Annotated in this window: 46 protein-coding genes, 2 tRNA genes, 1 pseudogene and 1 riboswitch (1 of these 50 running past the window's edge); of the genes and pseudogenes, 30 read left to right on the plus strand and 19 right to left on the minus strand. The window is 62.4% G+C overall.

The window, feature by feature from the left end:
• The 3 genes from tuf to KGJ62_02995 form a co-directional block, all read right to left on the minus strand.
• On the minus strand, positions 1–147 hold a 147-nt coding region (tuf, locus tag KGJ62_02985; protein ID MDE2125532.1), incomplete at its 3' end, for an elongation factor Tu.
• Between the two features lie 95 nt (positions 148–242).
• Positions 243–314: transfer RNA gene (locus tag KGJ62_02990), tRNA-Thr, on the minus strand.
• 65 nt (positions 315–379) lie between these two features.
• Positions 380–461, minus strand: a tRNA-Tyr gene (locus KGJ62_02995).
• A gap of 1,435 nt (positions 462–1,896) precedes the next feature.
• Between KGJ62_02995 and KGJ62_03000 the strand changes: the two genes are divergently transcribed.
• Positions 1,897–2,874, plus strand: a complete 978-nt coding sequence (locus KGJ62_03000) for a hypothetical protein (GenBank protein ID MDE2125533.1) — start codon at positions 1,897–1,899, stop codon at positions 2,872–2,874.
• Between the two features lie 39 nt (positions 2,875–2,913).
• Here the strand turns inward: KGJ62_03000 and KGJ62_03005 are convergent, their stop codons facing one another.
• Positions 2,914–3,249 carry a hypothetical protein gene (locus KGJ62_03005; GenBank protein ID MDE2125534.1) on the minus strand — a complete coding sequence of 112 codons (336 nt, stop codon included), beginning with the start codon at positions 3,247–3,249 and terminating at the stop codon, positions 2,914–2,916.
• 321 nt (positions 3,250–3,570) lie between these two features.
• On the opposite strand from KGJ62_03005, the gene KGJ62_03010 reads away from it, so the two are divergent.
• From KGJ62_03010 to KGJ62_03030, 5 genes are all read left to right on the plus strand, one after another.
• On the plus strand, positions 3,571–4,389 hold the full coding sequence (locus tag KGJ62_03010) for a hypothetical protein (GenBank protein MDE2125535.1): 819 nt from the start codon (positions 3,571–3,573) through the stop codon (positions 4,387–4,389).
• Positions 4,390–4,688: 299 nt separating this feature from the next.
• Positions 4,689–5,879, plus strand: a complete 1,191-nt coding sequence (locus tag KGJ62_03015) for a D-galactonate dehydratase family protein (GenBank protein ID MDE2125536.1) — start codon at positions 4,689–4,691, stop codon at positions 5,877–5,879.
• 15 nt (positions 5,880–5,894) lie between these two features.
• Positions 5,895–6,884, plus strand: coding sequence for a hypothetical protein (locus tag KGJ62_03020; GenBank protein ID MDE2125537.1), 990 nt, complete (start codon positions 5,895–5,897; stop codon positions 6,882–6,884).
• Between the two features lie 11 nt (positions 6,885–6,895).
• The gene (locus tag KGJ62_03025) at positions 6,896–7,645 is read left to right on the plus strand and encodes a 3-oxoacyl-ACP reductase FabG (protein ID MDE2125538.1); all 750 of its coding nucleotides are present in this window, start codon (positions 6,896–6,898) and stop codon (positions 7,643–7,645) included.
• Positions 7,646–7,685: 40 nt separating this feature from the next.
• Positions 7,686–8,651 carry a quinone oxidoreductase gene (locus KGJ62_03030; GenBank protein MDE2125539.1) on the plus strand — a complete coding sequence of 322 codons (966 nt, stop codon included), beginning with the start codon at positions 7,686–7,688 and terminating at the stop codon, positions 8,649–8,651.
• Between the two features lie 4 nt (positions 8,652–8,655).
• On the opposite strand, the gene KGJ62_03035 is transcribed toward KGJ62_03030, so the two are convergent.
• From KGJ62_03035 to KGJ62_03050, 4 genes are all read right to left on the minus strand, one after another.
• Positions 8,656–10,677 (minus strand): glycoside hydrolase family 127 protein, encoded by a 2,022-nt coding sequence (locus tag KGJ62_03035; protein MDE2125540.1) that lies wholly within the window; start codon positions 10,675–10,677, stop codon positions 8,656–8,658.
• A 1,564-nt stretch (positions 10,678–12,241) separates the two neighbouring features.
• On the minus strand, positions 12,242–13,180 hold the full coding sequence (locus KGJ62_03040) for an aldo/keto reductase (protein MDE2125541.1): 939 nt from the start codon (positions 13,178–13,180) through the stop codon (positions 12,242–12,244).
• A complete protein-coding gene (locus KGJ62_03045) occupies positions 13,177–14,361 on the minus strand; it encodes an LL-diaminopimelate aminotransferase (protein MDE2125542.1) in 1,185 nt (394 codons plus the stop codon). The genes KGJ62_03040 and KGJ62_03045 overlap by 4 nt, the downstream gene beginning before the upstream one ends.
• Positions 14,362–14,375: 14 nt before the next feature.
• On the minus strand, positions 14,376–15,098 hold the full coding sequence (locus tag KGJ62_03050; protein ID MDE2125543.1) for a phytanoyl-CoA dioxygenase family protein: 723 nt from the start codon (positions 15,096–15,098) through the stop codon (positions 14,376–14,378).
• 172 nt (positions 15,099–15,270) lie between these two features.
• On the opposite strand from KGJ62_03050, the gene KGJ62_03055 reads away from it, so the two are divergent.
• The 4 genes from KGJ62_03055 (at position 15,271) to KGJ62_03070 (ending at position 17,871) form a co-directional block, all read left to right on the plus strand.
• On the plus strand, positions 15,271–15,966 hold the full coding sequence (locus KGJ62_03055) for a cytochrome b/b6 domain-containing protein (GenBank protein MDE2125544.1): 696 nt from the start codon (positions 15,271–15,273) through the stop codon (positions 15,964–15,966).
• Positions 15,967–15,978: 12 nt separating this feature from the next.
• Entirely contained in the window at positions 15,979–16,449 is a 471-nt protein-coding gene (locus KGJ62_03060) for a hypothetical protein (protein MDE2125545.1), read from the plus strand.
• 283 nt (positions 16,450–16,732) lie between these two features.
• Positions 16,733–17,395, plus strand: coding sequence for a molybdopterin-dependent oxidoreductase (locus KGJ62_03065; GenBank protein MDE2125546.1), 663 nt, complete (start codon positions 16,733–16,735; stop codon positions 17,393–17,395).
• 134 nt (positions 17,396–17,529) lie between these two features.
• Complete coding sequence (locus KGJ62_03070; protein ID MDE2125547.1) at positions 17,530–17,871, plus strand: hypothetical protein; 342 nt, start codon at positions 17,530–17,532, stop codon at positions 17,869–17,871.
• Positions 17,872–19,116: 1,245 nt separating this feature from the next.
• Here the strand turns inward: KGJ62_03070 and KGJ62_03075 are convergent.
• Genes KGJ62_03075 through cysE form a run of 6 tightly spaced genes read right to left on the minus strand, consistent with a single transcriptional unit; the run spans position 19,117 to position 24,409 of the window.
• Positions 19,117–19,914 carry a hypothetical protein gene (locus tag KGJ62_03075; protein ID MDE2125548.1) on the minus strand — a complete coding sequence of 266 codons (798 nt, stop codon included), beginning with the start codon at positions 19,912–19,914 and terminating at the stop codon, positions 19,117–19,119.
• Positions 19,911–20,990 (minus strand): tRNA-guanine transglycosylase, encoded by a 1,080-nt coding sequence (locus KGJ62_03080; GenBank protein MDE2125549.1) that lies wholly within the window; start codon positions 20,988–20,990, stop codon positions 19,911–19,913. The genes KGJ62_03075 and KGJ62_03080 overlap by 4 nt, the downstream gene beginning before the upstream one ends.
• A 20-nt stretch (positions 20,991–21,010) precedes the next feature.
• Positions 21,011–21,697, minus strand: a complete 687-nt coding sequence (gene rsmI, locus KGJ62_03085; GenBank protein MDE2125550.1) for a 16S rRNA (cytidine(1402)-2'-O)-methyltransferase — start codon at positions 21,695–21,697, stop codon at positions 21,011–21,013.
• Complete coding sequence (locus KGJ62_03090) at positions 21,691–22,098, minus strand: GNAT family N-acetyltransferase (protein ID MDE2125551.1); 408 nt, start codon at positions 22,096–22,098, stop codon at positions 21,691–21,693. The genes rsmI and KGJ62_03090 overlap by 7 nt, the downstream gene beginning before the upstream one ends.
• 37 nt (positions 22,099–22,135) lie before the next feature.
• Positions 22,136–23,602: a VanW family protein gene (locus KGJ62_03095; GenBank protein ID MDE2125552.1), complete on the minus strand. Its 1,467-nt coding sequence runs from the start codon at positions 23,600–23,602 to the stop codon at positions 22,136–22,138.
• Between the two features lie 60 nt (positions 23,603–23,662).
• On the minus strand, positions 23,663–24,409 hold the full coding sequence (gene cysE / locus KGJ62_03100; protein ID MDE2125553.1) for a serine O-acetyltransferase: 747 nt from the start codon (positions 24,407–24,409) through the stop codon (positions 23,663–23,665).
• 183 nt (positions 24,410–24,592) lie between these two features.
• On the opposite strand from cysE, the gene KGJ62_03105 reads away from it, so the two are divergent.
• From KGJ62_03105 to KGJ62_03120, 4 genes are all read left to right on the plus strand, one after another.
• Positions 24,593–25,399 carry a phytanoyl-CoA dioxygenase family protein gene (locus tag KGJ62_03105; GenBank protein MDE2125554.1) on the plus strand — a complete coding sequence of 269 codons (807 nt, stop codon included), beginning with the start codon at positions 24,593–24,595 and terminating at the stop codon, positions 25,397–25,399.
• A 188-nt stretch (positions 25,400–25,587) separates the two neighbouring features.
• On the plus strand, positions 25,588–28,833 hold the full coding sequence (locus tag KGJ62_03110; protein ID MDE2125555.1) for a PD40 domain-containing protein: 3,246 nt from the start codon (positions 25,588–25,590) through the stop codon (positions 28,831–28,833).
• Between the two features lie 252 nt (positions 28,834–29,085).
• Complete coding sequence (locus tag KGJ62_03115; protein ID MDE2125556.1) at positions 29,086–29,709, plus strand: hypothetical protein; 624 nt, start codon at positions 29,086–29,088, stop codon at positions 29,707–29,709.
• Between the two features lie 102 nt (positions 29,710–29,811).
• Complete coding sequence (locus KGJ62_03120) at positions 29,812–30,987, plus strand: glycoside hydrolase family 18 protein (GenBank protein ID MDE2125557.1); 1,176 nt, start codon at positions 29,812–29,814, stop codon at positions 30,985–30,987.
• An 8-nt stretch (positions 30,988–30,995) separates the two neighbouring features.
• Here KGJ62_03120 and KGJ62_03125 read toward each other — a convergent pair whose 3' ends face one another.
• From KGJ62_03125 to KGJ62_03140, 4 genes and pseudogenes are all read right to left on the minus strand, one after another.
• Entirely contained in the window at positions 30,996–32,420 is a 1,425-nt protein-coding gene (locus tag KGJ62_03125) for a sodium:solute symporter family protein (protein ID MDE2125558.1), read from the minus strand.
• A gap of 119 nt (positions 32,421–32,539) precedes the next feature.
• On the minus strand, positions 32,540–33,199 hold the full coding sequence (locus KGJ62_03130) for a thiamine diphosphokinase (protein MDE2125559.1): 660 nt from the start codon (positions 33,197–33,199) through the stop codon (positions 32,540–32,542).
• A gap of 574 nt (positions 33,200–33,773) precedes the next feature.
• Positions 33,774–33,989: pseudogene (locus KGJ62_03135) on the minus strand (prepilin-type N-terminal cleavage/methylation domain-containing protein).
• A 72-nt stretch (positions 33,990–34,061) separates the two neighbouring features.
• Positions 34,062–34,163, minus strand: a riboswitch (TPP riboswitch).
• A gap of 55 nt (positions 34,164–34,218) precedes the next feature.
• Positions 34,219–34,902: a hypothetical protein gene (locus KGJ62_03140; GenBank protein ID MDE2125560.1), complete on the minus strand. Its 684-nt coding sequence runs from the start codon at positions 34,900–34,902 to the stop codon at positions 34,219–34,221.
• 200 nt (positions 34,903–35,102) lie between these two features.
• On the opposite strand from KGJ62_03140, the gene KGJ62_03145 reads away from it, so the two are divergent.
• Entirely contained in the window at positions 35,103–36,464 is a 1,362-nt protein-coding gene (locus KGJ62_03145) for a Gfo/Idh/MocA family oxidoreductase (protein MDE2125561.1), read from the plus strand.
• 140 nt (positions 36,465–36,604) lie between these two features.
• On the opposite strand, the gene KGJ62_03150 is transcribed toward KGJ62_03145, so the two are convergent.
• On the minus strand, positions 36,605–37,954 hold the full coding sequence (locus KGJ62_03150; GenBank protein ID MDE2125562.1) for a hypothetical protein: 1,350 nt from the start codon (positions 37,952–37,954) through the stop codon (positions 36,605–36,607).
• A 320-nt stretch (positions 37,955–38,274) separates the two neighbouring features.
• Here KGJ62_03150 and KGJ62_03155 point away from each other — a divergent pair, with 320 nt between their 5' ends.
• The 15 genes from KGJ62_03155 to KGJ62_03225 form a co-directional block, all read left to right on the plus strand.
• Entirely contained in the window at positions 38,275–39,234 is a 960-nt protein-coding gene (locus tag KGJ62_03155; GenBank protein ID MDE2125563.1) for an aldo/keto reductase family protein, read from the plus strand.
• A gap of 9 nt (positions 39,235–39,243) precedes the next feature.
• The gene (locus KGJ62_03160) at positions 39,244–40,350 is read left to right on the plus strand and encodes a hypothetical protein (GenBank protein ID MDE2125564.1); all 1,107 of its coding nucleotides are present in this window, start codon (positions 39,244–39,246) and stop codon (positions 40,348–40,350) included.
• A 101-nt stretch (positions 40,351–40,451) separates the two neighbouring features.
• Entirely contained in the window at positions 40,452–41,729 is a 1,278-nt protein-coding gene (locus KGJ62_03165; GenBank protein MDE2125565.1) for a beta-lactamase family protein, read from the plus strand.
• Positions 41,730–41,938: 209 nt separating this feature from the next.
• Positions 41,939–44,470, plus strand: coding sequence for a DUF1549 domain-containing protein (locus KGJ62_03170; protein ID MDE2125566.1), 2,532 nt, complete (start codon positions 41,939–41,941; stop codon positions 44,468–44,470).
• Between the two features lie 23 nt (positions 44,471–44,493).
• Entirely contained in the window at positions 44,494–45,816 is a 1,323-nt protein-coding gene (locus KGJ62_03175) for a DUF1501 domain-containing protein (protein ID MDE2125567.1), read from the plus strand.
• Between the two features lie 11 nt (positions 45,817–45,827).
• Complete coding sequence (locus tag KGJ62_03180; GenBank protein MDE2125568.1) at positions 45,828–47,465, plus strand: hypothetical protein; 1,638 nt, start codon at positions 45,828–45,830, stop codon at positions 47,463–47,465.
• Complete coding sequence (locus tag KGJ62_03185) at positions 47,462–49,618, plus strand: hypothetical protein (GenBank protein MDE2125569.1); 2,157 nt, start codon at positions 47,462–47,464, stop codon at positions 49,616–49,618. The genes KGJ62_03180 and KGJ62_03185 overlap by 4 nt, the downstream gene beginning before the upstream one ends.
• 34 nt (positions 49,619–49,652) lie before the next feature.
• On the plus strand, positions 49,653–50,660 hold the full coding sequence (locus KGJ62_03190; GenBank protein MDE2125570.1) for an RHS repeat-associated core domain-containing protein: 1,008 nt from the start codon (positions 49,653–49,655) through the stop codon (positions 50,658–50,660).
• 91 nt (positions 50,661–50,751) lie between these two features.
• Positions 50,752–51,492, plus strand: a complete 741-nt coding sequence (locus KGJ62_03195; GenBank protein MDE2125571.1) for a hypothetical protein — start codon at positions 50,752–50,754, stop codon at positions 51,490–51,492.
• A gap of 721 nt (positions 51,493–52,213) precedes the next feature.
• Positions 52,214–53,002, plus strand: a complete 789-nt coding sequence (locus KGJ62_03200) for a hypothetical protein (protein MDE2125572.1) — start codon at positions 52,214–52,216, stop codon at positions 53,000–53,002.
• Between the two features lie 326 nt (positions 53,003–53,328).
• Entirely contained in the window at positions 53,329–53,994 is a 666-nt protein-coding gene (locus tag KGJ62_03205; protein MDE2125573.1) for a hypothetical protein, read from the plus strand.
• Positions 53,961–54,701, plus strand: a complete 741-nt coding sequence (locus KGJ62_03210; GenBank protein MDE2125574.1) for an RHS repeat-associated core domain-containing protein — start codon at positions 53,961–53,963, stop codon at positions 54,699–54,701. The genes KGJ62_03205 and KGJ62_03210 overlap by 34 nt, the downstream gene beginning before the upstream one ends.
• Before the next feature lie 85 nt (positions 54,702–54,786).
• Positions 54,787–55,626 carry an ankyrin repeat domain-containing protein gene (locus KGJ62_03215; protein ID MDE2125575.1) on the plus strand — a complete coding sequence of 280 codons (840 nt, stop codon included), beginning with the start codon at positions 54,787–54,789 and terminating at the stop codon, positions 55,624–55,626.
• Positions 55,623–56,315, plus strand: a complete 693-nt coding sequence (locus tag KGJ62_03220; protein MDE2125576.1) for a hypothetical protein — start codon at positions 55,623–55,625, stop codon at positions 56,313–56,315. Before KGJ62_03215 ends, KGJ62_03220 begins: the two co-directional genes overlap by 4 nt.
• 309 nt (positions 56,316–56,624) lie before the next feature.
• Positions 56,625–57,671 carry the 5' portion of a hypothetical protein gene (locus KGJ62_03225; protein MDE2125577.1) on the plus strand. 60 nt of this gene lie beyond the right edge of the window, so only the first 1,047 of its 1,107 coding nucleotides appear in the window; its start codon is at positions 56,625–56,627; its stop codon lies beyond the right edge, outside the window.

The following is a 57,671-nucleotide window of genomic DNA, read 5'->3' on the forward strand; positions in this document are numbered from 1 at the left end:
CTCATCATACTTCAGCGCCTTGCTGCCGTTATACTCAGCCAGCACACGCGTCATGGCGGCCGTCAGCGTGGTCTTGCCATGATCCACGTGGCCGATCGTGCCGATGTTCACATGCGGCTTGGTTCGCTCAAACTTCTGCTTGCCCATTGATTACACTCTTCCTTGCACGCCGGGAGGCTTCAGCAACTGCGCGCCATTGCCGCCTGCACCGGGTCACTCCGCATAGAATGGTCTTCGAACGGAGCCCACACTGGGAATCGGACCCAGGACCTCTTCTTTACCAAAGAAGTGCTCTGCCACTGAGCTATGTGGGCGCTGCACGCTGCCCACACGCGCGTTGCAGCCCCGTAAAACTCGCCGGCGGCCGTGCCATGCAGAATGGGGAGAAGAGGATTCGAACCTCTGAAGCATTCCGCAACTGATTTACAGTCAGTCCCCTTTGGCCACTCGGGTATCTCCCCAGGGCGCTGCAGCCATCGCGCGGCAACTATTTGTGGTGTACACAAACAGATACTCGGCGGAAATCGCGCTTCCACCGAGTAACGCTGCAGATTATAACACAGCCCGACGCGCCAAGTCAAGGTGCAGCTATAGGTGCAAACCACCCGTACCAGCACGGCCGCGCGAACCAATCCCTTGCAGGAGTTGCAAACCAACAACCCTCGCCGCCGGCGACCCAATCGTATAGCTGGGAACATAGGTAACAAGCTGTCTGTATTGCTTGTGCAACGTGCTTGTGGAAGATGCCTGCCGCGAGCCAGAGTTATCAGGCGACGCAGGTAGGAGGCAGCCCAGCTGCGCCGACACCGTAGGCAGTCGGGCGCGGCGAATGCCCGGCTTCGCAGGGACGCGCCTCCGGCAGGCCGGCGCGACATGTGATAGAACGTATCTAAGCGGCACAAATGGAAATCGGTTTAGAAGGAAGAAGGCGCTGTGACATGATGTCCACCAGCAAGCGAGCAGTCAGTTTGTCTCTCTCTCTCTCTCTGAGCCACGCGGCTCTTCCAGCGGGCGCATTCCGGCATTTTGCCTTGCAATTCTCCTGGTCGGCCTGACGACGGCAGCGCCCATCTCCAGTGCGCAAACGAGCGGCGCTGCTCCAAAGCTCGTCTCTTCCGGCTGGTGCCGCCTCGCGGACCTGCCGCCGGCGTTTCCCGGTAGCGGCGGCACCGGCGCGGCGCCGATAGTCACCGCCCCCTGCTCCGCCGGCACGCCAACCGGACCGGCCGTGCCGCAGGTGTTCAGCCCAGTCACGAACATCCCATCGCCAGAGCCTTCGGAAACCATCAGCATCCTGGGCGACCTGGGCGGGAATGCCGGCTACCCGCCGGACACCGAAGGCGCTGTTGGCAAGAGTTACATCGTTACCGGGCTGAACTATCTCGTCGTCGTAACCGACCGCGCCGGTAAGCTGATCAGTGATCCCGATCTGAATTCGTTCTGGCACGCGGTCACCGGACTGACTTTCAACTTTGTGACGGACCCTCACTTTCTGTACGATCCGTATACGGACCGGTATATCGCCACGGCAATAGCGAACACCGATACCGGTGACCAGGCGAACGCGATGGTACTTATCGCGGTGACGCAGAGTGACGATCCCACGCAGTTCTGGAACGGATGCGCCTACCGTGACGACCTCACCGGAGGCGTCTGGTATGACTGTCCAAGCAGAGGCTTAAGTGCCTCGTGGGTCGGCATTGGGTTAAACGTCGCCCCGGTCGGAGGTGAGAGCTTTAGGAATTCGCCGGCGAATGCTCCGACCCAGGCCGGCGTCCGGAGGTGGCAGCTTTCGACGACTGGCACGGTACAGCAGACCGGCATTCTGCTGGACCCCAACGGCGCCATCTCCTACGCGTATGGCGGTCTTGCGGCAAACGTCAATAATGAAAGGCGGTGCTCTTTCATGTCACCACCGGTGGCGCCTATATGCCGCTCCACATGTTCGCTGGCTGCCTGGGTCCGAACGACCCGCTCAGTGACGGCGGCAAACCGCCAGCCGGCCTGCTGGACGTGAGTGGCACGGTATACGGCGAGACCTACCAGGGCGGAGGTTGTGACCTTGGCATGATCTATTCACTCGACCTCTCGAAGTCCGTCTATAACCCTCCGTTGTATTCGTTCTCCGGGTTCAATGCGAACAACCCGGGTGCCAGCGACGGCTCGTCGCCGTATGCCACGCTTGTAGAGGATTCCAACGGCCTGCTCTTTGGGACGCCGGCGGTCTGGTCTACTCCATCCAGAATACGGGCGCATGGATCAACTATCTTTACTCGTTCTCGTACTGACGGAGCGCCGTCCGCCTGCGCAAAGGGGTCTCTCATGGTTTCACCGCGATCTCGTTTCGGGCTTAGCCGGAGATTCGGCATGCTTGTGGTGGCGTTAGTCGCCGCCGGCGCCGTTTGCGGCTGCGGCGGTAATGGCGTAAACGGCGCGCCGAAGTCCAGCCCAGCGGTAAGCTCGGCGCCACGCTCCGCCGGCGGCCTGGATTTCACGGCTTCGGCGGACCACGGCGTGTACGCCAGAACGGCTCCGATCGTGTTGACGTATTCGATAACCAATCCGACCGGCACCGAGCCCACGGTAACGACTGTATCCGGTGGTTGGTTCCTTGCCGACGCGTCCAATGCGTCGCAAACCGTGCACCTCTTCGTTCAAGTTGGGCCCGGAGGAGTCGGAAGCGGCGCCAAGGGAAACATCTTCCGGATTTATAATAACGAAACCGTCTCCTACCCGGAACCGACTTCCGCCCTCCCTCCGGGCCGGTGGCAGATCACCTGCTGGCTGAATGGCTCGATCGGAGGCGTTTTCGATGGCCAGCAGCCGCCTTACGCGTACGCAACCAACCCCGTCACGGTAACCGTGCTGCGGTAAGCGGCCCGGCATGGGCGGGGCCCGGCTCGCTCCGCCTTATCACAAGTTTTGCGCGGCTGGCGGTGCTGCCTTCCGGCTGCAGGCGCGACAGTGCCGCAAGCAGCTTCTTGAGAGCCCGGCTGTGGCGCCACGGCGCTGAGCACACAACAGTGCGCAGATGGCCTCACGCGTGCGATGTGGACCCGACCCGGGAACGTCGGAACGCTGAGCCAGGCATGCGAAGCCATCCGCAGCAAAGCGTGAAGCCCATTTGTAGCCCGCGGACCGGCGTGTACCGAACGGTTCGCACAACTCCGCGAACCCATGCAGGCCGCAATGTGCTTTCACAACGAATGGGCGCCCCTCATCCATTGAACCAATCTCTTTCATAGTCATGGCGAAGGCTTCTCATCACGCCTGCCCAGGCGCCGGAAACTGGTACCGGTTCGTCGCAGCCGGTTAGGCATACAAGGCTTCCGGTATGTACCGCTCACCAAACATCAACTCACCGGACGCGCCGTGAACTCCACCAGCGCCGACGCCGAACCGGGGCAAATTGCCCGGCGCCGGCCCGATCGCACCGGGCACACTATTGGCAGCAAGCCGACGGCGTTTGCGAGCCTTGATGCCGGCGACGCCTTCAGGCTTGCCATCGCGCTACAGCCGCTCTAACCCGCGGGCGGTTCCTTTGCCGAAGTGCGCCACAGCAGGAGATGGATGATGGTACGGAAATCCTGGGTATCCAGCGCGGTAGCGGCCGTGGTATTGCTGCTGTCTTCAATTGCCGCACAGAGTCAGGCGCCTGTGTCCGCACCAGGCACGCTGATCAACACACAACTGCTCCAGCTTACCAACCAGATCCGACGCCAGCACGACCTGGCGCCATTTACCGAAAACGCCCAGCTGGATGAAGCTGCGGCCCAACAGGCCGCGGACATGGCCCGCCGCGACACCTGCAGCCATCTCAATGCGCAGGGGCAATACCTGGCGGCCCGGCTTTCGCTGGCCGGTTACACCAATTTCACCACGGCCGCAGAGGATGTTGCTGCCGGACAGCCATCACCGTCCTCCGTTCTGGATGCATGGCTTGCCAGTCCGCCGCACCGAATGGCGCTTTTGAACCCGGCCTATACCGAAATCGGACTTGGCTTCGCGTTGAACCACTCCGGGGTTTATCAGTACTACTGGGTTGAGGAGTTCGGTCACCGCCCTCACTCCGCGATCGCCTCCGCGATTCCATTTTCATCGCCGCCATCCGGAGCGCATTTCCAACTGGTCTCCACCGAACAGCAGCAGGCGCCGGCCCCACCGCCGACCAACGCCGTGAACATCAGCCTGGCTCCCGGCGCGTCCTCTGTTGGGGTTGAGTTGCGGATGAGCGATGACGGGCAGCACTGGTCAGAGTGGAAACCCGCGGACGCCAGCCTGCTCTGGAAGCCAACAGCCGCGTCCAGAACGCACACCATCTTTCTCCAGGTGAGGGCTGCCGGCGCTGTCCAGTCCGCCTCGGTGACCATTCGTCAGCCTGTGCCGTAATTGCCACGGCGATGAGCCGCAGGTCGTCATCGGTTGTTCGGCCGTTCCTGGCGCCGGCAGTCTGCGACAAGCCGCGCAGCCTGGGCTGCAGTCCAGGCTGCGTTTAGCACCCGTATCGTTCCGCAAATCGCCGTACTGCGCGCACGCGGCGTTCTCATCTTCCCTTCGAGTTGGATGTTTCTGCTTTGCCACTCCACGGAAACGGGCATCGGTTGCGGTGTGCTCGGCCATAATACGGTGTACGTTTTCCGAAGTCGCGACCCGACCGGCACGTGGCTCCGCAAAGGCGAATGGCCAACATGAAGATCACCGATGTCCGGGTAATCCTGACGGCTCCCGGACGGAACTACCTCTTTGTAAAGATCGTCACCGATTCCCCGGGGTTGTGGGGCATCGGTGAAGCTACCATCAACGGCAGCGAAACGATCGTCGCCGAAGCTCTCACCCACATCGCGCAACTCCTGATTGGGCGTGATCCCCAGCAGATCGAGGACCTGTGGCAACTGATCTACCGCCAGGGTTACTGGCGCGGCGGTCCCATATTCATAACGGCGCTGGCCGGCCTTGATATGGCGCTTTGGGATATCAAAGGCAAGCAGGCAGGGCTGCCGGTATACCAATTGCTTGGAGGCAGGTGCCGCGATGCCGTTACCTGTTACAGCCATGCCTTCGGGCGGGATGCGCACGAGACGGAACAGAGTGTACGCGCCCTTATGGAGCAGGGCTTCCGTGTGATTCGGGCACAGGTTGGCCCGTACGGCGGCGATGGCTGCATCCGTCAGGATCCACCCATTACCCCCGGCACCCCGGCAACCACCATCTACGATTCGACCCGCTATCTCCTCTCTGTTCCGAGGCTGTTCGAGCATCTTCGCAGCACGCTCGGTATGGAAGTGGAGCTGTTTCACGATGTGCACGAGCAGCTGCACCCGATCGAGGCCGTACGGCTGGTCAAGGAGCTTGAGCCGTACCGGCTGTTCTTCCTCGAGGACCCCCTGATGCCCGAGCATCGCGAGAGCTGGCCGATGCTGCGCGCGGCGTCCGCCACGCCGCTGGCGATTGGTGAGATCTTCAGCTCGAGATGGGACTGTATACCCCTGTTCACGAACGGCTGGATCGACTTTCTGCGTACGCCGCCGCTCCACATCGGTGGCATCACGGAAGCGCGCAAGGTGATGGCGATCGGCGAGCCGTTCAATGTGCGGAGCGCCTTCCATGGCGCGGCGGACATCGGGCCGGTGGCACAGGCTGCGTCCGTGGCCGTCGGTATCTCCATCTCCAACTTCGGCGTGCAGGAGTGGACACGCTATCCGGATGCGCTCCACGAGGTAGTCTCCGGCGTGTGCCAAATGGAGCGTGGGAACCTGCATCCCAACGAGGCGCCGGGATTCGGCATCGAGATCGACGAGGAGAAGGCTGGGCAGCATCCGTATCAGCGGTCGTTTATGCCTATCGTGCGTCGTGCAGACGGTTCGATGCATGTCTACTGACGGAGTGGCCAGGCAATGATACGCACGGCTGCGTTCGTCTGGATGATTCTTCTTGCCGCAGCCGGCTCCGTGTTGGCTGTGGCAGCGCCATTTGCCACCATGACCCAGCTGGTGGCCGCAGCGGCCGTGTGGGTCGCATTCGTGGGCATGTGGGCGCTGAGCCGCAGCCGGCCCCGACCGACCGTCACCGCGGCCACCGAAACGGAAGTGCCGCCTGTCGATGCTGAGGTGCGCGAGCCGGAGCTCGCCGGCGGACCGCCACGGCCCGTTTCATCGCGCTTCTGGCCGGCTGTGGTTACGCTGAAGCTCCGCGCGCTCCTCTATCTGGGCACGATCCTCTGGATCTGGCTTGCTGTGCAGGATGTTACCGCCCTGGACGCATTGAGGCGGACGGGGCAGGGCGCCACGGCAACGATCATCGGCCGCGCCGTTCGCGCGTCACAGGCATTCCAGGCGAAGTACTACTTCGCGTACGCCGTTGGCAGCCACATCTACCGCGACTCTCGACGTACCACATGGCGCCTCTACCCACGGTATCCCACCGGGCGTCTGATTCGAATTACCTACCTTCCGTCCCACCCGGTTGTATTTCGCATCGGTACGGTCGGCGTCTCGCGAGAACTGCGCGAGCTTTGCGCATGGCTGATCACAGGTTTGGCGCCGCTGGCGCTGCTGTGGGCAGCATCCGCATCACGCTCTGCCCGCGCGGCATTCGAGCGCAAGCTGGTCGGCAAGGGTCGCGCGGTGCCGGCCGAGGTTCGTTTCGATCGCGGCGTGCTTACAGCCGCCTTTCGCGACCAGGGGGCCCTCTGGCGCCTGACGTATCCGGGCGCCGGCACTCGCCGCTCCAGAAATCGACATAACCAGGAGACGGTTCTCGTGCTGGATGCAGCTCTCGGCGAATGTCTGCCGGCCCCATCACTGCGCTACGTGCGCGCGCAGTATTTACCGGCTCGCCTCAGCATGGTGGAGTCGCCACCGAAGTCGCGACTCCGTTCCCACTGATAGCAACACGAATGTCAACAATGCCACTGGTTGGAAAGGTCGCTCTGGTTACAGGCGCTTCGCGCGGGATCGGCGCGGCAATAGCCCGGCGCCTTGCTCACGATGGCGCTGCCGTGGCCGTCCATTGCCGCGAACGCCGCTCCGCCGCCGACGCCGTTGCAGCGGAAATCGTTTCGGCGGGCGGCATTGCTGCTGTGTTCATGGCCGACCTATCCGATGTGCGCACCATCCCGGTTCTCGTGGATTCCGTGCTTCAGAAGTTCGGTCACATCGACGTTCTGGTGAATAACGCAGGCGTGGCGTTTACAACCGACCTGAACTCTGACCAGGGCGCGCAGTTTGAAACCCTGTTCGGTTTGAACGTGCGCGCCGTCGCTCTCGTCACGCAAGCCGTGCTCCGGCAGATGGGCGAGAGCGGTGGCTGTATCATCAACCTTTCGTCCGGAGCTGCGACGGCGTGCCCGGCCGGATTGTCGCTCTACAGCGCTACAAAAGCCGCCGTCGAAGTCCTGACTCGCACCTGGGCCCAAGAGTTGGGTCGCCGTGGTATTCGCGTTAACGCCGTTGCGCCCGGCCTCACCGAGTCGGAGATGCTGCAAGGTCTGGCGCCGCCGGATGTCATCCAGAAGTTGGCGTCGCACACGCCACTCGGGCGGCTCGGCCAGCCGGAGGATATCGCCCGGGTCGTGGCGTTTCTTGCATCACCGGACGCCGCATGGATCACGGGCCAGGTTGTGGGCGCAAACGGCGGATTCCGCTGAGAGTCGCGATGCTTGCGCCCGGGTAAGGAGGTCGGTCGCTATGCAGCGAGTTATCGCTCGAGAGTATGGTGGTCCGGAGGTGCTGCGGCTAGAGGCATCGCCGGATACGGCGCCCGCAGCCGGTGAGGCAGCCGTCGAGATGCACTTCGCCGGCATTAACTTCATCGATATCTACCGCCGTCGTGGCGGCGTCGAATTGCCGCTCGTACCGGGCTTCGAAGGCAGCGGCGTCGTCGCACAGCTGGGCGAGGGGGTCGCGGGACTAGCCGTTGGCGATCGTGTTTGCTTTACCGGCGTTCCCGGAGCATACAGTACACGGGTTATCGCGCCTGCCAGCAGGCTCATGCAGATACCGTCCGAGATGGGGTTCGATGTGGCAGCCGCGTGGCCACTTCAGGGGATGACCGCTCATTACCTGCTCCACGAATACCGGCTGGTTGGCCCCGGTGTTACCGTCCTGATCCACGCAGCGGCCGGAGGCATGGGCCTGTTGCTGTGCGCGTGGGCGGCGCATCTTGGCGCCACCGTCATTGGTACGGTGTCAACCAGCGAGAAAGCGCATGCTGCTGCCGCGGCCGGCGCCCATCACACGATCCTTTACACAACCAGCGACTTTGTTGAGGAAGTGCACAGGCTCACAAACGGACGGGGCGCGGACCTCATCATCGACGGTGTTGGGAATCCCACTGGAGCAAAGGACCTCGCAGCGCTGGCGGATCGTGGCACGGTCGTGTTCTACGGGTCAGCCGGCGGAGCAATGGATCCTATAGTCCCGACAGAGCTTCTCCCGCGGTGTCTGCGGATCGCCGGAGGCAACCTCGCTCAGTACACAGCAGACCGCAATGAAGCCCACCGTCGCGCAAGCGCAGTGCTCGCCGGCATAGCAGAAGGTTGGCTGCAGCCGAGGATCGGCCGCATCTACGCACTGGCAGACGCGGCGACGGCGCATGCCGACCTGGAGTCGCGCCGTTCCATCGGCAAGCTTCTGCTCCAGATGCCGGCGTAGTCGCTCACTCTTTGCGCGTCGTGGGAAACACCGATACGCGCAGTCGCGCACATCCCATCGGCACCAGCGTCAGCCGCTGCACGGCTGTGTCGGTGGTGACCGGGCTCGCCGGAAGTCGACCTATGAGGCCGTTCGATTCCAGTCGCCAATCCGATATCTGCTGACCGGAAGCGCGGATCATGACCGGAGCGTCGGCACGTGCAAAGGGCTGCGAACCGGCCGGAATGGTCCGCCGGATCACCTGGAACTGCTGTCGATTTGGCGGCAGCAGCCCATAGTTCCAGGCGGTCTCCGGCAGCACGTTGTAAGCCGTCCACGGCGCACTGCCGTATGGCTGCCACTTCTCGCCGACCTCGAGCGAGAACGCGAGCGGACCGCGGTAGACCGATACGGCGTTGTGCTGCGTCGGCCATGACTTGACGCGGACCGGCATCGGCATACGTACGCCGACGCGATCGCCGTTTCGCCACGTCCTGTCAACACGCACCCACCCGTGCGATCCGGCCGGCAGTGGCCGGCGTCTGCCGTTGATTGAAATCGACATCCCGTGCGCCCAGCCGGGAATCCGCAACACCAGGTCGAAGCGCACCGCACGCGTTGTACCGATCTTGAGCGCCACCGAACTTCGGAACGGATAGTCGGTGGTTTCGTCGATCGTCACCGCGTCGCCATTGCCAACGCGCGCCGTCACCGAACTGGGGGCGTACAGCACAGCCGCCAGGCCGTTATCGCCCGTGGCTGCCCAGAGCGAATCGGCGAAATAGGGCCACCCAAACGAGACGTTGTGCTGGCAGCATCGGTACTCGTACGGATTGTACGACAGCATGTCGCCGCCGTTTTGCAGCATCGGCGACTTGCTGCGCTCGTCCAGCAGCACCATGTTGGGCGCCGTCAGGTAGTGCAGGCCCTTCAAGTCGGCCGTCATGGAGGCCGGCAGCGAGTTGAATGCCACGGTTTCGCAGCGGTCGGCCCACGTTGCGTCACCGGTAATGCGGGTCAGCAGCTCATCACTGTGCATATACTCCACCATGGCGCAGGTCTCGGATGCCTGTCGTGCGCCGGTGTAGCCGGGACGGCAGTTCTCGTCGGCTGCAAACATCCCGCCGGGAACTTCGCCGTACGTATCCATCACCTTCCGGTAGTCTGCCTCGGTGGCGTGCAGAAACCGGTTGTCGCCGGCCTGCTGCCAGTATTCGGCCGGCTCTCTAAACCCCTCGGTAATATTCACTCCATGCCAGGTCGGTATCCCGTCGGTCCAGTCATCCGTACAGGCATGGCAGCGTGCCGCCAGCTTCAGCAAAAAAGGATCACCGGTATGGTTGTAGAGCCAATAGATCGAGTCCAGGTTGTCGCCGCCGCGCTGCTTCTGCCAGCTTTCCGGCAAATACCGGCCGTGCGGCAGGTTCATCTGCCAGTGGAAATAGGCGGTCATCAGACGGAGCACGCGCGCATCGTGCGAGCCGTCGTAGTAGCTGCGCAGCGCATACATGGCCAGCATGTTCGGCCAGCAGTCGTCAGCCGCTCGATTTGCCACCGGTCCAAACCAACCATCGGGCTGCGCGCTGGCGATAATGCGGTGAATCCATCGATTGGTCTCGGCAATCAGGCGCGGGTCGTGCAGGGTCCATGCCAGGTCGGTAGCGCCACGCAGCCAGTAAGGCAGCTCCTCCCAGCCGTTGTCGCCCGTACCATTTGCACTGGCCCATGCGCTGGTCTTGAAGTTCAGCCATGGGCTGATCTGGTCAAGGTGACCGATGAAGCCGTTCGCCTCCATCTCGAGCTGCGTATGAAGCCATCCCTCGGCCCGCACGCTGCCCGTTGGCAATGCAACCAGGGGCGAACTGCGCAGAGGCGCACGGTTTCCGGCGTAGTACCGGTTGTGGCCGCCCGGCAGCACCGTCGCCACATGCACATCCGTGTTTTGAGCCCTCCCGGCCGCAAGGCAGGCCGCCACAGAAAGCGAGAGCACGAGCGTCGGCAGCACCAGCCGACGTGTCCGCATCATGGGCCGTAAGATCTGTTTCATCGTAAATGTCCCATCGAACGGGCGCGCGCCCGCCGCACAATGGCAGTCTGCACCACGCTGTTCCGCATGCCGGCGGCCGATTCCTTATCCGTGCGGATGCGCTGACAAGCCGCCGCAGGCCGGATCGGCTATTCCGGCAGTCGGAAACACTTTATCACACCTGGGAGTAACCACAGTAACCCCAGCTCCGGGCATCTGGCCTACAGATCTCAACGGATCCATCTGTAAGACCGCAGTGTGCGACAGCGGGCTTCGCGGGCCGGATGCTAAGCAGTAAGTCCCATCGCCCGTCGCACGACGAAGCCTCCGCTCGGATCACGTACCCAGCGCTGGTGACCTCGAATGAGACTTATGCCGTAGCCGGCTCCTGCGCCTGGCGCACAGCCGGACAACGCTGCTCCGCTTGCCGGCCACGCGTGCGCGAACCTATACGTCCTATATGTCGCATTGGTCCCATGTGGTGGGCGCGTACCCCAGCGCCAAACGCTTGCTGAAATGCGGCCAATGAGACTTATGCCGTAGCCGGCTCCTGCGCCTGGCGCACAGCCGAGTGCCGCCGCTCCGCTTGCCGGCCACGCCTGCGCGAACCTATATGTCCTAATATGTCGCATTGGTCCCATGTGGTGCGCGCCTACCCCAGCGCCAAACGCGATGGCAGCGCGGAACGCTTGCTGAAATGCAACCAATGAGACTTATGCCGTAGCCGGCTCCTAGGCCCGGCGCACAGCCGAGTGCCGCTGCTCCGCTTGCCGGCCACGCCTGCGCGAACCTATATGTCCTATATGTCGCATTGGTCCCATGTGGTGCGCGCGTACCCCAGCGCCAAACGCGATGGCAGCGCCAGACGCTTGTTGAAATGCGACCCATGAGACTTATGCCGTAGCCGGAACCTAGGCCTGGCGCACAGCCGAGCGCCGCTGCTCCGCTTGCCGGCCACGTGTGCGCGAACCTATATGTCCTATATGTCGCATTGGTCCCATGTGGTGCGCACGTACCCCAGCGCCAAACGCGATGGCAGCGCGGGACGCTTACTTAAATGCGACCAATAGGACAGATGAGACATATGCGGTAGCCGGAATCTGCGCCTGGCGCACAGCCGAGTGCCGCTGCTCCGCTTGCCGGCCACGCGTGCGCGAACCTATATGTCCTATATGTCGCATTGGTCCCATGTGGTGCGCGCCTACCCCAGTCGAACGCGATGGCAGCGTCAAACGCTTGCTGAAAAGCGACCAATGAGACTTATGCCGTAGCCCACTCCTCGGCCCGGCGCACAGCCGAGCGCCGCTGCTCCGCTTGCTAGCCACTTGTGCGCGAACCTATATGTCCTATATGTCGCATTGGTCCCATGTGGTGCGCGCCTACCCCAGCGCCAAACGCGATGCCAGCGCGGAACGCCTGCTGAAATGCGACCAATGCGGCCAATGAGACTTATGCCGTAGCCGGAACCTGGGCCCGGCGCACAGCCGGACAACGCTACTCCGCTTGCCGGTCACGGGTGCCTGAGGCTATATGTCCCAGATACCGCATAGCTGCCATCTGGCTGGTGCATGCCGTATCGCCGCGCTCACCCCACTACCGGCCCAAAATACGTTGCTCTTGCCGTAGCCAGCTGCCGGCCGGTTGCCAACAGCGCGGCGCGTTCCACTCGGCTCAGTGGCCGGTAACTCCTGGCAACGGCGCATGCCGCCTGCACCTCTGCCACGCTGCTGAAACCCACAACGGCGCATGCCACACCGGTCAAGCCAAGGCTGTAGCGGATTGCCCTGGAGTGGTAGGCCGCGAGGCAGCCGGGGTGTTTGCCATCGTACTGCCAGCCAACCGCACCGCCCAGCACCTTCATCGCTACCACGCCGACTCCCGCCATGGTCGCTGCAGGCAGGGTCTCAACCTCAAACGGGTAGTTGGCGCAGTCAACGAAGTTCAGAGCGTTCATCACCACGTCGATTTCGCCCGTTTTGATCGCCTCTGGAAACCGCCATGGACGTGAATGGCCGCTGGCGCCGATGAAGCGAATCAAGCCGCGGCGCTTTGCTTCTCGCAAGCCGCCGAGTGCGCCGCCATCCGTGAACACATCCGCCATATTCCAATCGCCCAGGTTATGGATGTGAACCAGGTCCATGTGGTCGGCGCCCATCCGCTTGATGCTCTCCTCGATCTGAGCGACCACTCCGTCGCGGTCCGGCCGGTTCGGATTGACCTTCGTGACCAAAAAGACCTCATGCCGGCGTGTGGCAAGCACCGGCAGCAGTTTTGCTTCGGCATTGCCGTAATCCGGTGAGACGTCTACGTACGTGATACCAGCGTCCAGAGCGGCATGCACTACCGCTGCGGCATCCGCAAAGCTTGTGGGTCCGCCAAGCGGCGCACAGCCGATACCAAGCAGACTCACGCGCTCGCCGGTACGTCCCAAACGCCGCTGCGGCAGCGCCGGCCGCGCAGCCGATGCCGGGACTGCTGCGGCCGCGATGCTGCCCGCCAACACCTCGCGCCGGGTCAGCCTCATGCCGCTAGCCTCCGCAAAACCAGGTCGATTCGACGCACAGCCTCCGCCAGCCGCTCGCCGTCGCAGTCACCCATCACCGTCAACGAGATGCGAACATAGCCTTCGCCGGCAGTCCCATAACCGCTTCCGGGAATCACGTTGACAGCAGCCTCTTCCAGAAGCAGCCGGGCAAACTCGCGGCTGCTGTGGCGCGTGGGTATTCGCGCCCATACGTAGAAGGTGGCCTGCGGCGGCCGAACCGGCCATCCGATGGCGTTGAGGCCGTCGCACAAAACGTTGCGGCGGCGGCGGTAGAGTTCCAGCGTCGCGTCGTTCTCCACGTTCAGCAGGCCGTGTGCAGCTGCCTGGGAGATTGCGCCGAACTGGCGGCTGTCGATGTTACTCTTGAGCTTGTTCAGCGCTCCGATGGCATCGCGATTGCCGACTGCGAAGCCGATCCGCCAGCCGGTCATATTCAGCGTTTTGGAGAGCGAATGGAGCTCAATGGCGCAATCTCGGGCGCCTGGGCTTTGAAGAATCGAGGGCGGGCGGTAGCCGTCAAACGCTACGGCCGCGTACGCAGCGTCGTTCACTGCCAGTAGGTCGTACTCGCGCGCAAACGCCACAGCCTCGGCAAAAAACTCCGGCGTGGCCACTGCGCCCGTGGGGTTGTTCGGATAGTTGAGCCACAGTACGCGCGCTCGCTTTGCCACATCCGACGGAATGGCAGAAAGATCCGGCAGAAACCCGTTGGCCTCTGTCAGCGGCATGGAGAAACACTCGCCGCCGGCCAGAGCCGAATTGATGCCGTATACCGGATAGGCAGGGTCCGGTATCAGCGAAAGGTCGCCCGGGTCGATATACGCCCACGCGAGGTGCGCCAACCCCTCTTTGCTGCCGATCAGCAGCATCGCCTCGTCGACCGGGTCCAGCGTCACTCCGAACCTGCGCCTCATCCATTCCGTAGCTGCGTTGAGGAATGTGGCGCTTCCTGCGGGCGACTCATCGTACCGGTGCGTCTCGGGATTCTGGATCGCCTCGGACATAGCCGCAACCACGCCTTCCGGCGTGGGCTGGTCCGGATCGCCGATGCCAAGATCGATCACGTCTTTGCCATCGGCAAGCGCCTGCCGCTTCAGTGCGGATATCTCGGTGAACAGGTAGGGTGGGATTTGTGAGAGCCGTTTGGAGAGTGTCGGCACGTGTTGCTCCGGGTTCAGGCGATGCCTTTGAAGCGCGAGTCAGCCCATCGCGCAGCGTACTGCAGCTGCATCACGTAGCGTGTGCGATCCGAAAGGTTCGGCGCGCCGCGATGCCAGGCTTGATGGTTCGTAAAGTAGATATCACCGGCATCGCAGTACATAGCCTGAGCGCTCCGGCCGTCAAACTGCGGGTCTTCTTGCGTCACCGGATAGCGCCCGGAATAGTGGCTGCCGGGTACCCACTGCGTGGGCCCATGCTCCAATTCGTGGATGTCGCTAAGGGCCACCTGAACCGTAAACCAGAAAACGGGCATCCGGATGCGTGCGTCAAACCTCTCGATATCGTCGGGCAGCGGAAACTCCAGCGTGTCGTCCACATGCCAGACGCTGATCGCCTGGCCCGGTTCGTTCCGGATAACATTCAGGGCGTTGAAGCGCGGTTCGCTCCGTAAGACCGCCTTAGCCAGGCTATGGATCGGCTCACGCGTCACAGTCGCGGCGAATACAGGATCGGCTTCAGCGCCACGGCGCAGCACAAACGCGCCGTGTACGTATGAGACATGCTGCTGGGGAATCGACTCCCGGTGCTCAAACAGCCAATCCGTCTTGTCTCGCAGCTCTTGCACTTCGTCGGAGCTAAAAACCCCGGGTACCCGCACACTCCCCTCGCGGAAGAACTCATCCGCAATCTCCTGCACGCGTTCCTCGGTCATAGCCCGCTCTGCCGCGATGGTCATGCGATCATCCTCCTGCCTCTTGTTCGTCCACAGGTTTCATTCCACGCGCATGGTTTCCTTCCCCGATTGGAAACCGGATGACAGAGGCGATTAGCGACCGTCCGGGGAGTATAATGGTCGGTGGTGGTTTTGTGAGGCCGCGTCGCTCGCTCCATGTGTGCGCGATCTGCCTATGAAGCGTATCGAAAAGAAACATCCGCTTGCCATCCGCTGGTTTCACTGGATAAACTTTCCGGTGTTGATGGTGATGATCTGGAGCGGCCTGCTCATCTATTGGGCGAACGATGTGATGCACATCCGCGTCGCCGGCAAAACGCTCTTCCATTTCTTTCCAAACTGGTTCTATTCGCGGTTTAATCTCGATCAACGCCTGGCGGAAGGCATGGCATGGCACTTTACGTTCATGTGGCTCTTTGTCATCAATGGGCTGCTCTACGTGCTCACCACCGCGTTCCTGGGTGAGTGGCGCTTCATTCTGCCGAACCGGCACTCGTTTCGAGAGGCCATCCAGGTGACGCTTCACGATCTGCATCTCAGCCGGAAACAACCACCGCGGCGCAAATTCAACGGCGCGCAGCAGATCGCCTACACCAGCATCATCATTATGGGAGCCGGTTCCACTCTCACCGGGCTCGCCATCTACAAACCCATCCAGTTGGCGTGGCTGACTGCGCTTTTTGGAGGATACACCGTGGCGCGGTTCTTCCACTTTTGGCTGACCATAGGTTTCTGCCTCTTCTTCGTCGTGCACATTGGACAGGTGGTTAAAACGGGGTGGGGCAACTTTCGTGCCATGGTCACCGGCTTCGAGCTGGTGGAGGCGCCGGAGCCGGAAGGCGACGCGGCTGTCACGCCGGCTTCCGGTTAGTCGAGGAGGCGTATGGTTATTGGGCTGACCGGCATGTACGACCTCATCTCAGGCTCCGGCCGGCCCAACGGCAGGCCGCCCAGCAACCTGCACGGCGATGCGGAACAGCCGTCAGTCCGTACGCGCCGGCATGCCGCGTTGGCAGGAGGCCTCGTCTGCCGCACGGGCGAACCGAGCTTCAGGGTGAGTTACCGACGATTGCTCGTGCCTATGGCAGGCCTGATTACGGGTATCCTTGCATGGGTGCAAGTGCTCTATCCGATGCCACTTTATGTGGTTGGCATCGGGTTGGCGGCGGGCGCACTTCTCATCCCGGGCTTTGCCCTGATAACGCAGAAGCAACAAAACACGTATCCGCATAAGCGGGCTTGGTTGGATTATGAAGTTAGCGTGATAACGTATCGCGCGCTTGTTGCGATAGGTAAGGTGCTGGTCATGGCGGACGCTGCCGCTGGCCAGCATGGAGGTGGCGATGCCGGGTGACGAGGCGCCGACGAAGGCGCCCTCGGGTGATGAAGCCGTCCGCGCGATGCGGAGGCTATCTCGCCGGAGCTTTGCCTGGGCTGCTCTTGTCGGGGCAACCGCCTACGGCGGGTGGCGATGGCTCGACAGCCAGTATCAGGAAGATGGAATCATCTGGCCGCTCCGCCGCGTACTCGAAGTTAACGAGGGCTTCGCGCGCGATTATTACAGCCCGAAGCGGCTTGCACCTCAGTTCCCCGCAGCCGCGGCGCGTGAGCCATTGGCGAATGGCGACATCGGCATCATGGATGACCTGGACCCCGCAACCTGGAGGTTGCGCGTGATGGGCCTCGCCGATATGTCGGGCGCCGATACCGCCCCCGCGAGTGCGGCGCCCGTAGCCGACAAAAAATCCTCAGGATCCCGCAAGAAACCGCCGCCTACGGGAGAATCCACCTCCGGCGCGGGCGGTGGCGCCGTGCAGACCGATATGGCGATGACGGGGTCGCCGGCTCTGACCCTGGGGCTGCACGCCATCAAGCAACTGCCGAGAATTGAGATCGTTACGCAGCTCAAGTGCATCGAGGGATGGGCAACTGTAGTTCGGTGGGCAGGCGCGCGGTTTGCCGACTTTGTCGCGCAGTACCCACCCGAAACGCAGTCCGGCAACGATCCCGATGTGCGCCACCACCCCGAAGATTTGGCCCAGTACGTCAGCCTGGTAACGCCCGACGGCGCCTACTATGTAGGTTTGGATATGGCCAGTGCGCTGCACCCGCAAACGCTGCTGTGTTACGAAATGAACGGCGCGCCGTTATCTCAGGATCATGGTGCGCCGCTACGACTGGTCATTCCGGTGAAGTACGGCATCAAGCATCTGAAGCGCATCGGCCTGATACGTTATACAAACAAGCGCCCGGCGGACTACTGGGCGGAGCAGGGATATGATTGGTATGCCGGGCACTGACCGGATCAACAAGCTTTATCGAATCTGCCGGGCGATACGCGGCCTCGGGCCCGGCCGATGCGCAGCGCGCCGCTTCCGCGGCGTGGCGCCAGCTGGCCGCACATCCAGAAACGGTCACAAGGAGACCTGAATCAATGGGACGACGACTGCTTGCTGCCCTCGGGGCAACCGCCATGCTGGTGTCACTTACCGCTATGCCGCTGCTGGCACAGCACAAGATGACCAAGCACGGCAAGATGGCTATGCACGGCAAAATGATGCATGGCAAGAAAGCCATGCACGGCAAGAAAGCTATGCACGGCAAGAAAGCCATGCACGGCAAGAAAGCCATGCACGGTATGAAGATGCACAGCAAAACGATGCACGGCAAGATGATGCACGGCAAGATGATGCATGGCAAGACGATGCATGGCAAGATGATGCATGGCAAGATGATGCACATGAAGATGGGCGCACACAAAAAGCCCACCAAGTAGCGCTCCAGCGTCCGGCGGCGAAAGCCAGCCGGCGCTGGTGCTCCTGTACAAAGCTCCCGTGCCGTTGCTGCGGAAACCAATTGGCTCTTAGAGTTTTCCGGTTCTGTGGCGCGGCGCGGTGAGCTTTGGAAGTTGGAACGAACGGTCGATTGGTTTGAAGCGAGAGGAGACGGATTAATGGGAAGACGATTGCTGGCAGTCATCGGGGCCGCTGCTTTGCTCATGGGCCTCACCGCCATGCCGCTTCTGGCACAGGACAACTTGGCGCACCGCACGAAGACGGTGAGCCACCGTACCGTGGTGGCGCATCGCACGGTTACGCACGGAACCCGAGCCACACGCCGCGCGAAGAGGCACGTCGCCCGGGTGGCCCGCCGCACGAGGCGGCACGTCCGGCGAGTGGCTCGGCGTACCAGAAGGCATATACGCCGGGTTGCGCGCCGCACGAGACGGCATGTAAGGCGAGTGGCTCGGCGGATGAGGCGGCATGCCAGACGCGCCGAGCGCCACACCGCGAGGCACAACGCACGAGTCGCGAAACACGAGCCCGCCAAATAGTCGACCGGCGTTCGCCACAGCCATCGGGCCGGGCGCCGGTGTTGCGTGTCGCCCGGCCCGTCGGCGCATTGTGGCGGCGCGGGCCGGTATCAGGGCGCGCTGACCGCGCTCTTCGAACCGTCGGGAGATGAAGTTTTGAGAAACAGGCTGCTCGTCGCCATTGGGGCTATCACCGTGTTGATGAGCATAATGGCAATACCGGTGTCGGCGCAAACCGCAACCTCGGCGCATCACAAGACGTTGGCGCAACGCACGGCAAGCAATCTCGAGCGCGGAATACGCAGCGCAAAGCGCCACATAAAGCGTGGTGCGGCCAGCGCGAAGAGGAACGTGAACAAGGGCGCCCGCAGCGCCAGGCGACATACGGGGCGCGGCATACGCAGCGCAAAGCGCCATATAAAGCGCGGTGCGGCCAGCGCGAAGAGGAACGTAAACAAGGGCGGCCGCAGCGCTAAGCGACATACGAGGCGCGGAATACGCAGCGCAAAGCGCCATATAAAGCGAGGTATTGCCAGCGCCGGGAGGCATATTGCGCCTGCCCACACCACTTCCGACAAGTAGTCGGCGCCAAGAGGGCGATGTGAACTCCGTGGTAAAGCATCTCAAGCAGAAGTAACATGTGCCCACGTGCTCCACGCACAGCCGCACTAGCGCGCCAACGGCGGCGCCGGCGGAATCAGCTCGCTTTCATCGCTGTTTCCACACGATAAACGCCGTCTCGGTACGGAAGCCCAAGCGCTCAGTTCTCCATGGCTCATCCGCGAGCCAAACACGCATCAGCTGGCTGTAGTTCTGGTCCATGCCACGCTGAGCCCCTCCAAGACTTGTCGTTGGAAACGAGACGACGAGGGCCGGCGCCGGCACGTTCCGCATCAGCCGAATCGCTGATCCGGGCTCCAGGCGCTCCAGCGCGGGAAGCAGCTTAAGCATCAGCGCCACATCGGCCGGTTCACAGCGCAATGCGCCAAGCAGATCGGCGGGTTCGGCCAGGCCATGGACGCCGGCGGCGTCGAACCCGGCCTGAATCACGGACGTTATGTCGCTGCGTGCGTCCAGCGCGTGGTACCGAACATCGGATGGCAGCCCCATCCATGGCAGGGCGGCTGGATTCACGCCGCAGCCCAGGTCCAGAACGCTGTGCACCGGGCCGACTGCACTGAAGATCGAGGCGTAGAACTGCGCCATCTCCGGCAGCCGCTCGCGCGTAGAGGCATGGCGCTGCAGCAGATCGCGGCAGACCGTGCTGCGCTCGCCGGCGTCCTTGCAAGCCGCGTAGCGCTTCCGCCACGCGGTAACATTCAACGGCGCGGGGCATGGCGCCGAAACCGCGAGGTGAAGCGCGCGGCGAACCTCGGCTTCGGCCCGGTCCGAATCTGGATATCGCGCCACGGCGGCGTCGGCAAGATGCTGAACAACGTGCGCAGCTGTGGTGCGATACTTCCGCGATGCAAGCACAGCCTGCACGATCGGCTCAGCCTGGGTCACCGCGCACGCTCCCGAGCAAGCAGCCCCATCAAGCGCTGCATGAAGCTCAGGTTGTGCAGTGTGGCCAGCCGTGCGTAAAGCCCGTCACCCTGTCTCCGCAGATGACGCAAGTACCCGACGCTGTACCTGCTGCAAGTCGTGCAATCGCACCAGGGCGACGCCGGCCGGCGGTCCCTTACGTGACGGTCGTCGTCGATATACAGATATCGCCACCAGCAGCCATCGGTGGCGAGAGCGGAACTGTTCGGATCCTCACGCCAGGTAAACAGTCGCCCATCGCGGGCGTCACGCGTGGGCAGGGCGCTGTCGAACAGGTCATAGCCCAGCCTGGCGCACAGTACAACGTGGTTTGGGTTGCCGATGCCAAGAGCATGTAGTGGCCAGCATGCTGGAACGGCTTCACGCACAAAAGCCAGCGTCTCCTCCAGAATGCTCCCCGTTGCCGAGAGCGGCCAGCCGCCATAACCGTAGCCGTCGAAGCCGATCTCAAGCAGTCGATCGGCGCACTCTCGCCGCAAAGTGAGGTGGGCGCCGCCTTGAACTACCGCAAACAGCATTCGACCCGTGTCGGGTGGTCGAGAGTTTGCTTCGTCAAATGTGGCCCGGCACTTGCGCGCCCAGGCAACCGTGCGCGCCACCGAGCTGCGCTGCTCATCGTACCGATCGTCGCTGTGCGTGCAGTCATCCAGGCAGATGGCGACATCAGCACCCATCGCAATCTGGGTTCGGATGCTCTTCTCCGCGCTCCACACATGGCTGCCAACGTCACCCTCCGAACGGTAGCGAAAGCCTGACGGCGTTATCACGCCCGCGCCATTGCCGGCCCGGATGAGTGAATAGATCTGAAACCCGCCGGAGTCCATAACAATGGGCCGGTTCCATCCCGCCATGGCGTGCGCGCCACCGAGCGCCGAAACCACGCCGGCGCCCGGCTTTCGCGCCAAATGGAACGCATTCATAACAACAGCTTGTACGCCGGCCGTTTCCAGGTCAGCGGCATCGGCGGAACGGACGTAGCCATGCGTGGCGTCGGGCAGAAACGCCGGCAGCGGCACGGCGCCATGGGGCAAATGCAGAGCGGTTTGGCGTGCGGGCCTCACTCCGGCGGCCGGCTGGCACGCGGAGATCCGCCAATCACGACCACGTACTCGCCAAGTCGCTTCGCTGCCTCGGCGATCTGCTGCAGTTCCGAAAGTGAGCCGCGTTGAACACTCTCAAACTTTTTGGTCAGGTCGTTCAATATCGCCGCCGGTCGATCACCGTAAACAGCCAGCGCGTCATGGAGCGACGCAGCAAGTCGGTGTGGGCTTTCGAAGAAGACCAGCGTGTGAGGCGATTCGGCATCGACGGCGAAGAACCGCCGCCTGGGACCGGACTTGCGCGGCGGGAATCCGCGAAAGGTAAAGCTGTGAACCGGAAGTCCGCTCAGGGCCACCGCCATGATGACCGCGGATGGACCCGGAACCATCGTCACCTCAACGCCCAACTCAGCCGCGCCGCGAACTAGCGTAAAGCCCGGATCCGAGACACATGGCGTGCCGGCGTCGCTCACAACGGCTATGCACTTGCCGGAGGCTGCCAGACGCAAGAGCTCGGGAGCCGAGGAACTCTCGTTGTGCTCATGGAATGCAAGCTGCCGGGCTTCGATTCCCAGCCGTTTCAGCAGCATCCCCGTTTTACGCGTATCTTCGCTGGCAACGAAATCCGCCTGCTTCAGCGCTTCGATAGCGCGAAGTGTGATGTCATCCATGTTGCCGATAGGCGTTGCAACCAGGATCAGCACGACGTCTGCGCCGGCTGGCGCACCATCCATCGCTCCGGCGAGGGCAGCGGCTCAAACCCGCAAGCGGCGTACACACGATGCGCGTCGCGCGTTGCCAGCACCCAGCGGCGCAGTCCCTTATGCTCCGGATGATCCAGCGCAAAACGGACCATGGCGCGGGCGAGGCCCTGCTGGCGGTGCGGCTTGTCGACCCAAACGTCACAAATCCACGCGAACGTCGCCCGGTCGGACACCACGCGCAGGTAGCCGGCCTGTACCCCGCCGAAATAGGCGCCGACCAGCAGCGAACTGCCCGCGGCCGCGCGCTCCACGCGTTCCCGGCTTACACCCGGCGACCAGTACGCCGCAGTGAGCCACGCATGAACGCGATCGAAGTCGATCCGCGACGCATCACAATCCAGCTGGTAACCGCGATATGCCTGCTGCAATGGGACCAGCCTACTGGCCCGGCCGAACCGGCGGCACGAGGGGCTGTTGGGGAGGAGTTTGGGGCAACGCGGGATGTGGCTGTGGGGCCGGTGCCGAACCGACCAGCAGGATACGTGGAAACATTCGGTAGTGATCGCGGGAAATCAGCTGGCGGCTCACTACCTCGCCATTCTCACGTGTTACCCGGTAGACCGTTACATGGATGGAGGGGTGACCCTTGTCTTTTACCACGACGCGCCCCGGCGGAAGCGCCGGGTCTTTCACCCGCTCTACGGCGACCGGCTGCACCGACCTATCTGCCAACTCGATGTCCACGTCGCGCCCAGCCTGCTTCTTGCCATAGATGCTGAACGTCAGCCGGTTGTGCCACGCCGAAGCGAAAATACAGATCGGCGTCGCCATACTGTTCGCAAAGCGGAAATCGATCGAACCCCACGCAACGGTTGCATCACGGCCCGGTGGCAAGTAATGGACCGGAAAGGCGTGATGAGCGCGCCGCACCACCTTCAAGTCGGCCAACAGCACCGCGTTGTAAAGCGTACTCGAGACCTGGCAAACACCGCCGCCCATGCCCGGAACCAGCTCGCCTTTAATGATCACCGGCGCAGTCTTGAAGCCATCCTGCTCGATACGTGGCCCCACCACGTTGTTATACGAGAATATCTGACCGGGAGCCAATGTCGTGCCGTTGATGTGCCGCGCGGCAAGAGCGATGTTGCTCTTGCGGTTTGGCGAGCTGCCACCATAGCGCGTGGTATACCGCCCCAGGAGGCCGTCGATCAGTTTCAGGTCGGAGGTCTGCAGCGTGGGACGCGTTTTTACCATTGCCATTACAACACCAATGTGTGGCGCCGCTTGCTGAGCGGTGATCGGCGCCGGTGGCGAAGTCTGGGATGGAACTGCGCCGATAGAATTGGCGCCGAGCGTTGTGGATGCCTGGTTAACGTACACCTGCCATGCCGCAGCAACGCGCTGACTGGTGTCGCGCACGTCCAGCGCGACGCCGTCAGCGCCGGGCGCCGTGTGCATCTCGCCATCGGCGGCGAGGGCTAGTCTCGGGTTGCGAAATGGCCGGTCCGTAATTAGCGAGAGCTTATGGAGCGCGGCGTCCAGGCGCGCGTTGTCAACCGCGCCGGAGATGCTCCATGCTGCCTGGGCGGGCGCCCCGGCCGACCGCGTGTCCTCGGATGGCTGGGCTCGTACGGTAAGACCCATGGCGGCGCAGGTCCGAGTGATCCAGGCGCCCGTCACCGGGTTATTCAGCAGCACTTTAGCGCCGTTCATCCGTTTGGTGAAGGCATCCATGTCCACTTGCGAGGCCTGCACATGCGCCGGCAGCCGGTGCATGGCACCGCGCCCGCGGAACGCCAACGCAACAAGTGCGCCGCCCACCGCAAAGGCGGTCAACAGCGCGCCGCCCCCTAAGCGCGTTATGGATGCCGGCATCCGCCGGCCGGTTCTGGTTTCAGCTGCCAATTGGGTTTATCCGTGGGCTTTGATGTGGCCTCCGCCACTTCAGTTCCGCCGATCTCTGCGTCATAACCGTGTGGCCTGCGAGTTAAACACGCCGGTGCCGCGTGTGGTTTCGCCGGTTTCACGACCAGGATCTCGCTCCATCTGCGCGATAAGCTCCTCCAGTTTTTCGCTGTGCTGCTCCAACAACTCCAGCCGCGCGCGTAGTTCACGGATGGTTTCGTCCTGCGGATCCACCCGGTTTATAACGTTGTCCATTACCTGAGGCAGCTCGGTTCCGCCGTCGCCAAGTCGCAGGCCGTTCTGCACTACAATTCGGCCCGGTATACCCACCACGGTGGAGTTTGCCGGAACATCTTTGTTAACAACCGCGTTGGCGCCGATTCGGCTGTGATCGCCAATCGTCACCGGTCCAAGTATCTTGGCCCCCATGCCTACAAGTACGCCATTGCCAAGTGTCGGATGCCGTTTCGTACGCTCCATGCTGGTGCCGCCCAGCGTCACCTGATGGTACAGCAGCACGTCATCGCCGATTTCGGTGGTCTCGCCGATGACCACGCCACTGCCATGGTCCAAAAAGAAACGACGCCCGATCACGGCGCCGGGATGTATCTCAACACCTGTGACCGCCCGGTTGATCTGGGAGATGACGCGGGCGATAAAGCGTAGGCGCCAAGCCCAAAGCCGATGGGCAAATCGGTGCGCCCACAGCGCGTGCAGGCCCGGATAGGTAAGAACCTCCGGCACAGTGCGCGCAGCCGGGTCCTTGGCAATTACGGTCTTTATGTCCTCGCGGAGGAGGGCGATCAGGTTCAAGGTGCTGGCAGTGGTGATGTGCCGGCCACGGTCCGGTTTGGCAACGACTGAGAGTTCGTTAAGTATAGCACACCCATCCACTCAACCATCCGCGTTACGACCTCGGCAGGAACCGGCTCATTTATGCGCGAACCAAACCCTGGAAATCCAAAGGATTGCACCACGAGGACACGCATTATGACAGCAGCCCTGGGGGCCGCGTGGGCGGATACTCAAACCGTTTCGTCGGCCTCAGCCGACGAAGTTTCGTTCTACCGTACTGAGGGATACGTACAGCTTGGGCGGATATTCACCACAGCAGAGATGGCCGATCTGCGTCTGCATGTGGATGAAATGATTGCAGCGCTGCCGGAGGGAAAGCGCCCCGAGACCCTGGACGTGCCCCACTTTGAGGATCCATGGCTCTTTCGGTACCTGGCGCACCCACGCGTTCTTGACGTGATTGAGTCCTTCATCGGTCCCGACATTGTGCTCTGGTCCAGTCACTTCATCGCCAAACCTATGGGAGACGGCAAGTCCGTGCCCTGGCACACGGATGGCGCCTACTGGAATGGCCGGCTGGAACCCATGGAGGTGATCACGCTGTGGCTGGCCGTTGACCCCTCAACACGGGAGAACGGCTGCATGCGCGTCATTCCGAGGTCGCACACCGCTCTTCAGGCCCACATCGATAGCTATGTGCCGGTGGATGGCAGCACCAACGTTTTTTCGTCCCGTATTCCACCGGAACTGATCGATGAGTCGGCGGCGGTCGACCTGCAGCTGCAGGTCGGCGAGAGTCATTTTCACGGCGCCTGGACCATTCACGGGTCAAATGCCAATCACTCCAATATGCGCCGATGCGGGTACACCATGCGATATATGCCGGCAAATGTCGTGCACCAGCGCAAGGGCTGGAACAATTCGCATCGAATCTATCTGCTTCGCGGCAGCGACCGAACCGGCGGCCGGAATGACTTCGCGCCGGTCCCGCAGATCGACTGAACCGGGGATCGCCACTCGCGCGGTACACTGAGTATGCGGGCAGCCGGCTCTTGCGCCGGGCAAGGCCGAAGCCACTTGGATGGTCGGCTTCCGTTGACACCCGTTTGAAACATCGTGTCCGCAACGTGCCAATGCTTGTTCGTTTGCGCTTGAACCAGTCGGACGCATTCCTTATCTGGAGGTACCGTTTGAAACGTCAAATTGCTGCTCTGCTGGGACTTGCTGCCGCCCTTGCGGCTGTGGCGGCGCATGCACAGAATGCCGACCCGGGCCGGCAGCGCCTTGCCCGAATGCCGGATATCAGCAAAACCAGTATTGTGTTCGTCTATGGTGGTGACCTGTGGCTGGTATCGCGCAACGGTGGCACCGCACGGCGACTTACGGCGAGCCCGGGACCAAAGGCCTTTCCAAAGTTTTCGCCAGACGGCAAATGGATTGCATTCTCCGCCCAGTACGACGGCATCGCTGCAGTATATATCATCCCGTCGACCGGTGGCGACCCGATTCAGTTGACGTATCACCCGACGCCATCCATCGTGGACGGCTGGACACCGGATAGTAAGGCCGTGCTGTTCCGATCGGGACGCGAGGCGCACTCCTACCGCTACCAGCAACTGTTTACCGTGCCCGTTACCGGTGGCCTCGCTACGCGACTGCCGATTCCCACCGGAGGGCTGGCGTCGTATTCTCCCCACGGCAACCAGATTGCCTACAACGCCATCTCCAGTGAGTTCGCAACCTGGAAGCGCTACCGCGGTGGCGAGCAGTCGTACGTCTCGGTCTTCAATCTGGTGACCCACCAGTACTACGAGGTTCCTCATGGCGCCGAAGAAGCGGCCTTCCCCATGTGGAGCGGCGGCCATATCTATTTCCTGTCCGACAAGACGGAGACAAAGAACCTTTACGATTTCAACGTGCAAACGCGCCAAACCCGGCCGCTTACGCACTATCAGGGCTACGATGTGGACTTTCCAAGCTGTGGCGCCGGCGCCATCGTGTTTCAGCATGGCGGACACCTGAATGTGCTGAACACGGCCACGGGCCATGTCAGGACTGTTGATATCAAGATTTACAGTGACAATGTGTCTGCGCGGCCGGAGTGGATCAATGTGTCCGGGCAGATCAGCGCGGCGTCACTCTCACCATCAGCGAAGCGCGTCGCCTTTGTGGCTCATGGAGAGATATTCACGGTGCCGGCAAAGCACGGCGCCACGCGAGACATCTCCAACACTCCTGGAGCGCGTGAGGTGGAGGCCGCGTGGTCGCCCGACGGCAAGCGGATCGCCTACTTCTCGGATGCTACCGGCGAATACGAACTCTATACGCGCCCGGCCGATGGAACCGGAGGGCCAACCCGCCTCACGTTCGACGGACACAACTGGCGCAGCAACATCGTCTGGTCGCCAGATTCGCAGTCGCTGCTCTATCGTGGAGCATCTGGCGCGCTCTACCTTGTCGGCGCGGATGGTAAGAAAGCCATCCTTGTCGACCACCTCGTGAGCCACGTTTCCACGGATAGCTGGTCGGCGGACAGTAAATGGATTGCATACTGCAAAAGCGGCAGCAACCTCTACAGCAACATCTGGCTCTACTCCGTGGAGCAGCAGAAGAGTTTCCGCGTGAGCGACGGCACATACGACGACAGTGACCCCGTGTTCGACCGGTCCGGTAAGTACCTCTTCTTTACGTCAGATCGGCACTTCTCGCCATCGAACAACGGTCTGGAGACCGCGATATCGGTGCCGCACCCCGGAGGCCTCTATCTGCTCACGCTGGCAGCGGCAACGCCCTCGCCATTCGCCCCGCGTGACGACGAAGAAGGCGCAACGCCCGCCAAACCTGCGCCGGTCACGCCGCCCAAACCCGCCACACCCGCCAATGACAAGAAGGTGGCGCCCAAGCCGGTGAACATCGACCTCCAGGGACTCTATCAGAGAATCGTGGCGTTGCCGGTGGCCAAGGGTGATTTCGGCAATCTGCAGACGGGCAGCGGCAAGCTGTTCTACGTGGAAGGCGCCGCCATTCACCTTTACGACCTGAGTGACCGCACCGACAAGGTCGTGATGCCGGGCGCCCAGAGCTACGTCCTGAATGCCGACGCCTCCAAGCTCCTGTACCAGGCCGGCGGAGGATGGGGCATCGTTCCCGCCACTGCGGGTCATACCGCGGCCGAAGGAAAGGTTGCCGTCGATCTGCAGATGCGCACCGTACCGCGGGAGGAGTGGCCCGAGATACTCCGCGATGCGTGGCGGTTCGAGCGCGATTTCTACTATAACCCCGCGATGCATGGCCTGAACTGGCAGGGGATGTACAAGAAGTACGCGGCGCTGGTACCGGAGATCGCAGACCGCAGCGATCTAACCTATCTGATCGGGCAGCTCATTGGTGAGCTCGACACCTCCCACTCCTACGTGTTCGGCACAGCCGGGCCGCCGGTACCTCATGTGAGCGTGGGGCTGCTCGGCGTCGACTTTGAGGCTGCAGGCAAGTACTATCGCATTGCCCGGATACTGCCCGGCCACAACTGGAATCCGGCGCTGGTTTCACCACTCACGGAGCCTGGTATCAAGGTGGCGGCCGGCGACTACCTGCTGGCAGTTAATGGATCTCCGCTTACAACAACCGAAAGTCCATACGAGCCATTCCAGAATACCGTTGGGGTGGTTACCGACCTTCGCGTGAACTCGGCGCCTACAGATGCCGGCGCCTGGGATATCAAAGTCAAGCCCATTGCCAGCGAGGGTGCGCTGCGCAACCTCGTGTGGGTTGAACATAATCGCGAATTGGTAAGCAAGGCGACCGGCGGGCGAATCGGTTATATCTACGTACCCGACACGGCCGGACCCGGAATGACCGCCTTCGCCGAGGGTTTCTATGCCCAGACCAACAAGCAGGGCCTGATCGTTGATGAGCGGTTCAACAGCGGCGGCGACATTCCGGATTTCTACATCCAGAAGCTCGACCGCAAACGCCTCAGCATCTTCACCGAGCGTTACGGGCCCGATATCGGCACGCCAACCGCCGCCATCTATGGGCCCAAGTGCATCATGACCAACGAGTGGTCCGGCTCGGGTGGTGACGCGTTCCCTTACTTCTTCCGCGAGGCCGGCATTGGGCCTGTCATCGGACGGAGGACCTGGGGCGGCCTCGTGGGGTACATGGGACCGCGCACGTTGATGGATGGGGGTGGCGTAACCGTTCCTCAGTTCGGATTGTGGGACCCGCATACCGGCAAATGGATAGCCGAGAACCACGGAATCGATCCTGATATCGACGTTCAGAATACGCCGGACAAGACGATCAACGGCGGTGACCCACAGCTTCAGGCGGCAATCAAATACGAACTGCAACAGCTTAAGCTGCATCCCACACCGAAATACGTGCATCCGCCGTTTTCCGTGGACAATCTGCCGGCGCAGGACGCGGTACCGTGAGGCGCTGCGTGGCCCACGCGATTGCGCCACGGCACAGCAGCCTGGCGGACCTCTGCGCGGCCGGGTTCCAGCGGAATGCGCGATCAATCAAGTTGGCCCCGCCAACGGCGGACTGATGGATAGATAATACGTGGATACTACGCAACTTCCTGGTGAGGCGAATTTGAAGTTGCCTGCTGCGACCGACGCTATAAATCCATACCACCTTCGCGCATCAGCGGCGCCGACCCGCACGCCGCGGCAGACCTACTCATGACAGAAACGGCTGAAGCACCGATCACCAGCTTCGTTGTGGATCGCCTCGGAATCGAGCAGCACGTGGGCGTCTCCGGCTTACCCCTTGGCGAGGAAGAGCGCACGCAGTGGATCACAGCGCTCGGCGCAGCCGTACAGCAGAAAGCGCGCCTCTTTACCGAGCGAAGGGTGACCGCGCGCTCGAACCGCGGCGTGCCGGTACCGGGTCGTACTCCCTATCGCATCGCGGCCGGCTTCCATCTCACTGAGGTCACCCGCATGGAGTATGTGCTGAGCACCATGGCTTTCACACTCCTGTCGGATCGCGTGCCGGTGCTCTCATTCGTGCCGATGCCGGCCGCCGCCAGCGCGGAGACTTTGAATCCAGGTGGGGCGCTCGCGATGCTAATTGCGTGGAGGATGGTCGCCAGCGGCAGCGATACCGATGCCCAGTACGTCAGCGCCATCAGCCCGGTGATGGAAGGTCAGGTCGCGGAGATGCTGGAGGCGCGGCCCGCCGTGGCAATCCTGCATCGCGCCTACCCGCAGGATGGCGTGATGGATGTTGCAGTGCCGATTGCCATTCGATTCGCTCAGATTGTAATCGGTCAGTTTGAGGATCTATCGGCCTCTGTTGAGTAGATCGCGGTAATTAGGGGCGACCGTGCAGACGGACCGACGGCAGCCAAAACGAATTGGCACAGCCGCGGCGAATGGAACAATACTGAACGGAGCGAATCACCCATGTCTCCAAACGCTTGCGGTTGGGCAGTCGCTTGCGCCGGTGCGTTGAGTCTTTGCGCGGTCACGCGGTCAACCGCAGCTGTGGCCGCCCACCGTCCGCCAAAATCATGGGTAGCTGGTTACTACGTGTCGTGGAATCAGGCCAACGGGCTGTTTCCGCCCTCGGAGATCGACTTCTCTGCGATATCGCAGGTGGTTCACTTCAGCATTCTGCCCAATGCGGATGGCTCGATAGATCCTGTCACTTGTGGCATCACCGCCGCTCAGTCGGCTGCCCTGGTGACGCTTGCCCATGCGGCGCATCGTAAAGCGCTCGTCTGCCTCGGCGGAGCCGGTAGCGCCGCGCGAATCCGGCCGGCCATCTCCGACGCGTCGAGGCAGGTATTCGTACAGAACCTGGCGCAGTTCGTCGTCTCGCGTGGCTATGACGGACTCGATCTGGATATGGAGCCAATCCGGGCGAGCGATACGGCAGATTACACGCAGTTTGTCATCGCGATGCGCAAGGCGCTCAATGTTGCGAAGCACGGCCTGCTGCTTACTGCTGCTGTCGGCGACCAGCCCGCCATGTTTGCGCAGCTCCAGCGCGATTTCGATGAAATCAATGTCATGACGTACGACATCGCCGGGCCGTGGCACGGCTGGGAGACCTGGTTCAACTCACCGATGACCAATGGCGGTCGCACGTTTCAAAGTAACGGCCGGCCACTCCCCTCCGTCGATAGCGAGGTGCAAACGTACCTCGGGGCCGGCGTGGCGCCAAAGAAGCTTGGGATTGGAATAGCATTTTATGGCGCCGTCTGGAGCGGCGCCAACGGGCCCAACCAGCCGCTGACCGGCGTGACCGTGGATAACACTGTGGATTACCACGACATCATGCGCCTCTACTATCGGCCACAAGCCTACCATTGGGATGCGCAAGCGGAAGCGCCATGGTTGGAAGTCGACGCGCCACAGCAGGCAGACCGCAAGTTCATCTCGTTCGATGACGAGCGGCTCATCGGTCTCAAGTTTGACTATATTCGCCGCTACCGCCTTGGAGGCGCGATCATCTGGGAGCTGAGTGGCGGCTACCGCGCCAGCCAGCCGGCCGGCATGAGGAATCCGCTGCTGCACGCGGTGCGGCGGGACTGGTTGAATCCCGAAGCCCTCAAGAAGCGACCATCGGGACCATGAGCCGTGGCTCAAGGCGTCGCGGTGCGAACTGACCGCTTCACCGCGAGGCCGAAACCGTAGATTGCGCTGCTAAAAGCAAGGCCAAGGTACATCGGCTGCCAGCCCAGCAGGAATTCCGGCGCGTCAAATCCGCCGTGGCGCCAACCCCATAGCAGGCTGACAAGCGCCGATCCGCCGCCGGTTGCGATACCCCACAGCGCAAAACGCCCATCCGGGCGCCAGCCCGAAGGAGCGTAGGCGCCGAGCAGCGGCAGCAGCAGCGCCGGTACATACACGTTGCCGAATGCGTACCACTGCTGCACCACCGAGGGCACCTCAATTGCAATGCCGATAGCCAGGGCGGATGTGGCAAACAGGCCCCAGCGAGTGAGCGACGGGATGCGATGCTCCGGCAATTCCGGCTTGATGCGCCACAGTAGATCCCGGCCTACGGTTACTCCGGCGATAAACGTGTAAGAGACCAGGCTCGCCATAATCGGCGCCAGCATCCCAACCACGAAAAAGCCCTTCAATCCGTGTGGAAGCGCTCGCTGCGCCAGTGCTGGAAACGCGTAGAGCGCATCGGGGAGGCCCGGCGCAAGTTTGCGGCTGAAGAGGCCCGTGAACGTGGTAAGCGCATCGAACACCATCCAGCAGCATACGGCGCCAACAATGCCCCAGACAGCGATCCGGCCCGATCGGGCCGCGTAGCATCGCTGATGAAACCCGGGGTCGACCAACGTGGTCAGGGCGATAAAGAACCAGACGAGTGCCCAGCCGATCGAATGTACGCCCAGGGGGGCCAGGTGCGTTTTGGGCAAAGCGCCCGGTCTCAGCAGCGCGTGCACGCCGCCGAAGCGCTGGATGCAAACCCACGCCAGCAGCGTGAAGCCGGCAAACATCATCGTGAACTGCACGGTGTTTACCCGCACGTCGGCCAGAAAGCCACCACGGAATACATACACGACAGAAAAAAGCACCGCCAGCAGCATTGCCGGCAGAACCGGCAGGCCGGTGATCGCCGAAAACAGCAGCGCGGCCATCAACGCATATTGGCTGGGGCTTGCATAGATAAAAGTGAGCGCGGCTCCGAGCAGCGCTGCGGGTTTGCCGTATGCCTCGGCAAGCTTGTCGGGAATGGTAAAGTTGGTGGCGCCTGCCGCGCGAACTCGGCGTGCCAGCCCGAAAGCGAACAGCAGTCCAAACAGGTAGTAGGGCAGTCCGTTTACCACCCAGGCGCTCAGACCGTCGGTATATACAAACTCACCGGCGCCGAGTACCGCGCCATACCAGGTGGCCACCAATGTGGCTACAAACACTAAGGGCCCAAGGTTGTTTTCGGCGATCAGCCAGCCTCGCACGGTTTCACGCCGGATGCCAAATCCTGCGACCAGCAGGAAGGCAACGTACAGCGCTACCCAAAACCAGTCGGTTCCGTTAAAGGTAAGGTGCAAACAGAGCCCCCATCAAGTGCGTCACGAGCCTCGCAATACAGCAGCGCCGGTGTCCTGTGGTTCTGTCCAATGCGCGGCCTTGACGCCTGCAGGTCGCATCGCGCGTTGCCAGCGGATGGTCAGGCCGGCGCTGCCACGCGCGGCCGGTGAAACACCAGCACGGCGCCATCCGTCGATGCCAGGCGCACAATCCCGCCGACCGCCTCATTGCTAACTCCGCGTGTGCCGGGTGGAAGGTAGGTGCGAGTAAGCGGCCATCGCACACCCGAGATGCTCACGGTTGCGCCTCCTGCGGCAAACACGGAGACGGTATCGCCGGCGCCGCACTCGATCAGCAGCTCACCGCCATCTAAGCCGGCCGGAATGCCGTAGACAGTTTCGCCGTCGGTCAGCAGTCGAATCGATCCGGGCTGCCCGCAGCGCGTCAGTATCAGCAGCGCGCCGAGCGAGTGATCCGCGCGGCCACCAAGCGCACCGAGAATAGTGATTTCCTGCGCACCGCGTTCCAGAGCCAATATCACACTCTTCTCAAGGTCCGCAACCTCCTGATCCGGAAGCGCCACGATCTCAGCGCGTGGAAACAGCGCTCCCGCCTGAGCACGCGAGATCGAGTCAAAGTCGCCGCACACAATATCCGCCTCGATCCCGAGACAGTGCGCCGTCATTGCGCCGCCATCCACGGCCAGCACCAGGTGGGCGATGTCTCGTTCCCGCTGAGCGAGCGTGGCTTCCGGCGGCTCACCGTTAGCGATAAGCAACGCACGAAGCAGATCAGTCACAGAGCCAGTACCAGGTGGAACCCGGGTTGCCGTCGCCCGGGGCACCGGGGTCATTGTCGTTGCTGCGCTGGCCGGCAGGGCAGACCACCTGATCATCGAACTGCCCACTCGTCACGGTGAACTTGCTGTGGCCATCTGCGAACACCGTGCCACCGCCGCGAGGATGCCACTGGGCAAAATATGTGGGGTAGTAGCCGTACTTGGCGCCATTCAGATCGGAGGGCCCAAACCACGGCATCATCTCGTCGCGCATAATGCGCGTCTCCGAGGGTGCGGCAAACTGCGCCAGCGTGGTGATCTGGGTGCTGGTGTAGAGCGTGTTGTTTTGACTCGACTCGCCGGCGATGGTGGTGTAGCTACCCCGGTCAAACCGGTAACTTGAGCCGTAGCACGCCCAATAACTGTTTCGGCCCGGACAGCCGTAAACAGGGTCTGCCAACGTTGGGCCGCCGTTATCGTCCGGGCAGCGGAAAATCTGCGGCTCTTTGGTATACGGCGCCAGTTCCAGTTCCACGCCCTTGTGCAAAGGGTCGCCCGACCACGCTCGAGTCCCACCCGGTGTTTGTGTGTTGTATGCGTAGAAAATCGGAAACGTCTCGTCGTAATCCTGCACATACATCTGCACGGCCATGCCGATTTCACGAACGTTGGAGGTGCATACAATCTGGCGAGCAGCCTCGCGCGCCTGTGAGAAGACCGGAAAGAGGATTGCCGCTAATACAGCTATAATAGCTATAACAACTAGCAGTTCGATCAACGTGAATCCGGCGCGAACCCTTTGCTGGCTCATCGGCGTTCTCCCTCAGATGCATCAACGCCGCCATTCATCGCTGAGAGGAGATGGCGGCGCATCACAACCTGTGGGGCGCGGCCGTCGCCTCCCTCCGCCGGTATTATCCGGATTCAGGTAGTTCAGGGTTGGGCTTTCACCCTCTCAGCCTCGGAAGCACCCCTGGCGCGGCACTATGCAGTTTTCATTCAATCGTATGATAGCGCATTTGCGCGCCCCGGCGACAGCGTTACCGTTTCTTTCCGGCTGTACCTCCGTTTGTCCTGACTCCTGCCTTTGAACCAACAGCCAGCCCATACACCTGCGCCATCTGTTTCAGATACTGGGCCTCCGTGCCCATACCCAACCTGGCGCGACGCTTGTCCAGATTTGCCGGGTCCTCAACCGGGTCCAGCACGATCGTTCCGCCGTGAAAGGTTGCCTGCGTCCCGTATAACTGCCGCTCATGCTGTGCTTTGCGTACGCGGTCCGTAAGATAGGCCACGTCGATTCCATCTACGCCGCGATGCGTGAACGCGCGCTGCATAAGACCAAGGCACTGCATCTGAAACCTGGGATCCTTATCGGCGTGCTGCACCAGCAGCCAGGCATCATGGGCGCCGTCGCGTCCCACCATCGGGATGGTCGGCCAACCATACCGCCTTACAATACGTTTCATCGCTTTCAGGTCGCTGGTATCCACCTTCGCCATCGCAGTCGCGGCCGTCTTGCTGATTCCGGCGATGCTGCCATGAGCCTTCATCTGCTTCACCATCTCCATACGCGCGGCCTGATCCGCCTGGACCATTGTTATCAGATGGAGCCGGAGCCGGGCATTCGCAACGGGACCGGAAGGTGCCTGTGCGGCCAACGGGGCGCCACAGGCAAGGATCATAGCTGCCAGTGCCGGCATCACCGCTCGCGGTTGGTTCATTTCGCCTCCTTTGGCGTCGCCGATGTCCAAAGCCTGTCGCCACGTGAAAACAAGGTCTCAACTTCTCTGAGACGTCGAGGCTTGAGCCGAGTTTCGACGCCGCCCCAAACGCGCCTCGGAGGAGCCGGGAGCCTTAGCGTCTAAATCAGAGACGGTCAGGCAGAACGCACGCCGTATTGTGTGGCAGGTTCTACAGAATTATGAAAAAGCTTGGCGCCATAAACCGGCGCGATCTGCTAGTTGGCGCTACGGCCGCTTTGGCCGGCGCCGGGGCTTCAACGGCCGCCGGAGCCACCGAGACCCATATCCATCCCTCAGCGAGGAGCTCTAAAGTGTCTGTTGCACCCGGTGATATTATCAATCTGGGAATTGTCGGCGTGGCTGGACGCGGTACGAGCCACCTGCACTGGTTCGGACAGCACCCGGACGTCCGGTTTGTTGCTGTGTGCGACGTCTACGAAGAGCACCGGAACGCCGCCGCCGCGTACATCACCTCCAAAACCGGCGCTCCAAAGCTCTATAGCGACTTCCGCAGGATGATGGAGGACAAGGACGTGGACGCCGTCATCGTATCCACGCCACCGCACTGGCATCCGCTGGTGACGCTTGCCGCATTGGAAGCCGGCAAGGATGTCTATTGCGAAAAGCCGATGTGCCGCTACCCGAATGAAGGGCGCGCCATGCTGGAGCTTGCGCTGCGCCACAGGCGGGTAACCCAGGTCGGAACGCAGATTCACGCGACCGCCAACTACCACAAATGTGTGGATGTCGTCCGTTCGGGCAAGCTCGGCGCCATCACCGCTGTGCGAAACTTCTGCACGATGGATGACAATTCGGAAGGTCTGGATCACCCGCCGAATGCAACGCCGCTCGAGGGTCTGGATTGGAACTTCTGGCTTGGGCCGGCGCCCGAGGTACCGTTCAACATGGGCCGCTTCCGCGACGGAATGCATCGGTACTTCAAGGACTATGTCGACAGCTGGCTGCACGAACTGGGGCCACACATTGTGGACCTTCCGTTCTGGGCGTTGAAGTTGGGGCACCCTCTGGCGGTCTCGGCCTCCGGCGGACGATTTGCCACCGACAGTATCGCCGACGTGCCCGACACACTCGACGTGCTGTGGGAGTATCCCGAGTTTAACGTTACGTGGACGTTGATGCAACAGAATGCCTACTACTTTGGCGTTGGTGGCGCCGGCGGCGGGCGGCGTCTGGGCATTACATTCCACGGCAAGGAGCGCACGCTGGTAGCCAACTACGACCTGTGCGATGTATTTGACAAGAACGGCGCTCCCGTCACCGATACCTATGCAAAGTCGGTGCCAGACTCCCCCGGGCACGAGCGTGAGTTTCTCAACGCGATCAAGTCACGCGAGGAGTGCTCCTGCAGTTTTCGGCGGCACCTCCCGATGCACGTGGCGATGAACCTGGCGCACAGCTCCTACCGGCTTGGCCGCAAGCTTCACTGGGATGCCGAAAAGTGGGAAGTTACCGGCGACCGGGAGGCCACGCAGCTGTTGACGCCGCCCTATCGCCCGCCCTGGAAGCTGCCGGCCGCGTAGCCGCGGAACCGGCGCCTCAGTTGCCGGCGCAGCGGTCCGTCTGCCGGGCGCGAAGCATCGCGAACCCCGGTTACGGCTCTGCAGCGCGGCGGCGGGTGCTGCGATCTACCGTCACATCCGCCGTCGCGCGTGCCCTGCGGCTACGGCTCAACCACTACGTGTGCATACCGTCGCCAGCCACCAAAGGTCGCCTTAAGCGTTACGTTCGTTGCCGTGGTAACGCTCGAGGTGCTCGCCGTGAATGAGGCGCTCGTGTCACCGGAGTATACGATGACGCTGGTGGAGTATACGCCCGCGCCAAAGTTCAACTTGGAGTTGTAGGTGCTCACCGTGACGCTCATGTCAAATGGCGCCGGAGCGTCCAGCGTTATCGTTCCGCCAATCGTCGATCCGCCAACCACCGTGGACGAATCCATGGTGAGCGAACTGACGATTACCGGGATGGCGAGAAATGCCGCCTCCTTTTGCTGGTAGTAACCGTAACCCACAATGGCGCCGTAATCGTTTAGCCCGCTCGCCGACACCAGTCGCCACCCGCTGTTGTTTTCCACCAGTGAGTTCAGGTCGGTCATCGTCCCTGCCGTTGGGTTGGTGATGTCGCCCGACCAGAGAAACGCCCGCGCACCCGACCGGCCAACTACAAGTCCGCTTGCAGAGTTGATTGCAAAGGCCTGGCCGGTTGTTGTATGCGGGAGATGGCCGAGCGGGCCGTATGGCGTTCCGGTGATGCCATTCCATGCAAACGCCTCATAGGCGTCCGCAGCCGTCTCGTAAGCGAAGCCGATGACATCGTTGGCGTCGTCCAGTCCTGTCCCGTCGTAAGAGGCATACGTATTCCCTCCAAACGTTCCACCAGCAAGAGGAACAGGGGGCTGGGCGTCAAAAATGGGAAGGCACCAGGCCGCCGGGAAACCGCACGAAGCCCCATATGCGGAATTGACGGCATTGGGGCTGTAAGCTGAAGAGCCGGTAAATTGACCGCCGCTGGCGAACTCAAGAGCTGCGTAGCTCGTGTTACTGGTTGAAAGAGTCCCAACGGCGTCACCGAAGTAATCAATAGCGCTGAACCCCGAGCCGTAGGTGCCGGTGCCGGCCAGGTCGGTTGTTTTCGTATAGGTGGTGCCCAGGTAGGTATTGGGGCTCCATATCGTAGCGTTACCGGCAAAGCCGTCCGTTGCGTTCCAGCCGGCCCCCGCGATTTGCCCCAGGCCGTTGATGCCGTACGCGAACGTGGATGTGCTTGAGTCGAACGGAAACGACGGAACCCCGGGCATCCAGAGGAACCCTCGATCGTTACCACCGCCGATATAGATACCGACCACCTGGTAATCGTCGTTCACTGAATAGGCTTGGGCCTCAGCTGTGCCAACCGGGTTTACGTTGATAACCGAGTAGAGCGGCGGTGGCGATGTTTGCGCAAGCGCAGGCGGCCTCGGCGCGGCAACGGCAAAAGCAATCGCCGCAAGGGCGATCGGAAGCTGCAATCTCATGATCAGTCAGGTCCTTTCACCGGCACGCGCGCGCCGGGCGTTCCAGTGTAGTAATTCCGCACCGAATGCAGAGGGAGCACAGCACTGAGATCGGATGCTCAGGACGCTGCTGCCGAACAAAGATGCTCAAGCTGGCCGCCGCCACCAGTTCACCATGCAAGCCATACAATCCTGCCTCTCGTCGGATAATTGCCTTCGCACACCGGTACGGGCTGTCGCTCCGACATCGGCTGCCAAACAGTTGCTGCCGGCGCGGGTACCATAGTCCCAGCTCCGCGCAGGCGACGGGCTAGAGAGAGCGGATCACGAGGAGTTGTTGAATGGAGTACAGGCGACTGGGCAGTTCCGGGCTTGAAGTCTCCGAGGTATGCCTGGGCAGTTGGCTCACCTATGGCGCGGCGGTGGAGACCGGCACGGCGCATGCCTGCATGACCCGCGCCTGGGAGCTCGGCATCAATTTTTTTGATACGGCAAACGTCTACGCCCGGGGCGAGGCGGAGAAATCGGTCGGCGCCGCGATACGGAACTGGCCCCGCGATCAGATTGTTGTCGCCACCAAGGTCTTCTTTCCGATGAGTGATGGGCCTCTGCCAAACAACCGTGGCCTTTCACGGAAGCACATCTTCGAACAGTGCGAGCGCAGCCTCAAACGGCTGGGCCTCGATTACATCGACCTCTATCAGTGTCACCGGTACGATACCGGGACGCCGCTGGAGGAGACCCTTCGAGCGCTGGACGACCTGGTGCGCCAGGGAAAGGTTCTCTACACCGGATTCAGTATGTGGTCGCCCGCCCAAATTGCGCGCGCTGTGGAGATGCAGCGCAGCGCCGGGCTGCATCCCTTTATATCCAGCCAGCCTTACTACAACATGCTGGGGCGTGAGATCGAGCGCGAGGTCGTTCCCGTCTGTGATGCCGCGGGCATCGGCCAGATCGTCTTCTCGCCGCTGGCGCAGGGAGTGCTTACCGGCAAGTACCGCAAAGGTCAACCGCCGCCCGCCGGCAGCCGTGCGACGGACGAGCGGCAGAATATGTTCTTCAACCCCGGCATGCTCTCGGACGAAACGCTTGGCAAGGTGGAAGAGCTTGGGAAGATCGCAAAGAGCCTGGACCTTTCGATGGCTCAGCTGGCGTTGGCGTGGTGTCTGCGCCTCAGCAGCGTCAGCAGCGTCATCATCGGCGCCAGTCGCCCAGAGCAGGTGGAAGACAACGCCGGAGCCGCCGGCAGGAAGCTCTCCGCCGACGCTCAGGAAGCCATCGAGAACGTGCTCACCGGCTAGATTGCTCAGTTGTCGATCGTAACGTTATCCCAGCTGTGCGGCCAGCAGACGGCCATCGCGTCGCTGCGGAGCGCACTGGTGCACCAGGGTGCCGCCGGTTCGTGGCTTCTCACCGGCGAAAGCGGGAGTGGCAAGCGGGCGTTGGCGCTTGCATTTGCCATGGCGTGCTGTTGCACCAACCCGGTCGCCGCGCCGCCCGATGCCTGTGGCGAATGCGCTGCCTGCCTCAAAACTGCCGCCGGTGAAAACCCCGAGGTTTCAGTGCTCACGCCTGCCGGCGAAACGTTTCTGATCGGCCAGTTCTGGGACCGTGATTCGCGCGGAGATCCCGGCGCGATAGCGCGCAACATCCACTTCGCGCCCAACCTGGGCAGAATGCGCGTCTACATCCTGGATGGTGCGGAACGGATGTCGCCGGCCGCGGCGAACTCGCTGCTCAAAGTCTTGGAAGAGCCGCCGGACTATGCAATCTTCATGCTGCTGGCAACGCACGCCTCACGGGTTCTTCCTACCATCGTCTCACGATGCCGATCCATCCGTCTGCATCCGGCGCCGATAGACGAATTGGCGGAGTACATCGTACAACGACACCAGATACCGCCGGCCGAGGCGCGGCGATGCGCACGCGTCTCGCACGGACTGGTCGGCGCCGCTATCAGCCTTGCCGTCAACCCGGGCGTTCGCGAAGAGATCGATCGGGTGATGGCCTTTGCGGTCACGCTCCCCTCGGCGCCACCAGTGCGCGCGCTCCGAGTTGGCGAACAGATACGCAAGCTGGCGCAGCAGATGAAGCTGGCGGGCGCAGCAGAACCGGCGGAGGTGGAGGAGCCGTCAAAAGAACGCGCGTCGCGGCGTCAGTGTGGGGCAGTTATCGATCTGCTGGCGGCAACTTATTCCGACTTGCTGCACCTCTCTGTTCGCGGCGATGCCGATCTTGATGCAGTCGGAGGCTCAGATGAACTGCGCGCGGCCGCTCGCGGCAGCAATCCGCGGCGCTGGATGCGCTGCATGGATTCGCTTGTGACGGCCAAATGCAGGATCGAGGCGGGCGCAAATATCGCCCTGGTTACGGACGTGCTGGCGATGGAGCTGCTCACGGTGGAAGCGCGCGCGTGACCGGCTATGGCGCCGGTATTTCACCGGTCCAGCGGCGCGGTCCTTTGCAGCGAAAGTGTCAAGTCGATACCGTTTGTCGGTGAGTTGAGGAGTACCGTTTTATGAAGCCAATCAGCAGCTTACCAATCTCCCGCCGGTCGCTGCTCACTGGGACTGCCGCACTCGCAGCTTTGCCGTCCGCCGCACAGAGCACGTCCATGGTAACCACCGGCGCTCATAACCCCGCTCTCGATAGCTTCGACCGCACGATGATCAGCTTCATGCGCAAGCGCTCGATTCCCGGCGGACAGCTGGCTGTGACGCGGTACGGCCGGCTCGTCTATGCCCGCGGATACGGCTTTGCCGATTTGGAGCGTCGTACACCGGTTCAGCCGCAGTCGCTGTTTCGGATCGCCAGCATTACCAAACCCTTTACAGCCGTGGCCATCATGACGCTGGTTCAGGATCCACGATTTCGCCTCCGCCTGGATGATCCCGCATTCCCAATGATCCCGCTGAACCGCAAGGTCGCGGATCCGCGCCTCAACACGATCACCATCCGTCAGCTTCTCCACCACACAGGGGGTTTCGACCGGGATAAATCGGGCGACCCCATGTTCCGCCCGTTGGAGATCGCTGCGGCGGAGGGAACGCCCGCGCCGGCGGACCAGTGGGCGATCATCCGCTGGATGGCGGGCCGCCCGCTCGATTTTGATCCTGGAACGCGCTTCGCGTACTCCAACTTCGGCTACTGCGTACTGGGCCGCGTCATCGAAGCCGTGACCGCGATGCGCTATGTGGACTACGTCAGCAAGTTTGTGCTGCAACCTATGGCCGTCCGGGGCATGCGGATGGGCCGGACGCGTTTGCCGGATCGTGCCCGTGGTGAAGTCCGTTACTACCAGCCCAACGCCCGTCCGGTCCCATCGATATTCCCACAAGACCATGGAGAGCTGGTCAGCGTATGCTATGGCGCCTGGAACCTCGAGGCGATGGATTCGCACGGCGCTTGGCTCGCATCGGCTCCCGCTCTAGTGCGGTTCGCCGCCCAGCTCGACTTTCCTTCGCAGCCGCCGTTGCTCGCCCCGCACACTGCCGCCACGCTTTACGAGCCGCCGGCCGCGCCGATAAAACCGGAGGGCGGCGCCTGGTATGGCTGTGGCTGGGAAGTCCGGCCTGTGGGCGATCGCGGTAAGGCCAACACCTGGCACAACGGCTCGCTGGATGGAACCAACACGTGGCTGGTGCGACGCTGGGATGGGCTGGCATGGGCCGCGCTGTTCAATCAGCGTGATACTGGCAACGGCCTCTCAGATGGCGAAATCGACGCCAATCTTCACCCAGCGGCTGACGCCGTTACGCACTGGCCCGACTACGATCTGTTTCAGACAGGCCGGTGAAGGACGGCATTGCGGCTGCCATCCCGGTGTCTGGCGGCGCGCGCCAAGTGCCATTGTGCATCGTGCGGCTGCGTTGTTGCCCATCTGGATGTTACCGGCGGGCAGCGCAACAAAACTCTTGCACTTTCCGTCTAACCGGCTTATAATACGCTGGTTGATCGTTCTTCCGCGCGCGCTGCGGGCGCCACCGCCCGGGTTCGGGGTTCGGCATGAACCTTTCGGCAAGATCGCAAATTGGGCCACTGGCGCTTGCAGCTCTGCTGGCCGTTCCCGCTGGGGCGTTGGCCGGGCCGGCCCGGCCTGCCAAAGTGCGCCGGGCCGCTCATCCGCGGTCGGCAATCCTTTCCATCACCGCTGTACCGGCCACAATCGCGCTAACCGGGCCGCGGGCCGATGCGCACTATATCGTCATGGCGCGGCTGGGTACCGGCGCACTTTTGGACGTCACCTCCCGGGCCAGGCCGTTGTTCCAGGGCAAGGCTGTTGCCGGCATCAGCTCAACGACGGCGGGCTTGCTGACGCCGATCCGCGATGGCGTCTCCACGCTTGTGCTAAAACTTGGCGCGCACACGGCCCATGTGCGCGTCACTGTTACCGGCGCCACCGCCAACACACCCGTGAGCTTTAGTAACGAGGTTGAGCCCGTACTCACACGCATCGGCTGCAACCAGGGCGCCTGTCATGGCGCGCAATTCGGACAGTCGGGCTTCAAACTATCGCTCTTCGGTACCGACCACTATCTGGATTACGACTCGATCACCCGCCAGGCGCGCGGGCGGCGAGTGAGCCTTACGCAGCCGGACCAGAGTCTCATTCTTCTCAAGCCGACGATGACCGTTCCGCACGGAGGCGGGCGGAGGCTTATCCCCGGATCGTCCGACTACAAGCTGGTGGCGCAGTGGATCCGTGAGGGAGCGCCGCCGCCGCTGCCGACGGATCCGGACGTCGAATCGCTGACCGTGCTGCCGGCGCAGCGACTCTTCACCCTACCCATGCAGCAGCAGCATCTGGTGGTGCTAGCCCGCTACACGGATGGTACGGTGCGCGATGTTACAGATCAGGCGGTTTTTACGTCGCTCAACGACGCCATTGCATCGTGCTCGCCATCGGCCGTGGTTACCGCTGCAGGACGTGGCCAAACCGCCGTGATGGTGCGCTATGGAGGCCAGGCCGCTGTAACAACCTGCATGCTTCCATACAGTTCCTCCCGCATTGCAGCGCGCCAGACCTTTCCTCCGGACGATTTCATCGACCGCCTCGCAGCGCAGAAGCAGGCGGAACTCGGCCTTGTGCCGTCACCGCTATGCAGCGACCGTACGTTTATCCGGCGCGTTTCGTTCGATCTCATCGGCACTGCGCCCCGCCAAAGCGAAGTTGCGGCGTTCGTTGCCGATCCGCGTCCCGATAAGAGGTCGCGCCTGATCGACTCCCTTTTGAGGCGACCGGAATACGCGGACTACTGGGTGGTGAAGTGGGGCGACCTCCTGCGGTGCAATCGCACCACACTGGGCGTGAAGGGCATGTGGAGTTTCCACAACTGGATCCATCGCCAGCTTGCCAAAAACGTGCCGATGGATCAGTTTGTCCGATCGATGCTCCTCGCGCAGGGCAGCACATATACCGATGGTCCCGCCAACTTCTACCGCGTCTCCACCGATCCCGAGTCGTGCGCCGAAACCACCTCTCAGGTCTTTCTTGGCGTTCGTCTGCAGTGCGCACGCTGTCACCACCACCCGTTTGAGAAGTGGAGTCAGGACGATTACTATCAGTTCTCGGCCTTCTTTGCCCGTGTTGGGCGCAAAGGCAGCGCAGACTTTGGCATTTTCGGAAACGACCAGGTGATCAAGGTCGATGACCACGGGCAGGTGCGCAATCCTGCCGATGGCAAAGTGATGGAGCCCGAGGCGCTTGGCGTGGTCACCGCCGCGCTGCCGGATGGCAAAATGCCCGATCCGGATTCCGGTGGCGACCGAAGAGTAGCGTTGGCCAACTGGGTTACCAGCCCCACAAATCCACTGCTGGCGCGAAACCTGGCGAACCGATATTGGGCATACATGATGGGCCAGGGACTGGTAAATCCAATCGATGACCAGCGCACCACCAACCCTCCCAGCAATCCGGCGCTCCTGAATGCCCTGGCCGGCTACCTCGTCAGCCACAACTTCAACATCAAGGCGCTTCTGCGCGTCATCTGCAACTCGGAAGCATACCAGCGCAGTTCTCAGGCTACTGTCGCAAACAGTGGAGATAGTACTTTCTACACCCACTACGTACCAAAGCGCCTGCCTGCAGAGCCGCTTCTGGACGCCGTCGATTACGCGTGCGGATCCACCGAACACTTTCCGACGCTGCCATCGGGTATGCGCGCCATCGATCTTCCCGACCCCAATATCAGTAGCGACTTTCTGGATGTGTTTGGTCGCCCGCAACGCGTCATCGCCTGCGAATGCGAGCGGAACGTGGATCCCAACCTCTCGCAGGCTCTTACCCTGATGAACGGCGACGTAGTGAACCGTAAGGTGGAGGCCAGAAATGGTCGCATCCCGGGGCTGATCCGCGAAGGCGCTTCCGACAACGACATACTTAACCAGCTGTATCAGGCTGCGCTCGCCCGTCCGCCGACTGCGCGCGAACGTGATATCGCGCTCGGCTTCGTGGCATTTTCACCCGACCGCCAGGGAGTGTTTCAGGATATCCTGCTCTCCCTGCTCAACAGCAAGGAGTTCCTGTTCAATCACTGAACCGGGAAACGGAGGTTGCCGTCATGTTTGATATAGAGCTGGGCCGACACATCGACTGCGACGGTGTTTCACGCCGCGACTTTCTGAGGGTAGGCGCCATTTCGGCGTTTGGACTTACATTGCCGGCTGTTTTGCAAGCCGGTGCTTCCGCAGCGCCCGGTCCAGGCAAATCGGCGCGCGATACCGCCTGCATTCTGCTATGGATGGGCGGCGGTCCCAGCCATATGGATACATTCGATCCAAAGCCGGACGCGCCGGTTCAATACCGCGGAGCGTTCGGTGCGATCAATACGAATGTCAAAGGCATTCAGATCACAGAACACCTGCCGAAGCTGGCGCAGCAAGCTGACAAATTCTCGATCCTTCGGTCGGTTACCTCAAACGACGGCAACCACGAGACGGCAACGGAGTATCTGCTGAGCGGTTACCCCTTCAGCCCGGCCATCGATTATCCGGCATACGGATCGGTGATCGCGCGCGAAAAGGGGTCGCAGCAGGACCTGCCGCCTTACGTGCTCTTCGGCGGTCTGCCGTTCAATCACGGTGGCGCCGGATATATTGGCGGACAGTACAACCCGTTTATGATCAACGGCGACCCGGCCAATAAGTACTTCAAGGTTGAAAACATCACGCCGCCCAGCGGAGTGGATCAGGCTCGTATGGATCGCCGCCACAGCCTGGCCATGGCGCTGGACGACTGGCAGCGGAACAAGGAGACCGCGGCGCCCGCTGTTCGCACCATGGATGTGTTTGACGAGAAGGCCTACGCACTCATCACGTCGCCAGCAGCGAAAAAGGCCTTCAACCTGCAGGCAGAATCGCCGGATCTCCGCGCGAAATACGGCCATACGCAGTTCGGGCAGTCGTGCCTGCTCGCGCGGCGGCTGGTGGAATCGGGCGTACGGTGCGTCACGGTGAACTACGGCGGTTGGGACACGCACCAGAACAACTTCGAGTCGCTTAAGAATGGTCTGCTTCCAACGCTGGATATGGGCTATTCGGCGCTGCTTCAGGATCTCCACGATCGCGGCATGCTCGACTCCACGGTGGTGCTGTGGATGGGCGAGTTTGGAAGGACGCCGCAGGTGAATGGCGCGGCCGGCCGCGATCACTGGCCTGGCGTCCTCAGCGTCTGTCTGGGCGGAGGTGGCGCGCGCACGGGGCAGGTGGTCGGCGCCTCCAGCAAACTGGGCGAAACTCCCGATGTCCGCCCGATTCGCGTGGAAGATGTCGCTGCTACCATCTACAAGCTGATGGGCGTCGATTTCCAGAAACAGTACATGTCGCCGCAGCAGAGGCCCATCGCCATCAACTACGGTGGCACGCCGATTTCCGAACTCTGCTGACGTCGCCGCGTATGAAAGCTGGGGCCCTTCGCGGTGCGGCTGTGGCGGCGCTGTTCGCCGCAGCCGCGCCGGCCCGCGCAGTGGCGCCGCCGACGTACGCACACGACATCCTTCCGATCCTGCGCTCGCGGTGCATCGTATGCCATAGCGCGACCAACGTCGGCAGCGCCGCTATCTCCGGTGGACTGGCGCTCGATTCGTACGCCGCGGTGCGCAACGGCGTACATGGCGAACCGATTCTCAAGCCCGGCGCAAGTGGCGCCAGCGTGATCATCAAACGCCTCACGGCCATCTCTCCGTCGCTGCTTATGCCCCGCGGCGGACCCCCGCTGAGCAAGGCGCGAATTGCGCTGTTTCGCCGCTGGATTGATGCAGGAGCGCCGGAGGGATCGGTCACCGCCAGCGGAACCGTGCCGGCGACCGTGCCTGCCGCCATGCCGTCGCCGGCTGACGTTGCGATTGTCTCGGTGCCGACACAACTTGCAGGCCCTGTGCAGCCTGGGACACCACCTCGTCGCGCAGCGGTTTCGCTGAGCCTCAAAGTCGGACCGCTTTCGCCGGTAACCGCGCTGGCAATCAACCCTTCCGGTAAGCTGCTGGCAGTCGGGGTCTGGCGGGCCGTGGAAGTATGGAATCTGGATACCGGAAGCGTCGCAACGCCAATCACCATGATGCCCGGCCAGGTGGAGTCCTTGGCCTGGAACAGCGCCGGCACGGCTCTGGCCGTTGCCGGCGGCACAACCGCGAGGTCGGGGCAGGTAACCGTGTTCGACACCACCTCATGGCGTCAGCTCGGTCCAACGCTGGCTGGTGACACCGATATCTGCACCAGCGTTGCATTCAGCCCCGATGGCGCGACGATTGGCGCCGGAAGTCACGACAAGACAGCACGATTATGGGCCTGGCCATCCGGCCGGCTGATCAAGGTGTTGAACGACGCATCGGATGCCGTTACACGGGTTGCATTCTCACCGCACGGCAAGTGGTTCTACACCGCCGGCTGGGATCGCACCGTCCGCCGGTACCGGATGCCGGCAGGAACGCTGGCAATGAGCTATGCCGGATCGCAGGATGCGATCCACGCTCTGGCCATCGACCCAAACGGAACCAGCCTGGTCAGCGGCAGTCGCGCCGACCTGCACTGGTGGCAGGTGACCAGCCCAGCCTCGAATGATCGCCGCTATGGCATGTCGGCTTCCGTTACCGACCTCAGCTTCAGCAGCAAAGGCGATCTGCTCGTCAGTTGTTCGCAGGATGGCGCAGTGCGCTTGTGGAACGGAAACTCGCGCAACGGACTGGCGAACCTCGCCTCCGGTTTGAACTGGCTCTATGCAGCAGCGGTAAGTCCAAACGGCGCCTGGGCAGCCGCCGGCGGGGAGGATGGTGTGGTAACGCTCATTAATCTTAAGCGGCGCGCAGTGGCGCTCTCACTGGCCTGTTGGCCGGCGCCGGCCACGGGTGTGGCGCAGTGGCTCGCCGCGACACCGCAGGGATGGTACGACGCTTCAGCCGGCTGGCGCCGGGATGTGCATCTCACCGTTGGCGCCACAACTGTAATACCGGAGGCATCGCTCTGCAGCCCGTCCGCGATCCACACCGCGTTTTCCGGTGCGCCGGTTCCCACCGCGCCACCGCTTCCACAACCATGAACCTGAGTCGATACTGCGTGCTTGCATTCAGCGCTGTCCTTGCCACGGCTTGGGCCGCCACCCCTCCCGCGGCCGCTCAAACGGCATTCCCGATGATATGGAGCGCCAATCCGGTTGGAGTCGCCCGCGGCGCCACACAGCTCGTAACCGTGGATGCCGGCGGTTCTGAGGGCGGAGGTGGTGTGAACCTGTGGGGAGCATACACCGTTTTGTTCAACGACCCAGGCGTTACGGCCACGATTGTGCCGCCGGCCGGGGGATGGCCGAAGCCGCCTGCGGCGCATCCCGATCAACTCCCGGTTGTCAGTTCCATCCAGATGCGCGTGACGGCTGCGAAGTCGGCATGGCCGGGTATGCACGAGTTTCGGATCGGCACGCCGCACAACGGCATCTCAACCGTAGGCGTTCTCATTATCGGCGATCTTCCGGATGTCCTGAGCCTTCCCACAAACCAGGATGCGGCGCATCCGCAGCGTATTCCCGTTCCCTGCGCTGTAGACGGCGTGCTGTCGCCTGCCGAAAGCACACATCACTTTGTTTTTCATGCGGAAGCCGGGCAGGAGCTGGTGTTCCATGTTGAGTGCGCCGAACTGGAAGACAAGATTCACGACCTGAACGTGCACGCCGATCCGCTGCTGCAGCTGCATAACGCTGCCGGCGATGAGATCGCCGAAAACGACGACTACTATGGCGCCGACTCGCTGCTGGCGTGGCACTGCGCGGCGGCAGGCGACTATACGTTGTGGCTGCGCGATGTAAGTTTCGGCGGCAACCCACACTGGCCGTACCGGCTCACTGTCTCGGATGGGCCGTACGTTACCGCCATGGATCCGTGCGCGGCGCCACCGGGCGCTGCGACGCAGATCCATGTATGGGGCTACAACCTCGGGCAACAGCCGGCCACGGCCACGGTGACGATTCCAAACGACGCGCCCCCCGGGGTGACGCACGTGGCGCTCCAGGTTGGTGGAGCGGTAACCAACGTGATCCCACTGCTGGTGTCGCGCGCGCCTCAGGTGGCTGTGATGCCCGCTCCCGAACCAGCCGGTAGCGTGGTAACCGCCGGATTCAATGCCGCGGAGCCGGCGCCACGCCAGTTTGCGGTGCCCGGAGCTGTAAACGCGGTACTCACCGAGAACGACGAGATCGATTCATGGCGCTTTCACGCTGTCAAAGGTGAAGCGCTTGGCTTCGAGGTTACCTCGCACCGACTCGATTCGCCGATGGATCCGGAGATGAAGATCCGAAACGTCAAGGGCGCGGTGCTGGCAGAGAATGACGACACCTTCGGCAAGGATCCGCGCATCGATTGGACAGCGCCGGCAGACGGCGAGTACACCGTACAGGTACGGGATATCAGTGGGCACTCCGGCCCGGCATACTTCTACAACCTGACTGCGGCCGCGCTCACGCCGGACTTCTCGCTCACCGCGCAGCCGGGGCGGGCCATGATCGCCCCCGGCAATCGCACCGCCTGGTTCGTCAAGATCGCGCGCAAATACGGCTTTGCCGGACCGGTGACCATCAATGTTACAGGGCTTCCCGCCGGCGTGACGGTTAACCCGCTTACGATCCCGCCTGGCGTGGATGAAGGCGAACTACTGCTCTCGGCAACCGCTTCATCCAAACCAGCTACTTCGCTGGTGACGATTACCGGCGCCGCGAGCCTTGGCGCTCCCACGCAGCGCGTGGTTACACGCACTGCGACGCCGCTGGAGGAGATCTACATGCCAGGCGGCGGACTTGGAGAGATGCCGGTGGACACGGAGGGCGTCTCCGTAACCGATGCCGGCGATGTGACCGTCTCGGCCGAACCATCGGCAATATCGCTGAAGCCGGGCGGTACCGCTCGCATCAACGTGACTATTGTTCGCGCGCAGGGCTTCATTAAGCCGGTATCGCTCCGGCTCGGCATCTCACACTCCGGCGCCGTCTACGCCGATCCGCTGCCGCCCGGCGTGGTCGTGGACCCTGGCGCCAGCAAGCTGCTGATCAACCCGAACGAGACCACCGGGACCATAACGCTGCGTGCGGGCGCCAATGCCATGCCCGTGCAAAACCTGCCGATATCCGTGCTTGCCACCGTAAGCATTAACTTTGTGATGCGCGTCTGGTACTGCTCGCCGTTGATTACCGTCACGGTTCAGAAGTAGTCCGTGGGACCGGGTGATTGCTCCCGAAAGCCGGATGACCGCGTACGGCACGGCGCTCACGGCTGGCTATACCATTGATGGCCTGCGAGCGTGGAAGACCAACTCCTCCGGAACCACGTACTTTCTCTACGACGGCATAACGCCGATCTGCGAAATCGACAGTACCGGTGCGGTCAGCGCGGTAAACACCTTCGGCCCCACCGGTCTGCTCTCACGCCGCGCAGGTACGTCAAGTATCTTCTACGCCTTCGATCCGCAGGGCAATCCGGCCGAAGAGGTCAACTCCATCGACACCCTCCTTGCCTCCTTCGCTTTCGACGCCTTCGGCAGCCGCTCCATCTCCGGTACGGCCACCGATCCGTACTCCGGCTTCGGAGCGCAATATGGGTACTATAGCGACACAGAAACCGGCCTGCAGCTGCTCGGCTACCGGTACTACGACCCGGCGCAGGGCCGGTTTGTAAACCGTGACCCCATCGGCATGGCCGGCGGGGTGAATGTTTATGGTTATGTGGGGAATGATGCGCCGGTCTTGGCGGACGGCCGGGGAACGCAGGCCGAGGATCTTGAGCCCGATGAGGACCTGGGCGGGGACGGCCCGGGAGCAGAGGATGGCGGTGGCGGGCTGGATTACGATCCGCGTCCTCGCTGGGCGGACCTGCCGGGCTACGACCCGCTTCACGAACTTTTCCCGAACCTTTTTCCTGATCCCCCGAAACGCCGGGAAGGGTGGCGACCGCCGTTCATACCGCGTCTGCCAGACGGTACAGTGCCCGACCCGAACGACCCTGACACACCGCCGTTTCCTGGCATGCACCGCGGCCAGCCGGACAAGGATGGGAAGGCGCCGCGCAGGTGGATAATCGAAAACCCGAACAACGGCGACAGGCTGACCTTGTTTCCCGATGGTGACGGCGGGTTTCACGCAGAGGAGCCCCACTGGGACGCCTGCTTCCGTATCGATGGCAATTGGTGGAAAGGCTGGATACTTCCGGACGGGGGATGGGTGTGGCACGAAGGCAGCTGGCGGCCGGATGAATAAGACTCGCCCGTGATGGGGCAAAAGCGCAAGGGATCCAGAGAATCGACCTCGCGGCAGGAAATGCGTGAGAGCTTGCTTGGAGTAGTGGCTAGTGGCGAGTGACTACAGCCAGGAACGTAGGCCGGTCTACAGACGTACGTTGGGATCGTTTGCGCTCGACTGGCTGGACGACGTTGCAGCCGAAAACGGGGGCGGCTGCGGGCTATTTCAAGATGCCCTGGAACGCGCTAGGGCGACGGCGGGAGGGGTTGCGATCTATCTATCCGTCGATGCGCTGCCAGCCTTGCCTTTCGCCGCAGTCAGTGAATTGACGCCGGCGCAATCCGTTGCTCGCACCCTGGAACGGCTGGATGCGGCTGCGCGGATCTTCCCGCGAGACAAGGGCGAACTCACGCTCCGACTCATGCGGGCACACTTACGTTCTCAGCGATCGAACGTGGTACTCGCATGCGTCGACGGTCCGCCGAGCGGCCCGCTGGGCAGCGAGCAGAGTCGAGCAAGTCGCTTGGTGCCCGTTTGGACCGGCCACCCATACTGGGTCTACGATGGCTGGTGGTACCCGGTGGGGCACAACGGCCTGACAGATCAACAGTTGTCCCAAATCGCCGAGTCGACGTGCTTTCCGTTCGGAACCTTCTGGGTGACTCGCAAGCCATCGACGGCTGTGTTACCCGAGGAGCGGCACGTTTCGGAGCTCATCGCAGAGGAGGCCGCATATCTTACCGATTCGTTGGTTGCAATCTATGCGGAGTGCTGCGACGCCTCCGGGCTGCTCGAGTGGCTCGCGCCCGGCGCTGCCCCGCCAGTGTACGATGGTGAGATCCTGGCCTGATAAACCGGGTGATCCCATCGGCATGGCCGGAGGGGTGAATGTGTATGGGTACGTGGGGAATGACGCGGGGAATCGGGCGGACTTGGCGGGCCTGGCCCGCGTCGATTGTGCAAAGCTGCTCGAGGAGAGAATGCAGACTGCGGAACTCGTGAACGACAGATTCCGGGATATGCTACATGATGAGCACGGCCTTTACCCTGGCAGCCCAAATAGACCAGGCAATATCATATCGTGGAAAGGACACCAGAAAGCGTTTCTTCAGGTACAGCAGAAGCTCGCGAAGTTGATCGCCCAATACATGCGCAACTGTAAACCGCCTCGTAATGAGCCATTGCCGGTTAAGGCCGGCGACGCTGTGCGTAAGCCGGCGCCGAAGTCGCCTACGTACATGCCGTGGGATCCACCGCTGCGTGACGAGACTCCGGAGGTCATCGGTATCCCTTTGATCGGCATCCTCAGTCCCGGACCTATCCTTGACATATGCGCAGCAGTTGCTAGGTTCCTCCTGCCCTCAGGTCCCACGGGCCCGGAGGTGGAATACCCGTACCCGTGGCAACCGCCCGGGCTGCCTGGGCGATCCCCGGTGCCGCAACCGTGACCCGGTCCACCAAGCGACAGCTAGTCGATATAGCTAAGCGAAGTAAGTACGCTATCTCGCCGCGAGCGGGTGCGGAAGACCGCGGCTGACAGGGACCTGGGAGCTTGGTGAAATCGTAAACGTATGAGCATCAAGGTTACATGTGTGGTCAATGTCTGCGCCACGGAAGCGGAGGCGGCGTCGTACGGGGGAGCGCGGGCACTAAGCCGCACTGTGTGTCTCCCGATCGCGCCGTTCCCTGGTATCTACATTGCATTTCAAACGGTTGCCACCCGCGGGAAAGCGGCGAGCCGCGCGCGTTCGCTCGATTCCATCGAGTTTGCCTTCCCATCGGTCGAGTTCTGCGTCGGCAGCGGCGCGTACTGCGTCAGTACAACGCTTAGGCCGGCTAGCCAGGCAGAATTTGACGCCGCGTGCCGAACTCTACAAGAGGGCTGTGGATTCGCGACTGGGGCCGCGCCGGAGTCGTCCGCGCTCCGCACAGCTTGCGGCCCGCCTGCGGTGGCTTTCGAGCTCGCCGTTCGTATTGACGAGGGCGACATCACCTTCGCGATTCTCCGATCGCCCATGGAACATCCGGAGATGCCGCAAATAGGCGAGAAGTGGTATTTCAGGCGCCAGTACGACTTGAACTGCCGTGCCGCAATGAACCGCCTTTCAAAGACCCCGGACGGGCGGTGGCGTCTGGGCTGGCACACGAGCAGCGCATTCTTCCGGCCGTACCGAGTCACCGCCTGGGCGAACCAGGAAGCGGTCCGCTACACAGCCGCCCAACGGTGCCCCGGTTCGGAAGCGGCAGCGGCGGTCGTGAGCGCGTGCAAACACTGCCTTGGCTTTGTTCCCATGGCAGCCGATGCCGCCGGGCATCGCGCGGCGCAATTGGCTGCGGGCGGCTGGCCGCCTGGTCCTTGATGGGCACGGTTTCGTTTGACCCAAGCTGCGACGCGGTATTGTCGAACCGGTCAGGGCGCCGGGGCGCGCTCCTGAACGCGCGATTTCGTTACTGAAGGCATGCCCGCTAACCGCGAAAAGAGGTATCGGTTCTATGACAGGTGACAGCGGTACCGGAGGCTTGTTCACGATAGACTGTGTGCAGACTTTGATCGCGACCGGGCGACGGGCCGGAGCGGATCGTCGAGCTGGGTTGCGAGGTACTGTCGCCGCTGCCACCGTGCGCGAACATGTTCGTGGAGTTCCGGCCGGTTTCGCGCCCGCCGCGTACAAGGCCGCCTAATAGCGTGCGACATCGCTTTGAGCTGTGCTTTCCCCACTTCAGTTACGACCCCGAAACCACCCGCCACTTTGCATTCACCGTACACTGCACGGAGAGCAATGACTATTACAATTCCTGGCGGCGGAGATATCGCGCATGTGGCTTTCGATACGACGGTGATGCCATTACGCCAGTATCCAGGGAGGGTGTCGGGCCTCCGTCCGTCATTCTGGAGGCGGTGGTGGCGTTTGGAGCGAGCCCAGAGCCGCTTGCCATCCTCTCGTTCGTCAACCCGACCGATGCAACGCCGCGCTTGGAGGTCACGTGGGCTGTCTCAGCTGGCCATGAACTTGCGCCGGCGGAGGTCGGGCTGCCGGATGCGAACGATACGCCCGCCTACCGCAAGGGGATATGGCTGACGGATGGGACCTTATACGCCCAGCCGGTTCGCACCACGATAAGCGCGGACGCCAGCTTTGTGCGGTACAGCGCCTCCCTTTGGTTCGACGGCCGAAGCCAGGCGGCGGCGGCAGCGCTGTCGCTCGATGCACACTTCGGGTTCGTCCCGCTCAATCCCCGTGAACTGGCACATCGATCAAAACAACTCGCAAATCACGCCTGGCCGCGCCAGTGGTACGACAAGGAAACGGCAACCTGGTGGCTGCCCAACAGCGTCCTTGTGCCGGCTTAGGCTCGCAATATGGGTACTATAGCGACAGCGAAACCGGCCTGCAGCTGCTGGGTTACCGGTACTACGATCCGGCAGAGGGCCGGTTTGTAAACCGTGACCCCATCGGCATGGCCGGCGGGGTGAATGTTTATGGTTATGTGGGGAATGATGCGGGGAATGGGGCGGATCCGGAAGGATTGGTCAGAATATGGCGGATTGGCAAGGGAACCATACCCAGCCATTTCGATATTCAGTTTAGCCCGCAGGATCCGTGGCCTGGTAACCCGTTGGGCGGCGACTGGCACAAAGCGTTCGACCCGATTGCGAGGATTATTGGTATATCGATGCCCGAACCAACGCCGCCCTCCTTCGGATTTTGGCCCGGGAATGGAAGGTGGCTTCCGCTCCTTTGGGGCAAAGGTCAAGTCGAGTCGCCGGATCCGGACGCGCCAGCTAACCCGGACGGCCCACAAAAAGGTAACACGCCAGTTACGCCCGAAGTCCACGACCCCGGGTTCTGCATGCGGCTCTACGGCGAGTGCGTGGGCCAGATGAGGAACCCGCCGCCGTATTCGTTCATCTACCTGCCGGGAGGAGGCAATTGCGGTGATTGGGCTGCGCGAATGTGGCGCGGGGCAAAGCTGACCCCGCCGCCCGTGCCGCGCCCGTGGTGGGTGAACCTGCTGCCGATAACCATCCGCCCTCGCGGCGGCGGTATGATCTGTTGACCGCCGCGAAAACCATCGCTGAGCCTGTCGGCGCCGCTTCCGTCTGCCTTACATCCCAGTGACTCTCAGGGCAAGGATTACGAGTGTGCTCTCCAGATGGCAGGTGACGACGCTCGGTATCGCGGTATGCCTGGTCACAGGATTTGTTGCCCTCGTAGTCTGTCGTGCGGCCAGCGACGTCTCGCTTGATTTGGCAATTGCAACAGGGGCGACAGGCGACGTGCGGGCGGATCTGGCGGCCCGCTCGTCCTTCGGTCTTGTCTGGCTGCCGTTTGATAGGGATTGGCCAGCGGAAGCTGCCCGCCGCGGCCAGCCTCAGATTGCGCTGCTGTTGCTCGCCCACGGCGGAAGCGCCGGCGATGCCTTGGAAGCTGCGGCACAATACGGCAAATGGCCGGTTGCGGCCGCGGTCCTTGCCACGCGATATCGGATAGAGCGGAGTGCGCTTCGATTCTGCCTCTGGCGCGCCATGGCCGCCCGACGCCACGACATCGTATCAGCGCTGCTTGGCCGCGGCCTTCCAGCAGACACCGCCCAATCTGGCGAGCCGGCGATTTGCGCGGCCGCGTTTATAGGCGATACGGAGTCCATCAAGCTGCTCCACAAATATGGTGCGTCGGCCAGCAGCGTGACCCGCAGCGGCGAGTCCGCACTGATGGCCTGCACGGCAGGCTCCGTTTCCGAGAGCTTTGGCGTGAGCGCCCAGAACCAGATTGCCGCGGCGCGCCTGCTGTTGTCGCTGGGAGCGTCGGCAGCAGCGCGTGATCGATCCGGCCATACGGCGCTGCAGCGCGCCCTCCGTCAGTATGGCGCCGCGCCAGGTATGGGCGCTGCTAAAGAAGCGCCATCGGAATTCCTGCAGCCGAGGCGCGCCGCCGAATACGCCGGTTGGAAGCGGCACAGAGCGAAGCGCGGTGACGGATGAATCGCGACAGAAACGCGCAGATTCGGCGTGCCTTTCGCGTTCGGTCGCGCGCCATGCGGCTATGTCTGGGGCTGGCAGCGTCAGCATTCGCCGTCTGGGGTTGGCGGGAGTACGCGACGGCAGAGCTGATCGTTGCCGCTGATTCAGGAGACGCCGGCAGCGCCCGTCGCTGGCTTGCTGCGGGCGCCAACGTCAACGGGACCTGTTTTCTTTTGGATGACCAGACCCCGATCGAACATGCGGCTTTCGCCGATCACCCAGGGGTCGCGCGCGTACTGCTGGCCCGTGGCGCGGACTCAACTACGGGCTTGGAGTGGGCACGGGACGGGTCTTGGGCGGTCATAGTTGCGATACTCCTTCACGGCCGTCGGGTGTCCGTAGACGCGTTGAACCGATGCATGTGGGCAGCGATCCGGGCCGGCGCCGGCGGTGTGGTGTGCCTGGCGATTATTGACGGAGCGAACGTCAATGACGTTTCGAAGGACGCCTACGATCAGAGCGACGATGGGTTTACGCCACTGGGTATCGCGATCAATACAGGTGATGCAGGCCTCGCGCGATTCCTGGCGCAGCACGGGGCAACCGTGACACCAGCCGAACGTGCGCCGCTCGAGGCGCTGCTGAAAGCTGCGTCCAACGAGCAAGCCGCTATGGTGAGGCTGCTTGCGCGCCACGGTCCGGCTAAGTGAGCTTGCAGCGCAAACGGATGGTTTTCGGTGGTCATTAACGCGTGCCTAACCTCGGGAGCCGCGGCGCGTTTTTTATTCATCCCGGTTTGCCGAGCGGCCCTGCCCTGCAGCCCGGTGCTCGCGGCAGCAAGGGGTGCATAATGTTGCCAAAAGCCGTTATGCAGCCGTTCGGCCGGCGCGAAAAGCGCCACGGGCACTGGGGCCTCTACCCGACGGATACCGGTCTCTATGTGGAGTAAGCCGTTTGCGTCCACGCCATTTCGCTGGCTGCCGTTGCATTACGGTCCGCGCCGCGGGATGCTCGCCTCAGTGAAGTGTATAGCTATGGTTGCACTACTTCTAACGATCGCCACACAACGTCCTTGCGCGTTGACGCTCAACGGTGCGCCGGACCACGGCGATTTGGTCGTCGAGAAGGTCATCGCGCCCGGCCCATCGGGGAGTGCCGTTGGGTTCCTGAGCGATGGCGCGCTTCTGATCGACGGCTACCGGCCCACCGGAGGCGGCAGCGACATCCTGATTCGTTACAGCCTGTCCAACTGGCATGTCGTTCGAGTAGCCGCGATGCCGGATAGCCGGCGGTTCCGCGATGCCGCAGTAACGGATGTTGAGCCCGGAGCGGGCCAGCCCCGGCTGCTCCTGAACTGGGGACCCGCCAACACGCCCCTGGAAACCGCCGTTACAAAGCAGTCCGGGCAGATCGTGGCGACGATGACGTGGCGGCAGTTTCAAGCTGCGGTTCCCGGCGGTGACGCGAATGATTGGTATTGGTGCGGCCCCGGGATGGTGGTGGCGATCGATGGCGATACGGGCGACATGCCTCACGCACATCTCTTTCGAGTCGGCCCAGCTGGCGGATTCCGGTTCGTGGGTGACGATAGGCTGCCGCGCTGGCTGGACCTGAACTGGCAGGTCCGGGCGTTCGGCCGTGGCCTCTTGTACGTAGACGCGCCCCAGCCGGACTCGTCGCCGCCGACGGTCCACATGGCCCAGGTTTTCGTGGGGGCAGAAATGCGCCTGCGCCGTCTTGCGCTGAAGGTGCCCGACGGTCGGTTTTGCGAGAGCGCTGACGGTGCGGCATCCCCCGATGGACGATGGGTCGCGTGCTGGAATTACGACATCTACGCTCACCGACATTACATTCTGGTGTTTAACGCCGGCACCGGTGTCCGGGTCGCCTCCATCGAGCTGCCGCTGAATCCCCAAACCTGCGTCTGGTCCCCAGATTGCAGACGGCTTGCCGTCACCGCACTCGTGCCACCGAGCCAATCGCCTGGCGGGGGCAAAAACGGGTCGTTTGCCGAGAATTTCACGGGCCGCAGCGGACCGGGCGTCCCGAGGATATACGTGCTGCGC

The organism is Armatimonadota bacterium (genome assembly GCA_028871815.1).
Taxonomy (GTDB): domain Bacteria; phylum Armatimonadota; class Chthonomonadetes; order Chthonomonadales; family Chthonomonadaceae; genus REEB205.

What these genes read in the sequence shown, in the direction of transcription:
- KGJ62_03155 (MDE2125563.1), top strand. Translation starts at nt 38,275, where the DNA reads ATGGAGTACAGGCGACTGGGCAGTTCCGGGCTTGAAGTCTCCGAGGTA.
- KGJ62_03060 (MDE2125545.1), top strand. Translation starts at nt 15,979, where the DNA reads ATGGTTATTGGGCTGACCGGCATGTACGACCTCATCTCAGGCTCCGGC.
- KGJ62_03040 (MDE2125541.1), bottom strand. Translation starts at nt 13,180, where the DNA reads ATGAGGCTGACCCGGCGCGAGGTGTTGGCGGGCAGCATCGCGGCCGCA.
- KGJ62_03150 (MDE2125562.1), bottom strand. Translation starts at nt 37,954, where the DNA reads ATGAGATTGCAGCTTCCGATCGCCCTTGCGGCGATTGCTTTTGCCGTT.
- KGJ62_03050 (MDE2125543.1), bottom strand. Translation starts at nt 15,098, where the DNA reads ATGACCATCGCGGCAGAGCGGGCTATGACCGAGGAACGCGTGCAGGAG.
- KGJ62_03200 (MDE2125572.1), top strand. Translation starts at nt 52,214, where the DNA reads ATGAGCATCAAGGTTACATGTGTGGTCAATGTCTGCGCCACGGAAGCG.
- KGJ62_03030 (MDE2125539.1), top strand. Translation starts at nt 7,686, where the DNA reads ATGCAGCGAGTTATCGCTCGAGAGTATGGTGGTCCGGAGGTGCTGCGG.
- KGJ62_03020 (MDE2125537.1), top strand. Translation starts at nt 5,895, where the DNA reads ATGATACGCACGGCTGCGTTCGTCTGGATGATTCTTCTTGCCGCAGCC.
- KGJ62_03105 (MDE2125554.1), top strand. Translation starts at nt 24,593, where the DNA reads ATGACAGCAGCCCTGGGGGCCGCGTGGGCGGATACTCAAACCGTTTCG.
- KGJ62_03005 (MDE2125534.1), bottom strand. Translation starts at nt 3,249, where the DNA reads ATGACTATGAAAGAGATTGGTTCAATGGATGAGGGGCGCCCATTCGTT.
- KGJ62_03035 (MDE2125540.1), bottom strand. Translation starts at nt 10,677, where the DNA reads ATGAAACAGATCTTACGGCCCATGATGCGGACACGTCGGCTGGTGCTG.
- KGJ62_03120 (MDE2125557.1), top strand. Translation starts at nt 29,812, where the DNA reads ATGTCTCCAAACGCTTGCGGTTGGGCAGTCGCTTGCGCCGGTGCGTTG.
- KGJ62_03190 (MDE2125570.1), top strand. Translation starts at nt 49,653, where the DNA reads ATGACCGCGTACGGCACGGCGCTCACGGCTGGCTATACCATTGATGGC.
- KGJ62_03015 (MDE2125536.1), top strand. Translation starts at nt 4,689, where the DNA reads ATGAAGATCACCGATGTCCGGGTAATCCTGACGGCTCCCGGACGGAAC.
- KGJ62_03025 (MDE2125538.1), top strand. Translation starts at nt 6,896, where the DNA reads ATGTCAACAATGCCACTGGTTGGAAAGGTCGCTCTGGTTACAGGCGCT.
- KGJ62_03140 (MDE2125560.1), bottom strand. Translation starts at nt 34,902, where the DNA reads ATGAACCAACCGCGAGCGGTGATGCCGGCACTGGCAGCTATGATCCTT.
- KGJ62_03180 (MDE2125568.1), top strand. Translation starts at nt 45,828, where the DNA reads ATGAAAGCTGGGGCCCTTCGCGGTGCGGCTGTGGCGGCGCTGTTCGCC.
- KGJ62_03115 (MDE2125556.1), top strand. Translation starts at nt 29,086, where the DNA reads ATGACAGAAACGGCTGAAGCACCGATCACCAGCTTCGTTGTGGATCGC.
- KGJ62_03165 (MDE2125565.1), top strand. Translation starts at nt 40,452, where the DNA reads ATGAAGCCAATCAGCAGCTTACCAATCTCCCGCCGGTCGCTGCTCACT.
- KGJ62_03175 (MDE2125567.1), top strand. Translation starts at nt 44,494, where the DNA reads ATGTTTGATATAGAGCTGGGCCGACACATCGACTGCGACGGTGTTTCA.
- KGJ62_03145 (MDE2125561.1), top strand. Translation starts at nt 35,103, where the DNA reads ATGAAAAAGCTTGGCGCCATAAACCGGCGCGATCTGCTAGTTGGCGCT.
- KGJ62_03220 (MDE2125576.1), top strand. Translation starts at nt 55,623, where the DNA reads ATGAATCGCGACAGAAACGCGCAGATTCGGCGTGCCTTTCGCGTTCGG.
- KGJ62_03170 (MDE2125566.1), top strand. Translation starts at nt 41,939, where the DNA reads ATGAACCTTTCGGCAAGATCGCAAATTGGGCCACTGGCGCTTGCAGCT.
- KGJ62_03010 (MDE2125535.1), top strand. Translation starts at nt 3,571, where the DNA reads ATGATGGTACGGAAATCCTGGGTATCCAGCGCGGTAGCGGCCGTGGTA.
- KGJ62_03055 (MDE2125544.1), top strand. Translation starts at nt 15,271, where the DNA reads ATGAAGCGTATCGAAAAGAAACATCCGCTTGCCATCCGCTGGTTTCAC.
- KGJ62_03065 (MDE2125546.1), top strand. Translation starts at nt 16,733, where the DNA reads ATGGATGACCTGGACCCCGCAACCTGGAGGTTGCGCGTGATGGGCCTC.
- KGJ62_03070 (MDE2125547.1), top strand. Translation starts at nt 17,530, where the DNA reads ATGGGACGACGACTGCTTGCTGCCCTCGGGGCAACCGCCATGCTGGTG.
- KGJ62_03185 (MDE2125569.1), top strand. Translation starts at nt 47,462, where the DNA reads ATGAACCTGAGTCGATACTGCGTGCTTGCATTCAGCGCTGTCCTTGCC.